At 72.4% G+C, this 53,092-nt stretch carries 45 protein-coding genes and 1 pseudogene; 14 read left to right on the top strand and 32 right to left on the bottom strand.

Annotated features, from left to right (window positions below):
• Positions 1–136: 136 nt before the first annotated feature.
• On the bottom strand, positions 137–1,519 hold the full coding sequence (locus ACZ7GJ_RS09000; protein ID WP_470750475.1) for a glycine--tRNA ligase: 1,383 nt from the start codon (positions 1,517–1,519) through the stop codon (positions 137–139).
• A 166-nt stretch (positions 1,520–1,685) separates the two neighbouring features.
• Here ACZ7GJ_RS09000 and ACZ7GJ_RS08995 point away from each other — a divergent pair, with 166 nt between their 5' ends.
• From ACZ7GJ_RS08995 to ACZ7GJ_RS08980, 4 genes are read left to right on the top strand one after another with little or no spacing between them, the layout of a single operon-like run.
• Positions 1,686–2,663 carry a metal ABC transporter substrate-binding protein gene (locus ACZ7GJ_RS08995; protein ID WP_470750474.1) on the top strand — a complete coding sequence of 326 codons (978 nt, stop codon included), beginning with the start codon at positions 1,686–1,688 and terminating at the stop codon, positions 2,661–2,663.
• Positions 2,663–3,484, top strand: a complete 822-nt coding sequence (locus ACZ7GJ_RS08990) for a metal ABC transporter ATP-binding protein (RefSeq protein ID WP_470750473.1) — start codon at positions 2,663–2,665, stop codon at positions 3,482–3,484. Before ACZ7GJ_RS08995 ends, ACZ7GJ_RS08990 begins: the two co-directional genes overlap by 1 nt.
• Positions 3,484–4,350 carry a metal ABC transporter permease gene (locus tag ACZ7GJ_RS08985; protein ID WP_470750472.1) on the top strand — a complete coding sequence of 289 codons (867 nt, stop codon included), beginning with the start codon at positions 3,484–3,486 and terminating at the stop codon, positions 4,348–4,350. The genes ACZ7GJ_RS08990 and ACZ7GJ_RS08985 overlap by 1 nt, the downstream gene beginning before the upstream one ends.
• 42 nt (positions 4,351–4,392) lie before the next feature.
• Entirely contained in the window at positions 4,393–4,821 is a 429-nt protein-coding gene (locus tag ACZ7GJ_RS08980; RefSeq protein WP_381755038.1) for a Fur family transcriptional regulator, read from the top strand.
• A gap of 41 nt (positions 4,822–4,862) precedes the next feature.
• Here the strand turns inward: ACZ7GJ_RS08980 and ACZ7GJ_RS08975 are convergent, their stop codons facing one another.
• The 6 genes from ACZ7GJ_RS08975 to leuA form a co-directional block, all read right to left on the bottom strand.
• On the bottom strand, positions 4,863–5,387 hold the full coding sequence (locus ACZ7GJ_RS08975; protein WP_470750471.1) for a YcxB family protein: 525 nt from the start codon (positions 5,385–5,387) through the stop codon (positions 4,863–4,865).
• 23 nt (positions 5,388–5,410) lie between these two features.
• Positions 5,411–6,232 carry an isoprenyl transferase gene (locus ACZ7GJ_RS08970; protein ID WP_365924606.1) on the bottom strand — a complete coding sequence of 274 codons (822 nt, stop codon included), beginning with the start codon at positions 6,230–6,232 and terminating at the stop codon, positions 5,411–5,413.
• An 11-nt stretch (positions 6,233–6,243) separates the two neighbouring features.
• On the bottom strand, positions 6,244–6,990 hold the full coding sequence (gene recO, locus ACZ7GJ_RS08965; protein WP_365924604.1) for a DNA repair protein RecO: 747 nt from the start codon (positions 6,988–6,990) through the stop codon (positions 6,244–6,246).
• A gap of 85 nt (positions 6,991–7,075) precedes the next feature.
• Positions 7,076–8,638, bottom strand: a complete 1,563-nt coding sequence (locus tag ACZ7GJ_RS08960; RefSeq protein ID WP_470750470.1) for a nucleobase:cation symporter-2 family protein — start codon at positions 8,636–8,638, stop codon at positions 7,076–7,078.
• Between the two features lie 544 nt (positions 8,639–9,182).
• Positions 9,183–9,878 carry a TerB family tellurite resistance protein gene (locus ACZ7GJ_RS08955; protein WP_365924600.1) on the bottom strand — a complete coding sequence of 232 codons (696 nt, stop codon included), beginning with the start codon at positions 9,876–9,878 and terminating at the stop codon, positions 9,183–9,185.
• 235 nt (positions 9,879–10,113) lie between these two features.
• Entirely contained in the window at positions 10,114–11,877 is a 1,764-nt protein-coding gene (gene leuA, locus ACZ7GJ_RS08950; protein WP_470750469.1) for a 2-isopropylmalate synthase, read from the bottom strand.
• A gap of 376 nt (positions 11,878–12,253) precedes the next feature.
• On the opposite strand from leuA, the gene ACZ7GJ_RS08945 reads away from it, so the two are divergent.
• The 4 genes from ACZ7GJ_RS08945 (at position 12,254) to ACZ7GJ_RS08930 (ending at position 15,260) form a co-directional block, all read left to right on the top strand.
• Positions 12,254–13,315 carry a M4 family metallopeptidase gene (locus tag ACZ7GJ_RS08945; RefSeq protein WP_470750468.1) on the top strand — a complete coding sequence of 354 codons (1,062 nt, stop codon included), beginning with the start codon at positions 12,254–12,256 and terminating at the stop codon, positions 13,313–13,315.
• A 10-nt stretch (positions 13,316–13,325) separates the two neighbouring features.
• Positions 13,326–13,595, top strand: coding sequence for a protealysin inhibitor emfourin (locus tag ACZ7GJ_RS08940; protein ID WP_470750467.1), 270 nt, complete (start codon positions 13,326–13,328; stop codon positions 13,593–13,595).
• Positions 13,596–13,682: 87 nt separating this feature from the next.
• Positions 13,683–14,510 carry a GNAT family N-acetyltransferase gene (locus tag ACZ7GJ_RS08935; RefSeq protein ID WP_470750466.1) on the top strand — a complete coding sequence of 276 codons (828 nt, stop codon included), beginning with the start codon at positions 13,683–13,685 and terminating at the stop codon, positions 14,508–14,510.
• A gap of 90 nt (positions 14,511–14,600) precedes the next feature.
• Entirely contained in the window at positions 14,601–15,260 is a 660-nt protein-coding gene (locus ACZ7GJ_RS08930; protein ID WP_470750465.1) for an SAM-dependent methyltransferase, read from the top strand.
• Between the two features lie 19 nt (positions 15,261–15,279).
• Here ACZ7GJ_RS08930 and era read toward each other — a convergent pair whose 3' ends face one another.
• The 3 genes from era to ACZ7GJ_RS08915 form a co-directional block, all read right to left on the bottom strand.
• Positions 15,280–16,230 (bottom strand): GTPase Era, encoded by a 951-nt coding sequence (gene era, locus ACZ7GJ_RS08925; protein WP_365924707.1) that lies wholly within the window; start codon positions 16,228–16,230, stop codon positions 15,280–15,282.
• Between the two features lie 938 nt (positions 16,231–17,168).
• Positions 17,169–18,479 carry a WxL domain-containing protein gene (locus tag ACZ7GJ_RS08920; RefSeq protein WP_470750464.1) on the bottom strand — a complete coding sequence of 437 codons (1,311 nt, stop codon included), beginning with the start codon at positions 18,477–18,479 and terminating at the stop codon, positions 17,169–17,171.
• Between the two features lie 140 nt (positions 18,480–18,619).
• A complete protein-coding gene (locus ACZ7GJ_RS08915; RefSeq protein ID WP_470750463.1) occupies positions 18,620–19,627 on the bottom strand; it encodes a GlxA family transcriptional regulator in 1,008 nt (335 codons plus the stop codon).
• Between the two features lie 71 nt (positions 19,628–19,698).
• Between ACZ7GJ_RS08915 and ACZ7GJ_RS08910 the strand changes: the two genes are divergently transcribed.
• Entirely contained in the window at positions 19,699–21,036 is a 1,338-nt protein-coding gene (locus tag ACZ7GJ_RS08910) for an MFS transporter (RefSeq protein ID WP_470750462.1), read from the top strand.
• 23 nt (positions 21,037–21,059) lie between these two features.
• Here the strand turns inward: ACZ7GJ_RS08910 and ACZ7GJ_RS08905 are convergent, their stop codons facing one another.
• The 6 genes from ACZ7GJ_RS08905 to ACZ7GJ_RS08880 form a co-directional block, all read right to left on the bottom strand.
• The gene (locus ACZ7GJ_RS08905; RefSeq protein WP_365924586.1) at positions 21,060–21,413 is read right to left on the bottom strand and encodes a cytidine deaminase; all 354 of its coding nucleotides are present in this window, start codon (positions 21,411–21,413) and stop codon (positions 21,060–21,062) included.
• A gap of 202 nt (positions 21,414–21,615) precedes the next feature.
• The gene (locus tag ACZ7GJ_RS08900) at positions 21,616–21,978 is read right to left on the bottom strand and encodes an MmcQ/YjbR family DNA-binding protein (RefSeq protein ID WP_470750461.1); all 363 of its coding nucleotides are present in this window, start codon (positions 21,976–21,978) and stop codon (positions 21,616–21,618) included.
• On the bottom strand, positions 21,975–23,279 hold the full coding sequence (locus ACZ7GJ_RS08895) for a hemolysin family protein (protein WP_470750460.1): 1,305 nt from the start codon (positions 23,277–23,279) through the stop codon (positions 21,975–21,977). The genes ACZ7GJ_RS08900 and ACZ7GJ_RS08895 overlap by 4 nt, the downstream gene beginning before the upstream one ends.
• On the bottom strand, positions 23,276–23,773 hold the full coding sequence (gene ybeY / locus ACZ7GJ_RS08890) for an rRNA maturation RNase YbeY (RefSeq protein ID WP_470750459.1): 498 nt from the start codon (positions 23,771–23,773) through the stop codon (positions 23,276–23,278). The genes ACZ7GJ_RS08895 and ybeY overlap by 4 nt, the downstream gene beginning before the upstream one ends.
• 13 nt (positions 23,774–23,786) lie before the next feature.
• Positions 23,787–24,833 carry a PhoH family protein gene (locus ACZ7GJ_RS08885; RefSeq protein WP_470750458.1) on the bottom strand — a complete coding sequence of 349 codons (1,047 nt, stop codon included), beginning with the start codon at positions 24,831–24,833 and terminating at the stop codon, positions 23,787–23,789.
• A gap of 129 nt (positions 24,834–24,962) precedes the next feature.
• Complete coding sequence (locus ACZ7GJ_RS08880) at positions 24,963–26,033, bottom strand: carbohydrate kinase family protein (protein ID WP_470750556.1); 1,071 nt, start codon at positions 26,031–26,033, stop codon at positions 24,963–24,965.
• 293 nt (positions 26,034–26,326) lie between these two features.
• Between ACZ7GJ_RS08880 and ACZ7GJ_RS08875 the strand changes: the two genes are divergently transcribed.
• Positions 26,327–27,700 carry an MFS transporter gene (locus ACZ7GJ_RS08875; RefSeq protein WP_470750457.1) on the top strand — a complete coding sequence of 458 codons (1,374 nt, stop codon included), beginning with the start codon at positions 26,327–26,329 and terminating at the stop codon, positions 27,698–27,700.
• A gap of 93 nt (positions 27,701–27,793) precedes the next feature.
• Here the strand turns inward: ACZ7GJ_RS08875 and ACZ7GJ_RS08870 are convergent, their stop codons facing one another.
• The 6 genes from ACZ7GJ_RS08870 to hrcA all read right to left on the bottom strand — a co-directional run bounded on the left by ACZ7GJ_RS08870 (position 27,794) and on the right by hrcA (position 33,319).
• Positions 27,794–28,699, bottom strand: coding sequence for a ribonuclease Z (locus ACZ7GJ_RS08870; RefSeq protein ID WP_470750456.1), 906 nt, complete (start codon positions 28,697–28,699; stop codon positions 27,794–27,796).
• Between the two features lie 3 nt (positions 28,700–28,702).
• Positions 28,703–29,062, bottom strand: coding sequence for a histidine triad nucleotide-binding protein (locus ACZ7GJ_RS08865; RefSeq protein ID WP_470750455.1), 360 nt, complete (start codon positions 29,060–29,062; stop codon positions 28,703–28,705).
• Positions 29,063–29,155: 93 nt separating this feature from the next.
• Positions 29,156–29,899, bottom strand: coding sequence for a 16S rRNA (uracil(1498)-N(3))-methyltransferase (locus ACZ7GJ_RS08860; RefSeq protein WP_470750454.1), 744 nt, complete (start codon positions 29,897–29,899; stop codon positions 29,156–29,158).
• Positions 29,896–30,987, bottom strand: a complete 1,092-nt coding sequence (locus ACZ7GJ_RS08855) for a nitronate monooxygenase (RefSeq protein WP_470750453.1) — start codon at positions 30,985–30,987, stop codon at positions 29,896–29,898. The genes ACZ7GJ_RS08860 and ACZ7GJ_RS08855 overlap by 4 nt, the downstream gene beginning before the upstream one ends.
• Before the next feature lie 178 nt (positions 30,988–31,165).
• A complete protein-coding gene (dnaJ, locus tag ACZ7GJ_RS08850) occupies positions 31,166–32,302 on the bottom strand; it encodes a molecular chaperone DnaJ (RefSeq protein ID WP_470750452.1) in 1,137 nt (378 codons plus the stop codon).
• Complete coding sequence (hrcA, locus tag ACZ7GJ_RS08845; RefSeq protein WP_393818952.1) at positions 32,303–33,319, bottom strand: heat-inducible transcriptional repressor HrcA; 1,017 nt, start codon at positions 33,317–33,319, stop codon at positions 32,303–32,305.
• A gap of 147 nt (positions 33,320–33,466) precedes the next feature.
• Here hrcA and ACZ7GJ_RS08840 point away from each other — a divergent pair, with 147 nt between their 5' ends.
• Positions 33,467–34,198 (top strand): MBL fold metallo-hydrolase, encoded by a 732-nt coding sequence (locus ACZ7GJ_RS08840; protein WP_470750451.1) that lies wholly within the window; start codon positions 33,467–33,469, stop codon positions 34,196–34,198.
• A gap of 28 nt (positions 34,199–34,226) precedes the next feature.
• On the top strand, positions 34,227–35,036 hold the full coding sequence (locus ACZ7GJ_RS08835; RefSeq protein WP_470750450.1) for a DUF3097 domain-containing protein: 810 nt from the start codon (positions 34,227–34,229) through the stop codon (positions 35,034–35,036).
• 28 nt (positions 35,037–35,064) lie between these two features.
• Here ACZ7GJ_RS08835 and hemW read toward each other — a convergent pair whose 3' ends face one another.
• The 3 genes from hemW to lepA form a co-directional block, all read right to left on the bottom strand.
• Positions 35,065–36,297 (bottom strand): radical SAM family heme chaperone HemW, encoded by a 1,233-nt coding sequence (hemW, locus tag ACZ7GJ_RS08830; RefSeq protein ID WP_470750449.1) that lies wholly within the window; start codon positions 36,295–36,297, stop codon positions 35,065–35,067.
• A gap of 67 nt (positions 36,298–36,364) precedes the next feature.
• On the bottom strand, positions 36,365–38,254 hold the full coding sequence (locus ACZ7GJ_RS08825) for an AMP-dependent synthetase/ligase (RefSeq protein ID WP_365924553.1): 1,890 nt from the start codon (positions 38,252–38,254) through the stop codon (positions 36,365–36,367).
• A 234-nt stretch (positions 38,255–38,488) separates the two neighbouring features.
• Positions 38,489–40,354, bottom strand: a complete 1,866-nt coding sequence (gene lepA / locus ACZ7GJ_RS08820; protein WP_470750448.1) for a translation elongation factor 4 — start codon at positions 40,352–40,354, stop codon at positions 38,489–38,491.
• 196 nt (positions 40,355–40,550) lie between these two features.
• Between lepA and rpsT the strand changes: the two genes are divergently transcribed.
• Positions 40,551–40,817: a 30S ribosomal protein S20 gene (rpsT, locus tag ACZ7GJ_RS08815; protein WP_266838956.1), complete on the top strand. Its 267-nt coding sequence runs from the start codon at positions 40,551–40,553 to the stop codon at positions 40,815–40,817.
• Between the two features lie 1,394 nt (positions 40,818–42,211).
• On the opposite strand, the gene holA is transcribed toward rpsT, so the two are convergent.
• Positions 42,212–43,207 (bottom strand): DNA polymerase III subunit delta, encoded by a 996-nt coding sequence (holA, locus tag ACZ7GJ_RS08810; protein ID WP_393817484.1) that lies wholly within the window; start codon positions 43,205–43,207, stop codon positions 42,212–42,214.
• A 76-nt stretch (positions 43,208–43,283) separates the two neighbouring features.
• Between holA and ACZ7GJ_RS08805 the strand changes: the two genes are divergently transcribed.
• Positions 43,284–43,526, top strand: coding sequence for a hypothetical protein (locus tag ACZ7GJ_RS08805; RefSeq protein WP_470750447.1), 243 nt, complete (start codon positions 43,284–43,286; stop codon positions 43,524–43,526).
• A gap of 17 nt (positions 43,527–43,543) precedes the next feature.
• Here the strand turns inward: ACZ7GJ_RS08805 and ACZ7GJ_RS08800 are convergent, their stop codons facing one another.
• From ACZ7GJ_RS08800 to leuS, 6 genes and pseudogenes are all read right to left on the bottom strand, one after another.
• Complete coding sequence (locus ACZ7GJ_RS08800) at positions 43,544–44,425, bottom strand: YceI family protein (RefSeq protein ID WP_470750446.1); 882 nt, start codon at positions 44,423–44,425, stop codon at positions 43,544–43,546.
• Positions 44,426–44,561: 136 nt separating this feature from the next.
• Positions 44,562–46,937: pseudogene (locus ACZ7GJ_RS08795) on the bottom strand (ComEC/Rec2 family competence protein); the annotation flags it as partial.
• The gene (locus ACZ7GJ_RS08790; protein ID WP_470750445.1) at positions 46,934–47,668 is read right to left on the bottom strand and encodes a ComEA family DNA-binding protein; all 735 of its coding nucleotides are present in this window, start codon (positions 47,666–47,668) and stop codon (positions 46,934–46,936) included. The pseudogene ACZ7GJ_RS08795 and the gene ACZ7GJ_RS08790, both read right to left, overlap by 4 nt.
• A 401-nt stretch (positions 47,669–48,069) precedes the next feature.
• Positions 48,070–48,915: a DegV family protein gene (locus ACZ7GJ_RS08785; RefSeq protein WP_470750444.1), complete on the bottom strand. Its 846-nt coding sequence runs from the start codon at positions 48,913–48,915 to the stop codon at positions 48,070–48,072.
• A 112-nt stretch (positions 48,916–49,027) separates the two neighbouring features.
• Positions 49,028–49,753, bottom strand: coding sequence for a hypothetical protein (locus ACZ7GJ_RS08780; protein ID WP_470750443.1), 726 nt, complete (start codon positions 49,751–49,753; stop codon positions 49,028–49,030).
• 143 nt (positions 49,754–49,896) lie between these two features.
• Positions 49,897–52,767 (bottom strand): leucine--tRNA ligase, encoded by a 2,871-nt coding sequence (gene leuS / locus ACZ7GJ_RS08775; RefSeq protein WP_470750442.1) that lies wholly within the window; start codon positions 52,765–52,767, stop codon positions 49,897–49,899.
• Between the last annotated feature and the right edge of the window lie 325 nt (positions 52,768–53,092).

Below are 53,092 nucleotides of genomic sequence, written 5' to 3'. Positions count from 1 at the left end.
ACAAAAAGACCCCCCCCCCCCCCCCCCCCCCCCCCCCCTCAACCCCCCCCCCCCCCCCCCCCCCCCCCCCCCCCACCCCCCCTCCCCCCCCCCCCCCCCCCCCCCCCCCCCCCACCGGTCTTTCGTGCGGGACCGCTCAGCAGCCGAGCAGGCGGCTGCCGAGGTAGCTCTGGATCTGGTCCAGGGAGACGCGCTCCTGCTTCATGGTGTCGCGCTCGCGCACGGTCACCGCGTTGTCTTCGAGGGTGTCGAAGTCGACGGTGACGCAGAACGGCGTACCGATCTCGTCCTGACGGCGGTAGCGGCGGCCGATGGCGCCCGCGTCGTCGAACTCGATGTTCCAGTTCTTGCGCAGGTCGGCGGCCAGGCCCTTGGCCTTCGGCGACAGCTGCGCGTTGCGGGACAGCGGCAGGACGGCGACCTTGATCGGGGCCAGGCGCGGGTCGAGGCGCATGACGGCGCGCTTCTCCATGACGCCCTTGGCGTTCGGAGCCTCGTCCTCGTTGTACGCGTCGAGCATGAAGGCGAGCATGGCACGGTTGACACCGGCCGCCGGCTCGATGACGAACGGGGTGTAGCGCTCGCCCGACTCCTGGTCGTGGTAGGTCAGGTTCGCGCCCGAGGCCGCGGAGTGGGCCTTCAGGTCGTAGTCGGTGCGGTTGGCGACGCCTTCGAGCTCCGAGAACTCGTTGCCACCGAAGTTGAAGCGGTACTCGATGTCGGCGGTGCGCTTCGAGTAGTGGGACAGCTTCTCCTTCGGGTGCTCGTACCAGCGGATGTTCTCCTCGCGGATGCCGAGGTCGCGGTACCAGTTCCAGCGCTCCGCCATCCAGTACTCCTGCCACTGCTCGTCCTCGCCCGGCTTGACGAAGAACTCCATCTCCATCTGCTCGAACTCGCGGGTGCGGAAGATGAAGTTGCCGGGCGTGATCTCGTTGCGGAAGGACTTGCCCATCTGCGCGATGCCGAACGGGGGCTTCTTGCGCGAGGTGGTCTGCACCACGGCGAAGTTGGTGAAGATGCCCTGGGCGGTCTCGGGGCGCAGGTACGCCTTCGAGCCGGTGTCCTGGGTCGGGCCGAGGTGGGTCTCCAGCATGCCGGAGAACTGCTTGGGCTCGGTGAACTGGCCCTTCACGCCGCAGTTGGGGCAGTTGATGTCGGCCAGACCGTTGGCGGGCACGCGGCCGTGCTTGGCCTCGTACGCCTCTTCCAGGTGGTCGGCGCGGTGGCGCTTGTGACAGGAGGTGCACTCCGTCAGCGGGTCGGAGAACGTGCCGACGTGACCGGACGCCACCCAGACCTCGGGGGACAGGATCACGGAGGAGTCGAGGCCGACGATGTCCTCGCGCCCGGTGACCATCGCCTTCCACCACTGGCGCTTGATGTTCTCCTTGAGCTCCACACCGAGCGGACCGTAATCCCAGGCGGCCTTGGAGCCGCCGTAGATCTCACTGCACGGGAAAACGAAGCCACGGCGCTTGCTCAGGCTGACGATGGTGTCGATCTTGTCGGCGGCCACGGTGCTCTCTTCATTACGAGGACGAACGGCGAATGCCTCAGGTTACCGGCGCCCGCACCCCCCCTTTCAAATCGGTTCCCCTTCCTCCGCCCTCCCCCGACCCTCACCGCGGACCGCCCACCAGGGTTTTTGACAATCGTTTCCATTTTTGATGAAAATGGATGTCATGAACGTACGACGCCTCATACCCACCGCCGCCCTCGCCGGAGCCGTCGCGCTCGGCGCCACCGCCCTCACCGCCTGCTCCGGCGGAGCCAGTGCCTCCGGCGACAAGAGCGGCAAGCTCGACGTGATGGCGTCGTTCTACCCGATGCAGTTCCTCGCCGAGCAGATCGGCAAGGACCACGTGAAGGTCGACACCCTGACCAAGCCGGGCGTCGAACCGCACGACCTGGAGATCACCCCCAAGCAGACCGCGCAGCTCGGCGAGGCCGATGTCGTCCTCTACCTCAAGAGCCTGCAGCCCGCCGTCGACAAGGCCGTCGCCCAGTCCGGCGTGAAGAACATCGTGGACGCCGCCACCCTCACCAAGCTCGAGGTGCACGGCGCCGCCGGCCACGAAGGCCACGACCACGCGGCCGAGGGCGAGGGCGAGGACCACGGTCACAGCCACGGCGAGTCCGGCGAGGACCCGCACGTCTGGCTCGACCCCACCAAGTACGCGGAGATCGCCAAGGGCGTCGGCGCGGCCCTGGAGAAGGCCGACCCCGACCACGCGGCGGACTACAAGAAGAACACCGACGACCTGGTCTCCAAGCTGGGCACGCTGGACACCGAGTTCAAGAGCGGACTGGCGAACACCGCTTCCAAGACCTTCATCACCACCCACTCCGCCTTCGGCTACCTCGCCGAGCGCTACGGCCTCGCCCAGGAGGGCATCTCCGGCGTCGACCCCGAGTCCGAGCCGAGCCCGGCCCGGATGAAGGAGCTCCAGGCCGTCGCGAAGAAGGACAATGTCTCCACCGTGTTCTTCGAGACGCTGGCCAGCGACAAGACGGCCAAGACCCTCGCCAAGGACACCGGCCTGAAGACCGACGTCCTCGACCCGCTCGAGGGAATCACCGACAAGTCCCAGGGCGCTGACTACTTCGAGGTCATGCGGTCCAACCTGAAGAACCTCCAGAAGGCACTCGGAGCCAAGTAATGACAGCAGCAGCAACGGAGGCGCGAGCCATGCAGTCCACGCCCCGACAGGCAGCGGACCAGCCCGTCATATCCCTGCGCGGGGCCACGGCCTCGCTCGGCTCGCGCCCCGTGCTGCGCGGGGTCGACCTCACCGTGCACCGCGGTGAGGTCGTCGCCCTGCTCGGCGCCAACGGCTCCGGCAAGTCCACGGCCGTCCGAGCCGTCGTCGGCCAGGTCCCGCTGACCGACGGCACCCTGTCCCTCTTCGGCACGGACTTCAAACGCTTCCGCGACTGGTCGCGCATCGGTTACGTCCCGCAGCGCACCACCGCCGCCAGCGGCGTCCCCGCCACCGTCCGGGAGGTCGTCTCCTCCGGCCGGCTGGGCCGCACCCGCTTCGGAATCCTGCGCAAGGCCGACAAGGCCGCCGTCGAGCGCGCCCTGGCCCTGGTCGACATGGACACGTACGCCGACGCCTCGGTCAACGCCCTCTCCGGCGGCCAGCACCAGCGCGTGCTCATAGCCCGGGCGCTCGCCGTCGAGCCGGACCTGCTGATCATGGACGAGCCGATGGCCGGCGTGGACCTCGCCAACCAGGAAGTCCTCGCGAACGCCCTGCGCGAGCAGGTCTCCGCCGGTTCCACCGTCCTGCTCGTCCTGCACGAGCTGGGACCGCTGGAGCCCCTCATCGACCGCGCCGTCGTCCTGCGCGACGGCTGCGTCGTCCACGACGGACCGCCCCCGGAGGCCGTGGGCCAACACGCCCTGCCCGGCCACGACCACGTACACCCCCACGCGGCGCACGACGCCGAGCCCCTGCGGACGGGACTGCTGAGCTGATGGACCTCCTGAACTACGCCTTCATGCAGCGGGCGCTGATCGCGGCCGCGCTGGTCGGCATCACGGCGCCCGCGATCGGCACGTACCTCGTCCAGCGCCGTCAGGCCGTCATGGGCGACGGCCTCGGACACGTGGCCATGACCGGTGTCGCGCTCGGCTTCCTGCTCAACACGAGCCCGGTGTGGATGGCCACCCTGGTCGCCGTCATCGGCGCGGTCGGCATGGAGCTGATCCGCTCCCGCGGCAAGACCAGCGGCGACGTCGCGCTCGCCATGCTCTTCTACGGCGGTCTGGCCGGCGGCGTCATGATCATCAACATGGCTCCGGGCGGATCCACGACCAACCTGGTCAGCGCCATGTTCGGCTCGATCACCACGGTCGCGCCCGAGGACGTCACCGCGATGGCGATCCTCGCCGCCTTCGTCCTCGCCGTCACCATCGGCCTTCGCCGCCAGCTCTTCTCCGTCTGCCAGGACGAGGAGTTCGCCCGGGTCACCGGGCTGCCGGTGCGCTTCCTCAACCTGCTGATCGCGGTCACCGCCGCCGTCACCGTCACCGTGGCGATGCGCATCGTGGGCCTGCTGCTGGTCAGCGCCATGATGGTGATCCCGGTCGCGGCCGCCCAGCGGGTCACCCGCGGGTTCACCGCGACGCTGTCGCTGGCCATGGCGATCGCCCTGCTGGTCTCCCTGGCCGGCACGGCCAGCACGTACTACATGGACGCACCCTCCGGCGCGACGATCGTGCTCCTCGCCATTGCCGTCTTCATGGTGATGACGGCCCTGTCGACCCCGCTGGCCCGGCGCCGCGCCAGAACCGCACGTGCGGCCGAAGAGGTCTGCACGCGGGACGATGTGAAGGTCTAGCGGGCTGGCACAATGGCCGCAGGCCGATACGAGGAGGAACCGGTGGCGACTGCGCCTGGCGAGATGAATACCGCGCCAGTACGAGGGCGATCCACCCGGCAGCGGGCAGCCGTGGCAGCGGCGCTGGACGAGGTGGACGAGTTCCGCAGCGCCCAGGAGCTGCACGACATGCTCAAGCACCGCGGTGACTCCGTGGGCCTGACGACCGTGTACCGCACCCTCCAGTCGCTCGCGGACGCCGGCGAGGTCGACGTGCTGCGCACCAGCGACGGCGAATCCGTCTACCGGCGCTGCTCCACGGGCGACCACCACCACCACCTGGTGTGCCGCAAGTGCGGCAAGGCGGTCGAGGTGGAGGGCCCGGCGGTGGAGAAGTGGGCGGAGTCCATCGCGGCCGAGCACGGCTACGTGAACGTCGCCCACACGGTGGAGATCTTCGGCACCTGCGCCGACTGCGCGTCCGCGGGCTGAGCCGTCCCCGTACGCCCCTTGCGGACGCCGCGCGTCACGACCTAGAGCCGCGGGACGTTCCGTTCCAGGAGCTCCCGTACCCGCTCGACATCGGCCGGGGCCGGGGCTCCCCGCTTCGGGAGCCATCCGAGGCTGCCGTTGCCGTAGCCGAGGACGAACAGGTTCCGGGTCTCGGTCCAGCCGGTGTACCGGGCCCAGGCGTACTCGGCCGCCGTCCCGTCGGGCCGAAGGACGCGCAATGCGTGCCCGCTGACCACGCACCGGTACTCGGGGTGCTCGGAGACCCAGCGGTACATCCGGCGCGCGCGCCGCCACAGCTCCAGGGACAGCGAGACGGCGCCCAGGAGCACTCCCAGCCCGGCCGCGAAGGCCAGCCCGGCCGGATCCGTCGCCCGGCCGTGCTGGGCCACGATCACCGCGACCGGCGCCAGGGGCATCAGTACCAGCCACAGCAGCAGCTGCCTGCGCCCGCCGGACGCCCTGAACGCGCGCCAGCGCAGCACTTCCCGTACGTCGCTGCGCTCCGCGGCGCAGTGCAGCTCCACCGCCTGGCCCGTCATGTCCATGGCGGCAGAGCGTACCCGCAGGATCAGCCCGTGGAGCCCTCGGCCTGGTTCGGGACGGCCCCGCCGAAGCGGCGGTCTCGCTGGGCGTACTCCAGGCACGCAGCCCAGAGGTTGCGGCGGTCGAAGTCCGGCCACAGCACGTCCTGGAAGACCATCTCCGCGTACGCGCTCTGCCAGAGCAGGTAGTTGGAGGTCCGCTGCTCGCCGCTCGGCCGCAGGAACAGGTCCACGTCCGGCATGTCCGGGTAGTACATGTACTTCGCGAAGGTCTTCTCGTTGACCTTCGACGGGTCGAGCCGGCCCGCCGCCACGTCCCGGGCGATCGCCTGCGCCGCGTCCGCGATCTCCGCACGGCCGCCGTAGTTGACGCAGAAGTACAGGGTCATCGCGTCGTTGTCGACGGTCTGCTCCTGCGCGACCTGGAGCTCCTGGACGACCGACTTCCACATCTTCGGCATGCGGCCGACCCAGCGGATGCGGATGCCCAGCTCGTTCATCTCGTCGCGGCGGCGGCGGATGACGTCGCGGTTGAAGTTCATGAGGAAGCGGACTTCGTCGGGCGAGCGCTTCCAGTTCTCCGTCGAGAAGGCGTACAGGGAGAGGTTCTTGACGCCCATCTCCAGGCAGCCCTTGAGCACGTCGAGCACGACGCCCTCGCCCACCTTGTGGCCCTCGGTGCGCGGCAGGCCGCGCTCCTTGGCCCAGCGGCCGTTGCCGTCCATGACGACCGCGACGTGGTTCGGGACCAGCTCACCGGGGATCTTCGGCGGGCGCTCACCGGACGGGTGCGGCTCGGGAACCTTGTACTCGCGGCGAGAGCGTCCCAGAATCCCGCGTCGTGCCATGTGCCCAGCTCCTATTTCTCGACGTAACGCAGGGAGCGTAGCCCGCGTTCCAGATGCCAGTGCAAATAGGCCGAGACCAGCCCGCTGCCCTCCCGCACGTGACGCGCCTCGCACGCATCGGCATGCGCCCAGTCGCCCGTCAGCAGGGCGCTCAGCAGGGCGATGGCCTCCGACGAGGGTACGACGGCTCCGGGGACGCGGCAGTCGCCGCATATCACCCCGCCCGCGGCGACCGAGAAGTGCCGGTTGGGGCCGTGGATCCCGCACTTCGCACAGTCCTCGAAGCTGGGCGCGTAGCCGTTGACGGCGAGGGATCGCAGCAGGAAGGCGTCGAGGATGAGGTGCGGTTCGTGCTCGCCGCGCGAGAGGGTGCGCAGGGCGCCGACGAGCAGCAGGTACTGCTGTACGGCGGGCTCGCCCTCGTTCTCGGCGAAGCGCTCGGCGGTCTCCAGCATCGCGGTGCCGGCGGTGTAGCGGGCGTAGTCGGTGACGATGCCGTTGCCGTACGGGGCGATGATCTCGGTCTGCGTGCAGAGCGGCAGGCTGCGCCCGACCAGTTCGCTGCCACGGGCGAAGAACTGCACGTCGGCGTGGGAGAAAGGTTCCAGCCGGGCGCCGAACTTGGACTTGGTGCGCCGGACCCCGCGGGCGACGGCCCGCACCCGGCCGTGGCCCCGGGTCAGCAGCGTGATGATGCGGTCCGCCTCACCCAGCTTCTGGGTGCGCAGCACGATGCCGTCGTCGCGGAACAGACTCATGCGCCCATTGTCGCCTGTGCGGGCACGGCGACGGCCCTCCGTCCGGACACGGGTCCGGGCGGAGGGCCATCGTCCCTTGGGAGGCTCAGGTGGCGGGCGTCGCGGGCGCGGCCGCGCCGTCCGCCTTCTCGCCGTCGCCGTCGGCGCCGGCTTCGGAGTCGGAGTCGGAGTCGGCAGTGGCCTTGGCGTCGGCAGCGCCACCGGCCACGACACTGGCCTCGGCACCTGCCTCGGCCTCCGCCGGGGCTGCCGCCTGGGCGGGCAGCGCGACCTGGACCGCGGCGCGCGGGTCGTCCTTGCCCAGGCCGTTGAAGATCAGGTTCAGGACGATCGCGGCCGTGGCGCCGAGCGTCACACCGCTGTTGAGGAGCGAGGAGAGGTCCGCGTTCATGTGCTCCTTGAAGAACACCGGAACGGTGGCCGGGAGCAGCGCGAAGGCCAGGGAGACGCCCACGACCAGCGCGTTCTTCTCCTCCTTGAGGTCGACCTTGGCCAGGGTCTGGATACCGGCCAGGGCCACCATCGCGAACATGACGGTCGCTGCGCCGCCGAGCACTCCGTGCGGGACCGCGGCGACGATCGCGGCGGCCTTCGGGAGGAGACCGAGGACGATCATGAAGACACCCGCGGCGACCACCACGAAGCGGCTCTTGACCTTGGTCATGCGGACCAGGCCGACGTTCTCGGCGAAGGCGACGTACGGGAAGGAGTTCAGGACGCCGCCGAGGGCGGTCGCGGCGCCGTCGGCGCGCAGGGCGCGGGCGACGGTCTCGCTGTCGATCTCCTTGCCGACGATGTCGCCGACCGCGTAGGTGTCGCCGGTCGTCTCGACCATGGTGATCAGCATGACGATGAGCATCAGCACGATCGGGAACCACTCGAACTGCGGGGCTCCGTAGTGGAACGGGGTGGAGATGCCGATCCAGTCCGAGTTGCCGACGTCGCCGAACTTCGCGTCGCCGAGCAGGAAGGCGACGGTGGTGCCGCCGACCAGGCCGAGCAGGATCGCGATGCTGGAGAGGAACGGCTTGCCGAGCTTCATCAGGACGAGGATGAAGAGCATCGTGCCGCCGGCGTAGGCGAAGTTCTTCGGGTCGCCGAAGTCGGGGCTGCCGAGGCCGCCCGCGGCGTCGTTCAGGCCGACGGGGATCAGCACGATGCCGAGCACGGTGATCACCGAGCCGGTGACGACCGGCGGGAACAGCCGCATGACCGTACGGAAGGCCTTGGGCGGCAGCCAGGCGAAGGCGAAGGTGGCGATACCGGCCGTGATGACCGCGCCGTAGATGACGAGCAGCCCCGCCGTCCCGCCGCCCGCTCCGAGCCCGATCGCGATCATCGGGGACACCGCGGTGAAGGTGACGCCCTGGATCAGGGGCAGGCGCGCACCGATCCGGCCGATGCCCCACGCCTGGAGGATCGAGGCGATGCCGCAGGTGAACAGGTCCGCGTTGATCAGGTACACCAGTTCCTCGGGCTTGAGCCCGAGGGCCCCGCCCACGATGATCGGAACGATCACCGCACCGGCGTAGAACGCGAGTACGTGCTGGAAGCCGTAGAGCGCGAGCTTGGGGAGGGGGAGCACCTCGTCGACCGGGTGCGTGCTCTGCTCTCCGTTGGCGGAAAGCCGGGCGGCGACACGTGCCATCTCTGCCTTGCCCTTCAATGAGGTAGGTAATCGAGAGGAATCTGGTTATCCCTGGCCGGAGTGGGTCGCTAACCCGTTGGTCCGCCAGGGTTGACAGTGCGTTCACGTGAACCGAAGCCCCGCGGTACTACCGCTGGCGTCTCGTCGTGTGACCGGAATTGAACGCCTGTGGGAGGCCTCACAGATATCGTCGACTTCTACAAATTGTTGACGTCTACCGATGTCAGATCTGTAGGTTTCTCCAGTGGCAGGGGCCTGCGCCATGGAGTACGCACCAGGCATGCGGAAACGCCCGTTCCCGCCACGCGAACGCGAAGCGGGAACGGGGTGACGTGCAGGTAAACGATTTTTCATGGTTCCGCTGCGCAAAGCAGAACGCGTCTCTCCGGGTGTCCAACAGGTGGATGCCCGCCGGCCGGAGCGATCAGCTCCGCCGTTCCCGCGGCGCACCACGGGGCTCGAATCCGGGGGTGCGAGGCCGGATCGTTACGTCCTACCGGCCGGTTTCCGGCCCAATTCCATCCCCTTCGGGCCCGCACGCACCTTACGGAGCACGGACCGCGGAGAGCAGCCGCGCGACCTCGTCCGCGTCGATCCGCAGCGCCGCGCCCACCGTGGCCAGCACCTCCCGCTCTGCAGGGATGTACGGTCCGTCCGCGAGTGCGATACGAGCGCCCTGCAGCAGGATCGACTCACGTCCCGCGGCGGCCAGGTGCGGGGCGAGCGGCTCCAGCGCCTCGTGGAGCTCGATCGACAGCGCGGCCCCGCAGCACTCGGGGCCGTCGTACAGCCCCAGCCGGCCCTCGTCGGTCGCCAGAGCCTCCACGAGGGACTCCAGCTGCGCCTCGGTGCAGTCCTGGAACCCGGCGGACCGTACGGCGCCCACGGCGGCCTCCAGAGCGCTGCGCGAGGCCGTACCGCCGGCCGCCAGCACGGCCAGGGCCACGGTGTGCACGGCGTCGCGCAGCAGCGCGGAGAAGCGGGTGGTGGTGAGGTGGTCCAGCGCGTCGGTACCGAAGCGCTGCCGGCAGCCCTGGCACTCGACCACGGGCCCGGCGTGCCCGCGCGGCAGCAGCGGGACCCCGAGGACGGTGAAGCGGCGGCGCCCGGTGCGCCGGCGGTAGTTCCGGTCGCCACCGCAGTCGGGGCAGAAGAACTCCCCGTCGCCCACGGTGCTCCAGGTGGTACGGATGCCCCAGGCCGTCAGCTTCCGGCCGTCCCCACCCCGAACTGGCAGCACGTCGCACCTCCGTAACCTTCCGGCAGCATCGCCGGGTTGGCGTGATGTTAGCCACATCGGTGAGCATGCGTCAGCCGTGTGACAAGACAACATCCGACGGCCCCCGTACTTGGCCGATCTGCGCCCCCGCCCCGAGAGCCCCCGACCCGCGGTCCGGGCCCGCCCGGAGACGGCGGAGCCCCGCCCCTCCGGAGGGAGGGGCGGGGCCGCCGATTTCCGCTCGCCGATCCGCGGATCAGCGGCCCGCGCGGTTGACGGCGGAGATGACCGCCTTCAGGGAGGCGCGGGTGGTGTTGGCGTCGATGCCGATGCCCCACAGGACCCGGCCGTCGATCGCGCACTCGATGTACGAGGCGGCCACGGCGGACGCGCCCTCGCTCATCGTGTGCTCGGTGTAGTCCAGCAGGCGGGCGTCGACCCCGATGCCGGCCAGCGCGTCGAAGAAGGCCGAGATCGGGCCGTTGCCGGTGCCGTCCAGCACGGTCTCCACGCCGTCCACGACCGCCTCGACGGTCAGCGTGTCCGTGCCGTCCTTGTCGGTGGTGGTCTGGCCGGAGCGCAGCTGGATGCGCCCCCACGGGTTCTCGGGGTTGGGCAGGTACTCGTCCGAGAAGACGTCCCAGATCGCCTTCGGCGTGACCTCGCCGCCCTCGGCGTCGGTCTTGGCCTGGATGATCCGCGAGAACTCGATCTGCATGCGGCGCGGCAGGTCCAGCTTGTGGTCGTTCTTCAGGACGTAGGCGATGCCGCCCTTGCCGGACTGCGAGTTGACCCGGATGACCGCCTCGTAGGAGCGGCCGACGTCCTTGGGGTCGATGGGCAGGTACGGGACCGCCCACTCGATGTCGTCGACGGTGACGCCCTTGGCGGCCGCGTCGGCCTCCATGGCGTCGAAGCCCTTCTTGATGGCGTCCTGGTGGGAGCCGGAGAAGGCGGTGTAGACCAGGTCGCCCGCGTAGGGGTGGCGCGGGTGGACCTCCATCTGGTTGCAGTACTCGCTGGTGCGACGGATCTCGTCGATCTGCGAGAAGTCGATCTGCGGGTCGATGCCCTGGGAGAACAGGTTCATGCCCAGCGTGATCAGGTCGACGTTGCCGGTGCGCTCGCCCTGCCCGAACAGGCAGCCCTCGATGCGGTCGGCGCCGGCCATCAGGGCCAGCTCGGCGGCGGCGACGGCGGTGCCGCGGTCGTTGTGCGGGTGCACGGAGATGCAGACGTGCTCGCGACGGGTCAGGTTGCGGGCCATCCATTCGAAGCGGTCCGCGTGGGTGGAGGGCGTCGAACGCTCCACGGTGGCGGGCAGGTTCAGGATGATCTCGCGGCCCTCGGCCGGCTGCCACACGTCGCAGACGGCCTCACAGACCTCCAGCGCGAAGTCCAGCTCGGTGTCGGTGAAGATCTCCGGGCTGTACTGGTAGCCGAAGGTCGTCTCGGGGCCCAGCAGCTTCTCGGCGTACTCCATGACCAGGCGGGTGCCGTCGACGGCGATCTGCTTGATCTGCTCCTTGGAGCCGCGGAAGACGACCCGGCGGAAGGTCGGGGCGGTCGCGTTGTACAGGTGCACGGTGGCGCGCCTGGCGCCGACCAGCGACTCCACGGTCCGCTCGATCAGGTCCTCGCGGGCCTGGGTCAGTACGGAGATGGTGACGTCGTCCGGGATCGCGCCCTCTTCGATGATCGAGCGCACGAAGGCGAAGTCGGTCTCGCCCGAGGACGGGAAGCCGACCTCGATCTCCTTGTAGCCCATGCGCACCAGCAGGTCGAACATCTCGCGCTTGCGGGCGGGGGTCATCGGGTCGATCAGCGACTGGTTGCCGTCGCGCAGGTCGGTCGACAGCCAGCGGGGAGCCTTGGTGACGCGGGCGTCCGGCCAGGTGCGGTCCGGGATGTCCACCTGCTCGTACTGGCCGTACTTGTGGATCGGCATCCCGGAGGACTTCTGGGAGTGGGTCGCGTTGGTGATGGGCGTGGGGCGACCGACAAAAGGCTGCTGGCTCATGGCGTTGGGCTCCTCGCGTGTCCGCGTGTAGTTCGCTGGGACGGCCGACGGCGGTCGTAAAAACCGCAACACCAAACTCCGCGGGGAGGGGGCCGGCCTACGACTACAGACCCTCGCCGCGGCAGCTAAGGAGAAGCAGCCCGAAACGCATGATGGGCCGAGCCTAACCGAGCCGCGCCGTATCGCGAGGACCTGTTTCAGTATGCAAGACCCCTGGGTCCGATTTGCACCCTTTGTGAGCTAAGCCTCTTTCTCGCCACCGGGTCCGGGGCGATGTCCGGGCGATCCGTCAACGAAGCGCAGCCGCTTTCAGACAAGCGAATGAATCATGGTCGCCCCTAGTGACACACGGATCACTCACTGCCACATTGCCGGGATGGATGCCTCCCGCGCTCACCACCGCCACCCCGTCGTCTGCGGAGTCGTGCCGCCGCACGTCCTCGACCGGATCGCCCGCTCCGAGGACCCCGACCGGGCCGCCGCCGCACGCCAGACCCTTGAGCTCGACGCCTCCCACCGCGACCGGCGACAGCTCAGCCCCCTCCTCGCCGCTCCGATGGCCACCCCGTCCGACACCCCGCAGCGGACGATCTACGACGCCCAGCACCGCACCCGGCTGCCCGGCAAGAAGGTGCGGGGCGAGGGCGCGGACGCGAGCCAGGACGCCAGCGTCAACCGCGCCTACGCCGGGCTCGGCGCGACCTTCGACCTGTACCTCAAGGCCTTCGGACGCCACTCGATCGACGACGCCGGCCTGCCGCTGGACGCCACCGTCCACTACGGCCGGCGGTACAACAACGCCTTCTGGGACGGCACCCAGATGGTCTTCGGCGACGGCGACGGGGACCTCTTCCTCGACTTCACCGTGTCGGTGGACGTCATCGGCCACGAGCTGACGCACGGGGTCACCCAGTACACGGCGAACCTGGAGTACCGCGGCCAGTCCGGCGCCCTCAACGAGTCCATGTCGGACGTCTTCGGCTCCCTCATCAAGCAGTACTCGCTCGACCAGAGCGCCGCCGACGCGGACTGGCTGATCGGCGCGGGGCTGCTCGGGCCGGGCGTCGACAGCGGCCAGGCCCTGCGGTCGATGAAGGCGCCCGGGACGGCGTACGAGGACGACGTGCTCGGCAAGGACCCGCAGCCTTCGACGATGGACGGCTACGTCCACACGTCCAGCGACAACGGCGGGGTCCACATCAACTCCGGCATCCCCAACCACGCCTTCTACCTCGTGGCCAGCGAGTTGGGCGGCAAGGCCTGGGAGCGCGCCGGGCAGATCTGGTACGACACCCTGACCGGCGGGGAGCTGGCCGCGGACGCGCAGTTCGCGGACTTCGCCCGGCTGACGGTCGCGGCGGCCGTGGCGCGCTACGGCGACGGCGGCGCCGAGCACCAGGCCCTGCAGAAGGCTTGGTCGGCGGTCGGCCTGGGGTAGAAGGCCGGGCATGCGGATTTCTGTGGTGCGGACGGGCGGTTTCGCGGGGATCGAGCGCCGGGCCGAGGTGGACACCTCGGGCCGGCCCGACGAGGACGAGTGGCGGGCCCTGGCCCAGCTCGCCCTGCGGCCCGCCGCGCCGGACCGTCCCACGGAGGGGGTGCGGGACGGGTTCTCGTACCGGATCACGGTGGACGGGCGGACGGTGCTCTGCCAGGACCCGAACCTCTCGGAGGCCCAGCGGACGCTGATATCGCGGCTGCTGAAGGAGGGCGCTTAGGCACACGGGCGCGCACGGCCGCGCACGGCCGGGACCCGCCGGTTTAAGGAGGTGCCCTCGGCGCTCGCACTTGCTTGGATGGCTCGAATGACTGACAAGACACTGCTGTCCGAGCTTGAGCGCTACTACGACACGGCCCCGCGGGTCGGCGGGGCGCGGGCCGAGGACATCGGCCCGCTGACCCTGTTCGTACAAGAGGGTGCGGGCTGGCCGTACTACGCGCGGCCCCTGCTGGGCGCCCCGGACGGCCCGGCCGCCCCCGAGGTCTCGGTGGCCGACGTGGAGCGGGTGCTGGCCCGGCAGCGGGAGCTGAAGGTCCCCGAGTCCTTCGAGTGGGTGGCCGAAACCACACCCTCCCTGCGGGCCGCAGCCGAAGCGGCCGGGCTGCACGTCCACGCGCACCCGCTGATGGTGCTGGACCCCGCCGCCGTACGCCCGCCCGCGCGGCCGGACGTACGGGTGCTCGGCGCGGACGACGCCCTCCTGGGCCCGGCGGTGACGGTCCCGATGCTGGCCTTCTCCGCGCCGGGCACGGCCGTGGGCGAGGCCGGCCCCGCGGAACTGGCGGTGGCGGCGCAGGACCCCGCGGTGGAGCCGCGCCGGGAGCGGGTCTCCGGAATGATCGCCTCGGGCCGGACCGTCATGGCGGCGGCCGAGCGGGACGGCGTCGTGCTGTGCGCGGGCCAGTACATCCCGGTCGGCGAGGTCGCCGAGGTCGTCGGCGTCGGCACCCTTCCCGCGGCGCGCCGCCAGGGCCTGGCCCTCGCGGTGACGGCGGCGCTGGTGGCGGACGCCCTCGCGCACGGAGCCCGGACGGTGTTCCTCTCGGCGGGCGACGAGGACGTGGCCCGGATCTACGGCCGCCTCGGCTTCCGGCACGCCGGTACTGCCCTGATCGCGGAACCGCCGCTGTAGCGATTTGCCGGAACGGCAACGAAGTTTGCCCGTGGGGCCGGGGCGGGCGGAGCATCGGGAGTACCGGACCCGTACAGGAAGAAGGCTCCCATGCACCAGCACGAACACGCCCAGGACCCCGCCTCCGAGCCCGTCGGCGGCGAGGCGTTCTGGGACGGCCGCTACAGCGAGAGCACCCGGATCTGGAGCGGCAAGCCCAACGCGCTCCTGGTCCGGGAGGCCGCGGACCAGGCCCCCGGCCGGGCCCTGGACCTCGGCTGCGGCGAGGGCGCCGACGCCGTCTGGCTGGCCCGCCGCGGCTGGCACGTCACCGGGACCGACATCTCGAAGGTCGCCCTCGGGCGGGCGGCCGAGCACGCCGCCGAGGCGGGTGTCGGCGACCGCGTCGACTTGCAGCGGCACGACTTCGCCGAGTCCTTCCCCGAGGGGGAGTTCGACCTCGTCTCGGCGTGCTTCCTGCACAACTACGGGGACTTCCCGCGCGACCGGATCCTGCGCACGGCCGCCGGCGCCGTGGCCCCGGGCGGGGTCCTGCTGGTGGTCGGCCACGCGGGCGGGCCGTCCTGGAACCCCGACGCGCACGCGGAGATCGGCTTCCCGACGCCGGAAGAGGTCCTCCGGCAGCTGGAGCTGCCGGAGGGCGCCTGGGAGGTGCTGGTCACGGGAGAGCACGTACAGGCCCTGACCGACCCCGAAGGCCGGCCCGGGACCCGTACGGACAACGTGCTGAAGGTGCGGCGACTCGCCTGATGCCGTGGAACCGGCGGGACTAGAAGCCGAGCTTGCGCAGCTGCTTGGGGTCGCGCTGCCAGTCCTTGGCGACCTTCACGTGCAGGTCGAGGAAGACCGGCGTCCCCAGCAGCGCCTCGATGTGCTTGCGCGACTTCATGCCGACCTCCTTCAGGCGGGAGCCCTTGGGGCCGATGATGATGCCCTTCTGGCTCGGCCGCTCGATGTAGACGTTGGCGTGGATGTCGAGCAGCGGCCGGTCCGCCGGGCGGTTCTCCCGGGGGATCATCTCCTCGACCACGACCGCGATGGAGTGCGGGAGCTCGTCCCGTACGCCTTCGAGGGCGGCCTCGCGGATCAGCTCCGCGACCATCACCATCTCGGGCTCGTCGGTGAGGTCGCCCTCCGGGTACAGCGGCGGGCTCTCCGGCAGCAGCGGCGCGATCAGGTCGGCCAGCAGCTGGACCTGGCTGTCGCCGACCGCCGACACCGGGACGATCTCGGCCCACTCGAAGCCCAGCTCCGCGCCGAGCTGGTGGACGGCGAGGAGCTGCTCGGCCAGGGCCTTGGACTCGACCAGGTCGGTCTTGGTGATGATGGCGATCTTGGGGGTCTTCTTGATCCCCGCGAGCTCCTTGGCGATGAACTTGTCGCCGGGGCCGAGCTTCTGGTCGGCCGGCAGGCAGAAGCCGATGACGTCGACCTCGGCCCAGGTGGTCCGCACGACGTCGTTCAGGCGCTCGCCGAGGAGCGTGCGCGGCTTGTGCAGACCGGGCGTGTCGACCAGGACGAGCTGGGCGTCGGGGCGGTGCACGATGCCGCGGACGGTGTGGCGGGTGGTCTGCGGCCGGTTGGAGGTGATCGCGACCTTGGTACCCACGAGTGCGTTGGTCAGGGTCGACTTCCCCGCGTTGGGGCGGCCGACGAAGCAGGCGAAGCCCGCACGGTGCGGGCCGGTGGTCTCGGGGGAACGATCGCTCATACGGGCCATTCTCCCCGATGCGGCTCCCAGCGCCGACCAGGCCGCCGCCACGAGGGCGAGGAGGGCCGCCAGCCGACTCGTCAGGGAGGGGTGGCGGGCGTAGTCGGCGCTCGCCCGGTCAGTCGTCCCGGCGGCCCCCGCGTCCACCGTGACCTGGGCCCATTCCACCGCGGGCGGGTCCTCCCAGCGGGTGCTGAGCCGCACTTCCTGGCCGGGCAGCAGTTCGGCCGGAAGTCCGGTGAGGGTCCGTGTGAGGAGCCGGCGGCCGAGGGTTCCGGAGGCGGTGAGGGTGGCGCGGGGGCGCAGGGTGACGTTGCCGAGGTTGTGCAGGGTGTACGAGACCTCCGCGCCGGGCCCGCGCGAGGCGACCCGGAGGTCCTCGACGGCCAGGGCGGGGGCGGTCGGCCCGGTGACGCGGAGGTAGAGCCGGGCGGCGACGGCCTGCTGTACGCCGATCCCCTGCGCGGTGGCGGCGGCCGGGCGGTCCTCCATGGCCACGATGGCGCCGGGGTGGTCCCCCGGCTCGGCCCGGTCGGGGACGGTGAGCGTGAAGCCGACGCTGACCGCCGCGCGGGCGGGCACGGTGACCCGCTCCAGGTCGAGCCTGGCCCACGCGGCGGTGGCGCGGCGGGGCTCGTCGGGGCCGCGCAGGGCGAAGCCGCCGTCGCGGGCGGTGTTGTAGGCGTCGGCGGCGTAGAGGCGGAAGGTGCGGGGCCGGTCGGTGCGGTTGGCGACGGTCACGGAGTCGGCGACGGCGGCGCCGGGGGCGGCGGAGAGGTAGAAGTACGGCCGCTGCCCGACGGCGTTGGCGGCGGGGAGCACCGACCACTGCCCGTTGTCGGCCGCGGCCGCCGGCCCGGCGGACCCGGGCAGTACGAGGGCCGCGGCCACCCCGAGCAGCAGGGCGGCGCCCGCGGTCGTGCGGCCGGGGCGGCGCCGGAGCGGGGTCACGACAGGGTCAGGGTCAGCACCGCGGTGTAGGCGCCCGGCGCGGTGTACGGGGGGACTTGGAGGGCGACCGCCGCGTCGACGGTGAAGGTGCCGCCGACCAGCGGGGCGTCGGGCGTGGAGGCGAGGACGGCGCCGTCCGGGCCGACCACGCCCGCGCTGCCCGGCGCACACGTGCTCGGGCTGCCGGCGGCGGCCGTGCAGGACGGGGTCCAGCTCAGGGAGGCGCCGGGGATGCGGACTCCGCCGGGGCCGGTGAAGTCGGTGACCTTGCCGATCAGGGACCACCCGGCCGGGCCGCCGCGCGCGTCCTTGACGGTCACGGTCCCGATCCGGCCGGGGGCCGCGCCGCCGTCGCCGTACGGGACCGCGCCCAGGGTCACCGCCTCGCCGGTCTGGGTCATGCCCAGCGCGCCCGGCTCCACCACCGCGGTCACCTTCTGCGTGCCCGGCGGCATCGGGGCGGGGCCGATGACCGTGTACGCGGCGGGCCCCGAGCCCTGCCCCGGCGACCAGGCCGGGCCCTCGTACGCCACGACACCGGTGGTCGCCCTGTCCGTGACCGGCAGCTCCGCCAGGACCACGCCCCGCTCGTCGGCGGTGGCCGTGACCCGGTCGGCGGTCTCGGCCGCGCCCGCCCGGCCCGCGACCGTCACGGCCGCGCCGGGGGCGAAGCCGGCGCCGGTGACCTTGACCATGGCGCCCGGTTTCCCGGAGGCCGCGCCGAGCGTGACGCCCCGCAGGTTGGCCATGGGCAGCGCGGTCGCCGCGAGCCGTGCCGCGACGGGGGGCGCTCCCGCGGCCCCGGGGGCCCCGGCGGCGCAGGTGGTGTCCAGGTCGAGCAGGTGGGCGGTGTGCAGGGTGTAGCCGCCGGGGGCGAGGGTGATCCCGCCCGGCGCGGTGACGGTGAAGGTGCCGGTCATGGTGACGGCGGGCAGGACCGCACCCGCCCCGACGGGTTCGTTCCGCTTTGCCCCGACGACGGTGACCGCGCTGTCCTGCGCTCCCCCGAGCACGACCAGCCCGGTCGGGGTCAGCACGTCGGCGGGGAGCTCGCCGCCCACCGGGTTCACGGCGGGGGTCCTGGTCACCTGGTACGTCACGGTGACGGTGTCCCCGACGCGCGGCGCCGGGTTGTCGACCGTGATCCGGGCCGTGGTGGGTCCGTCGGCGGGCGGCAGGCCGGCCTCCTGCGGCGGCAGGCAGTGCGTCGGGAAGTCCACCTGGCCGGGCACCTGCCCCGGCGGCTCCCCCTCGGCGGCGGCGGGCGGACCGAGCGCGCCCCCGGTCGCGGCCGCGAGCACGGCCATGCCGACGGCCGCCGACCATCTCCTGTTCCGCGCCCCTGCTCGCACTGCCCGCCCCCTGGTTCCGCGCCCCGCCAGGGGGACATTCACGAGCGGGCGGCGGGATAAGTCAATGCACGGACCCGGCATCAACTGATGTCCCATCAGGAGGTGGGAGGATCTCCCGGGCCCGCGCGGAAGGTGCGCCGGTAGGCCGTCGGGCTCACCCCCAGCGCCGACTGCACGTGCTTGCGCAGCGACTGCGCCGTCCCGAAGCCCGTCTCCCGCGCCACCTGCTCCATCGGCAGGTCCGTGCGCTCCAGCAGCCGCCTGGCCCGCTCCACGCGCTGCCCGACGATCCACTCGCCGGGGCTGACCCCCGACTCCTCTCGGAACCGGCGCGTGAAGGTCCGTACCGACACGGCCTCCTGCCGGGCCAGGTCGGTGAGCCGCAGCGGCTCGTGCAGCCGGTCCAGCACCCACGCCCGGGCCGCCGTGGTGCTGGCCAGCTGCGGCTTCGGCACCGGCCGGTCGACGAACTGCGCCTGGCCGCCCTCCCGGTGGGGCGGCACCACCGTGCGCCGGGCCACCTCGTTCGCGACGGCCGCGCCGTGGTCCCGGCGCACGATGTGGATGCACAGGTCGATGCCGGCGGCGACACCGGCGGAGGTCAGCACGTCCCCGTCGTCGGTGTAGAGCACGCCCGCGTCCACCCGTACGGCGGGGAACGTCCGCTGGAAGTGCTCGGCGGAGGCCCAGTGGGTCGTGGCCCGGCGGCCGTCCAGGTACCCCGCGGCGGCCAGTACGTACCCGCCCGTGCAGATGGAGACGAGCCGGGTGCCGGGGCGGACGTGCGCGAGGGCCGCCGCGAGTTCGCCGGTGAGCCTGCCGTGCTCGTACACCGGCCCGAGCTCGTAGGAGGCGGGCACCACCACGGTGTCGGCCGTGGCGAGCAGCTCCGGGCCGTGCTCGACGTGGACCGCGAAGTCGGCGTCGGTGCGCACCGGGCCCGGGGCGAGTGCGCAGGTGAGGATCTCGTACAGCGGCCGACCGGCCGGATCCTTGGCGCGCCCGAAGATCCGGTGCGGGATGCCCAGTTCGAAGGGCAGCAGCCCGGCGAGGGCGAGGACGACGACCCGGTGCGCCCGGGGCGGTGCCGTGGCGGGTTCCATGGCCCGATCGTACCGAAGCATGTCGTTCGGGCCACTGTCGTGCGGGCCACCCGGGGCCGGAAGCTGACTGCGTGAACCGGACAGCTCCCACCCCCGCCCAGGCGCCCGCCGCCACCGCCACCGCCCCGCGCCGGCCCGGGCGCGTCCACCGCGCCTGGTTCGCGGCGGCCGTGGCCTTCGTGACGATCATCGGCGCCGCCGCCTTCGCCTCCCTGCCCGGGCTGCTGATCGAGCCGCTGCACGAGGAGTTCGACTGGTCGCGCGGCACGATCGGCTTCGCCGTCTCCGTGAACCTGGCGCTGTACGGGCTCACCGCGCCGTTCGCGGCCGCGCTGATGGACCGCTTCGGCATCCGCCGGGTCGTCGCGGTCGCGCTGACCGTCATATCCGCGGGCTCGGTGGCCACGGTGTGGATGACCGAGCCCTGGCAACTGGTGCTGTACTGGGGCGTCCTGGTGGGCCTGGGCAGCGGCTCGATGGCACTGGCCTTCGCGGCGACGGTGACCAACCGCTGGTTCACCGCCCGGCGGGGCCTGGTGACCGGCATCCTCACCGCGGCCGGCGCCTCCGGCCAGCTGGTCTTCCTGCCACTGCTGTCCTGGCTGGTGGAACACCACGGCTGGCGCCCGGCGGCGATCACCGTCTCGCTGGCGGCCCTGGCCGTCGTCCCCTTCGTCTGGCTGCTGCTGCGCGACCACCCGGCCGACGTGGGCCTGGCCCCGTACGGGGGTGCGTACGCGCCCAAGCCGGCGCCGGTTCCGGGCGCGGCGCGGCGGGCGCTGACGGTGCTGGCCAAGGCGGCCAGGACCGGCCCGTTCTGGCTGCTGGCGGGCACCTTCGCGATCTGCGGGGCCTCGACGAACGGGCTGGTCAAGACCCATTTCGTGCCCGCGGCGCACGACCACGGCATGCCGGTGACGGCGGCGGCCGGCCTGCTGGCGGTGATCGGCGTCTTCGACGTGATCGGCACCATCGCCTCGGGCTGGTTCACGGACCGCTTCGAAGCGCGCCGCCTGCTCGCCGTCTACTACGCCCTGCGCGGGGTCTCGCTGCTGTTCCTGCCGATGCTGCTGGCCCCGTCGGTGCACCCGCCGATGGTGTTCTTCATCGTCTTCTACGGCCTGGACTGGGTCGCGACCGTCCCGCCGACCATCGCGCTGTGCCGCGAGCACTACGGGGAGGACAGCGCGATCGTCTTCGGCTGGGTGCTGGCCTCGCACCAGGTGGGCGCGGCGCTGGTGGCCTTCCTCGGCGGCCTGGCGCGCGACGTGACCGGCTCGTACGACCTGGTCTGGTACGCGTCGGGGGCGCTGTGCGCGCTGGCCGCCCTGATGGCGATGGTGATCCGGCGCCGGACGGTTCCGGTCTCGCCGTCGCCGTCGGCACCGCCCTCACCCTCGGCCGCCTGAGGAAGGTCCAAGGCCCCGGGGCGTCAGCCCGCCGGCGTGGTGGACTTCAGGGTGCCGTCCGGCGCCGCGAGCAGCACCGGGGTGGCCGGGCCGCCGAGGTCCCGGACCGCCGCGCGGTCGGCTTCCGAGGGGGCGTCGGCCGCGCTGACGACGGCGGCGGCCTCCAGGGACCGGGCGCCGCTGGCCACGGCCATCGCGACCGCCGTCTGCAGGGCGCTCAGCTTCAGGGAGTCCAGCTCGACGGTCCCGGCGACGTAGGTACGGCCCGTCTCGTCGCGGACCGCCGCCCCCTCGGGCACGCCGTTGCGGGCCCGGGCGCTGCGCGCCAGCGTGATGATCTTGCTGTCTTCGGGGTCGATCCCGGTGCTGTCGGTCATAGGCCGAAGCATATGGAGCGGGGGGGGGGGGGGGGGGGGGGGGGGGGCCCCCCCCCCCCCCCCCCCCCCCCCCCCTCTCCCCTCCGTCCGCCGATCCCCCCGAATCTTGGCGGTGCAGGCATAAACATAAGCGCTGAATAAGCGAAACCTGCGATCCGAAGGTCACATGGATCAGTGACCTTGGACCCACAGGCGTTTCACCTCACGGGCGGTCGAGCCTCAGTCGTTCCGCCCGCGGCAGGCCCGCGACCACCAGGTCGTACGAGTCCTCCACCAGCTCCCGCACCAGCTCGTCCGGCAGCCCGCCGGGCCCGCCCACGGTCACCGTGTTCCAGTGCCGCTTGTTCATGTGCCAGCCCGGCACGATCGCCTCGTGCTCCTCGCGCAGCCGCACCGCCTGTTCCGGATCGCACTTGAGGTTGACCTTCAGCGGCTCCGCGTCCAGCGCCGACAGCGCGAACATCTTCCCCAGCACCTTGAACACCGAGGTCTCGGGCGTGAAGGGGAACTCCTCCACCGCCGCGTTGAAGTCCAGGCACAGCGCCCGCAGCTGCTCGGGGGTCACTCGCCCTCCTCGCCTTCGCCCACCGCCGGGACCACCGGCTCCACCAGCACGGTCACGATCTTGTTCCGCCGCCCCGCCGGGGACTCGGCCGTCAGCCGCAGCGGACGCCCGTCCGGCAGGTCCACCACCGCCGAGGCGCCCGCGATCGGCACCCGGCCCAGCGCCTTCGCCAGCAGCCCGCCGACCGTCTCCACGTCCTCGTCGTCGAAGGCCTCGACCTTGAACAGCTCGCCGAGGTCGGTGATGTCCAGCCGCGCCGTGACCCGGTAGCGGTCGGCCCCGAGGTCCTCCACCGGCGGGAGCTCCCGGTCGTACTCGTCGGTGATTTCGCCGACGATCTCCTCCAGGATGTCCTCGATGGTGACGATGCCCGCCGTGCCGCCGTACTCGTCGATGACGACGGCCACGTGGTTGCGTACCGACTGCATCTCCCGCAGCAGGTCGCCCGCGTTCTTCGTGTCCGGCACGAACACCGCGGGCCGCATCACCGTGGACACCAGGTCGGCCTCCGTCTCCCGGCTGATGTGGGTCTTGCGGACCAGGTCCTTCAGGTACACGATGCCGACGATGTCGTCCTCGTTCTCCCCGGTCACCGGGATCCGCGAGAAGCCCGACCGCAGCGCGAGCGTGGTCGCCTGACGGACCGTCTTGTACCGCTCGATGCAGATCAGGTCCGTACGCGGCACCATCACCTCGCGCACCAGGGTGTCGCCCAGCTCGAAGACCTGGTGCACCATCCGGCGCTCGTCGTCCTCGATCAGCGATTCCTTCTCCGCCAGGTCCACCATCGCGCGCAGCTCGGCCTCGGAGGCGAACGGCCCCTTGCGGAAGCCCTTCCCGGGCGTGAGCGCGTTGCCGATGAGGATCAGCAGCTGCGGGATCGGCCCCATGACCCGGGCCAGCGGCACGAGTACGTACGCGGCCGCCGTCGCGGTGTTGAGTGGGTGCTGGCGGCCGATCGTGCGCGGGGACACGCCCACGGCGACGAAGGAGACCAGCACCATCACCGCGATGGCCACGAGCAGCGCGGTCCAGTTCTCGCCGAACGCGTCGAGGCACACGTAGGTGACGAGCACGCCCGCCGCCATCTCGCAGGTGACCCGGACCAGCAGCGCGACGTTGAGGTAGCGCGTCGGGTCACCGGCGACCTGGAGCAGCTTGGCGCTGCCGCGCCGCCCGTCGCGTACGGCCTGCTCGGCGCGGAAGCCGGAGATCCGGGCGATCCCGGACTCGGCGCACGCCGCGAACCAGGCCACCACCACCAGCAGGACCGCACCGGCGATCAGTTGGGGCGCGGTCACGAGACGGTCGGGGCGGGCGAGGCGCCGGTCATCCCCCGCTCGCCGCGCCAGCCGTCGACGATGGCCGCCTGCAGGCCGAACATCTCGGCCTTCTCGTCCGGCTCCTCGTGGTCGTAGCCGAGCAGGTGCAGCACCCCGTGGACGGTCAGGAGTTGGAGCTCCTCGTCCATGGAGTGCTGCGTCGGGGCCTCTTCGCCCTGCTTCTTGGCCACCTCGGGGCAGAGCACGATGTCACCGAGGAGCCCCTGCGGGGGCTCCGCGTCGTCCTTCGCCGGCGGACGGAGCTCGTCCATCGGGAACGACATGACGTCGGTGGGTCCGGGCAGGTCCATCCACTGGATGTGGAGCTGCTCCATCGCCGCCTCGTCGACGACGATGACGGAGAGCTCGGAGAGCGGGTGGATCCGCATCCGGGTGAGCGCGTAGCGGGCGATGTCGAGGATCGCCTGCTCGTCGACCTCGGTTCCGGACTCGTTGTTGACGTCGATCGACATGGTGCGCTGACTTCTACTTCCGCTGGTAACCGTTCCGGGACTGGTGGGCGTCCTGGCTGTCGTCGTACTTCTCGTACGCATCGACGATACGGCCGACCAGCTTGTGCCGGACGACATCCTCGGACGTGAGCCGCGAGAAGTGGATGTCCGGCACCCCTTCGAGGATCTCCTGGACCTGGCGCAGCCCGCTCTTGGCGCCACCCGGCAGGTCGACCTGCGTGACGTCACCGGTGACGACGATCTTCGAGTCGAAGCCGAGCCGCGTCAGGAACATCTTCATCTGCTCGGCGGTCGTGTTCTGCGCCTCGTCGAGCACGACGAAGGCCTCATTGAGCGTCCTGCCACGCATGTATGCCAGCGGGGCCACCTCGATGGTGCCCGCCGCCATCAGGCGGGGGATCGAGTCGGGGTCGATCATGTCGTGCAGGGCGTCGTAGAGCGGGCGCAGGTACGGGTCGATCTTGTCGAAGAGCGTGCCCGGCAGGAAGCCGAGGCGCTCGCCGGCCTCGACGGCGGGGCGGGTCAGGATGATCCGGCTGACCTGCTTGGACTGCAGGGCCTGGACCGCCTTGGCCATGGCGAGGTAGGTCTTGCCGGTACCGGCGGGGCCGATGCCGAACACGATCGTGTTCTTGTCGATCGCGTCGACGTACCGCTTCTGGTTGAGGGTCTTGGGGCGGATGGTGCGCCCGCGGCTGGAGAGGATGTTCTGGGTGAGCACCTCGGCGGGGGTCTCGTCCGGGCCCTGGCCGTTGCCGCTCGACTTGAGCATGGCGATCGAGCGTTCCACTGCGTCCTCCGTCATCGGCTGCCCGGTGCGGAGCACCAGCATCATCTCGTCGAACAGGCGCTGGATCAGAGCGACTTCCGCCGCTTCGCCGATCGCGCTGACCTGATTGCCCCGAACATGGATGTCGGCCTTCGGGAAGGCCTTCTCGATCACGCGCAACAGAGCGTCGCCCGAGCCGAGGACCGTGACCATCGGGTGCGTGGCCGGAACGGTGAAGTGGGCTCGCGCCTGCCCCGGCGCGGGGATGTGGGCTGTCGGTGTCTGAGTCATGGGCCGGCACTGTGGCCTGCGCATACCTCCCGCTGAGGGGCCGCGCCGATCGTCGACCTCCGGAATACCAAGCCTACGTCGCCACCGCGCCTTCCCCGAGGGGTTTTCCAGGTGCCCGCGGGGCGCTCGCTACGCCGGGTGCCGGAAGCCGATCGTCGGGACCGCCCGGCGGCGCGCCGCGGGTCCGGCGCCCGGGGGGACCAGCGCGTCCAGGAAGGCGTAGCGGCCTCGCAGGTCCTGCGGGGCGGCCCGCCACCAGTCGGACACCTCCGGCCAGCCGGGGGCCGACAGGGAGCCGCCGAACTCCTGCACCGACAGGGCCGCGGTGAGGCCCGCGAAGGCCAGCCGGTCCGCCAGCGGCCACCCCGCCAGGGTGCCGGTGACGAACCCCGCCACGTAGACGTCGCCGGCGCCGGTCGGGTCCAGGGCGTCCACCGTGATCGCCGGGACCTCCGCCGTCTCGCCGGTGCGGCCGTCCACCGCGTACGAGCCCTCCGCGCCCATGGTCACCACCGCGATCGGCACCTTGTCGGCCAGCGCCCGGGCCGCCGCCCGCGGGCAGTCGGTCCGCGTGTACCGCATCGCCTCCCCCGCGTTCGGCAGGAAGGCCTCGCAGTGCTCCAGGTCGGCCAGCGCCGCGAGGTCCCAGCGACCGCTCTCGTCCCACCCCACGTCGGCGAAGACCCGCGAGCCGCGCCGCGCGGCCTGCGCGACCCATTCCTCCCCGCCGCCCGGCCCCAGCGAGGCCACGGCGGCGCGGGCCGCCGGGGGGCACTGCGGGAAGGGGCCCGCGGGGGGCGGTGCCTCGTGGCCGTGCGAGACCATCGTGCGCTCGCCCTCGTACGCCATGGAGACCGTGACGGGGCTGTGCCAGCCGGGCACGGTCCGCGACATCGACAGGTCGATGCCCTCGCCCTGTTCGAGCGCGTCCCAGCAGTACTCGCCGTAGTGGTCGTCCCCGAAGGCCGCGGCCAGCGAGGTGCGCAGGCCGAGCCTGGCCAGTGCGGTGGCCATGTTGGCGACGCCGCCGGGGCTGGAGCCCATGCCGCGCGCCCAGGACTCCGTACCGCGCACGGGGGCCGAGTCGAGGCCCGTGAAGATGATGTCGAGGAAGACCGTGCCGGTCAGGAAGACGTCGCAGCCCGGCTCCCCGGGGTCGCGCAGCGGGCCGAGCGGGTCCACGTCGGCCGCACTGTCCACGGCATCCCCGGCGGTGGAGCGGCTGTTGCGGTCGTTCCGACTGGTCACGGTGTACTCCCCGTTTGGTGCGTGTGCGGATTGAAGTGGCGAAGGGTCGTTTCTGCAAGGGGGTGCGCGCCCCGGAGTTCGGGCGGAAAGCTCGGAGCTTTCCCCTCCTGAGCGCGAATCAAAACCCAGTGTGACGCAGATCACCACCGAAGTGCTCTTCTCCGCAACTCCGGCCGCTTGATAGACATGGGCCCCGCTCTCTTCGCGGCGTCCCCCGCACCACCCTCGCACCACCTGGAACGCCCGTGCCCTCGCACACCCCCGCGCCGCCCGCCGCCCGGCCGCTCGTCGCCCTCTTCACCGCCGGTTACGTCGCTCCGTACCTGCTCCCGACCGTCGTCGGCCGCCTCGACGCGCACCTCCCGCTGAGTCCCGCGCAGGCCGGCCTGATCGGCTCGGTCCTGCTGCTCGGCTCCGCCGCCGCCGGGTTCGCCCTCGCCTCGCGGATCCCCCGCCACGGGCCCCGCCCGCTGGCCCGGCTCGGGCTGCTGCTCGCCGTCGCGGGCTACGGCACGGCCGCCGCGACCAGCCTGCTCCCGCTCGTCGTCGCGGGCGCGGTCGTCGGGGGCTTCGGCTCCGGTACCGCCACCGCCGTGGCCGCGTCCGGGATCGCCGCGCAGCGGGACCCGCACCGCACCTCCGCGCTCGGCCTGCTCTCGGTGTCGGCCACCGCCGGGGCGCTGTACCTGACCCTGCCGCGGCTCGGCGGCGGACACTCGCTGCCGTTCACGGCCATCGCCCTGGTCGCCGCGCTGGTGTGGCCGGCGACGGGCCGGCTCGGCGGGCCCGCCGACCGGGGTCCCGCCGTACGGGCCCGCGGGCGGCTGCCGTACCCGCGCGCCGGGGCGGTGCTGGCCGGCGCGCTGATGCTGTGGTCGCTGGCCCAGAACGCCCTGTGGGGAGTCAGCGGCCGCATCGGCGCCCAGCAGGCGGGCCTGTCCGAGGTCACCCTGGGCATCGTCTTCGCCGCGGCCCTCGGCGCGGGCCTGCTCGGGGTCACGGCCGCCTCCGCGCTCGGCGCCCGGCTCGGCCGGGCGGTGCCGATCGGGGCGGGTACGGTGCTCATCGCGTGCTGCGTGGTGCTGTCCTCCAGCGCCCGCGACCTCGCCGGCTTCGCCGCCGGGGAGATCCTGTGGAACGCGCTCTACCCGATCGTCCTCTCGTACGCCATCGGCCTCGCGGCCGCCCTGGACCCGCGCGGGCGGTGGGCCGTGCTGGCCGGCTCCGCGTCCTCCCTCGGGGTGGCGTGCGGGCCCGTCACCGGGAGCCTGCTCGCCGAGGGCGCGGGGTTCCCGGGCATGGGCCTGGCGCTGGGCGGACTGCTGCTGGCGGTGGCCGGCCCGATGGCGGCGGTCGCGCTGCGCATCCCCTCCCCCGGCGCGCCGCTGCGCCGGACTCCGTCCGCCGGGTGCCGGTCGGGAGCGCCGGGTCCACTGCGCGGAGCCGTCCCCCTACCCGCCCTTCCACCATTCCCCGGGCCCTGCCCGGACCCCGGTCCACAAGCACCGGACGGGCCGGACGCGACACCGGGCGCCGCACCGGCCTGCGCCTCGAACACCGGCGGAGCTGAGGTCGCCGAGCGGCGGCATCAGCCGGAATCCAGCCTCGCCGGCGTTTGAGGCGCGCGGGTCCGGGGGCGGGCCCCCGGCAGCCGCGCCGCAGCGCGCACTCGGGGGCGGGCCGCGCCGGGGCGGCCGGGCGGGGCCGCGCCGTCAGAGCCGCTTCGGCAGCGCGACGCGGGTCAGATCCGCCGCGATCGTCAGCTCGCCCTCGAACCCGGCGGCCCGCGCCTCGCGTTCGAACTCCGACGGGTCGGTGTACCGCTGCGAGAAGTGCGTCAGCACCAGGTGCCGGACACCCGCCTCGCGCGCGACCCCGGCGGCCTGGCCCGCCGTGAGGTGCCCGTGGTCCGTCGCCAGCTGGACATCCGCGTCGAGGAACGTCGACTCGATCACCAGCATGTCGCAGCCCTCCGCGAGCTCGTCCACGCCCGCGCAGAGCCGGGTGTCCATGACGAAGGCGAACCGCTGCCCCGGCTTCGGCTCGCTGACGTCCTCCAGCGTGACCCCGTCCAGCCGCCCCTCGCGCTGGATCCGGCCCACGTCCGGCCCCTTGATGCCGTGCCGCGCGAGCAGCTCCGGCAGTATCCGGCGCCCGTCGGGCTCGGTGATCCGGTAGCCGAAGGACTCCACCGGGTGCGAGAGCCTGCGGGCCTCCAGGACGTACGAGTCCCCGCGCGCCAGTACCCCGCCCTCGGCCACCGGCGCCTCGGCCAGTTCCACGGTCTCGCGGTAGGCCGTGGCGTACCGCAGCCGGTCGAAGAACCGCTGCCCGGAAGCCGGGTAGTGCGCGGTGACGGGGTGCGGGACCCGGTCGAGGTTGATGCGCTGGATCACCCCGGCGAGGCCGAGGCTGTGGTCACCGTGGAAGTGGGTGACGCAGATCCGGTTGATGTCGTGCGCGGCCACCCCGGCCCTGAGCATCTGGCGCTGGGTGCCCTCGCCGGGGTCGAAGAGGATGCCCTCGCCGTCCCAGCGCAGCAGGTAGCCGTTGTGGTTGCGGTGGCGGGTGGGCACCTGGCTGGCGGTGCCCAGCACCACGAACTCGCGTACGGACACGTCTTATCCGGGGGGCCACTGGAGGCCGCGGCCCCCGAGGACGTGCGCGTGGGCGTGGAAGACGGTCTGGCCGGCGCCGGCGCCGGTGTTGAACACGACCCGGTAGCCGTGGTCGTCGACCTTCTCGTCGGCGGCGACCTGCCCGGCCTCGCGCAGCAGGTCCGCGGCGATGGCCGGCTCGGCGGCGGCGAGGGTGGCGGCGTCGGGGTAGTGCACCTTCGGGATGACGAGCACGTGGGACGGCGCCTGCGGGTTGATGTCCCGGAAGGCGACGGTCGTCTCGGTCTCCCGGACGACGGTCGCCGGGATGTCCCCTGTGACGATCTTGCAGAACAGGCAGTCGGCCTGCGGTTCCCCGGCCATGGCTGAGCCTTCCGATGACGTTGGCGTGGACGTTGGCGTGACGTTGATCAGCCCGGGCATCGTATCCGGCAACCCGTCAGGACCGGCCGCCCGTCAGGACCAGCGCCCCGTCCGCGCCAGCAGGACCGCCGCCGCCGCCGTCCCGGCCGTGGAGGTGCGCAGGACCGAGCGGCCCAGGCGGTACGGATGCGCCCCGGCCGCCGCGAAGGCCGCGAGCTCGTCCGGGGAGACCCCGCCCTCGGGGCCCACGACCAGCACGATGGAGCCCGTGGCGGGCAGTTCCGCCGTGGCCAGGGCGCCCGAGGGGGCGTCGCGGTCCTCGTGCAGCACCACCGCCAGGTCGGCCTCCGCGAGCAGCGCCGCCACCTGCTTCGTGGACAGCGCCTCGGCCACCTCCGGGAAGCGCACCCGGCGGGACTGCTTGCCCGCCTCCCGGGCCGTGGCCCGCCACTTGGCCAGGGACTTGGCGCCCCGGTCGCCGCGCCACTGGGTGATGCAGCGCGAGGCCTGCCAGGGGACGATCGCGTCCACGCCGGTCTCGGTCATCGTCTCGACGGCGACCTCCCCGCGGTCCCCCTTGGGGAGGGCCTGGACGACGGTGATCCGGACGGCCGGCTCCGCCTCCTCGAAGACCCCGGACACCGACACGACCAGCCGGTCCTTGCCCTCCGCCGCCTTCACCACGGCCTCGGCCCACCGGCCGCGGCCGTCCGCGAGGACCACTTCCTCACCGGGGTTCAGCCGCTTCACGGACACCGCGTGCCGGCCTTCGGGACCGTCCAGGACGAACTCCGGTCCCCCGGGGACCTCTTCGACCACGAACACGGGGGCGGTCATGACGCACTCCTCATCTGCCTTGCCTTCAACGCACTCTCGGCCTGCGCGACTTCCGCCGCCAGGACCTCCACCAGCTCCCCCGCGGGCAGCGCCCGCGCCAGCCGGTGGCCCTGACCCGCCCACAGGGCCATGCCCTGCGGGTCCCCGGCCGCCGCGGCGGCCTTGCGCAGCGGCGAGGTCAGGTGGTGGATCTGCGGGTACGCGGCCGGGGCGTAGGGCCCGTGCTCGCGCATGAACCGGTTCACGAGCCCGCGGGCCGGCCGTCCGGAGAAGGCCCGGGTCAGCTCGGTGCGGACGAACAGCGGGTCGGTCAGCGCCTTCTTGTGCAGCGGGTCCGCACCGGACTCCGGGCACGCCAGGAACGCCGTGCCGAGCTGCGCCGCCTCGGCGCCCGCCGCGAGCAGCGCGGCGATCTGCGAGCCGCGCATCAGTCCGCCGGCGGCGATGAGCGGGAGGCCCACGGCTTCCCGTACCTGGGCCACCAGCGCGAGCAGGCCGACGCTCGCCGTGCCGTCGGCCTGGGGGTCGTCGCGGTGGGTCCCCTGGTGGCCGCCGGCCTCGGTGCCCTGGACGCAGAGCGCGTCGGCGCCCGCCGCCTGTGCGGCGCGGGCCTCCTCGACCGAGGTCACGGTGACGACCGTGTACGTACCGACCTTGCGCAGGCAGTCGAAGGCTGCGGGCGGGGGGCAGCCGAAGGTGAAGGAGACCACCGGGACGGGGTCCTCGATGAGGATGGCGAGTTTGGCGTCGTATCCATCGTCGCTGGTGCCGAGGATCTCCTCCTCGGCGAGGGAGATCGAGTACCAGCTGGCCTCTCCGGCGAGCTGCCCGCGGTACGCCTCCACGGCGGCCGGGTCGACGTAACCGGTCTGCGGCATGAAGAGGTTGACGCCGAACGGGCGCCGGGTGAGCGCGCGCAGCTGTTTGATCTCCTGGTACATGCCGTCGGCGGTCTTGTAGCCGCCGGCGAGGAAGCCCAGCCCGCCCGCCTCGCACACGGCGGCGGCGAGCGGAGGGCAGGAGGCGCCGCCTGCCATGGGAGCCTGCACGATCGGATACGGGGAGAGACCGTTCGGTGCGGAGGACATGGTCTGCATCGTGCCATGTCCCGCTCACGGGACCGAATCACGGCATTCGCCTGGCATAGTCCGCTTACCTCCGGTCTTGAGGGAAGCCCGAGGGGAGCCCCGTGGAGGCACGGAGGAAGCACGAAGCCCGGTCCGGGGGGATCCCCGGACCGGGCTCGTACGTGTTCTCGCGGGCCGGTCAGCGGCCGTTGAACGCGTCCTTCAGACGGCTGAACAGACCCTGCTGGCCGGGCGCGAACTGGCCCGTCGGCCGCTCCTCGCCGCGCAGCTTCGCGAGCTGGCGCAGCAGGTCCTCCTGCTGGGGGTCCAGCTTTCCGGGGGTGGTGACCTCGACGTGGACGATGAGGTCGCCCCGGCCGCCGCCGCGCAGGTGCGTGACACCGCGCCCGTGCAGCGGGATCGCCTGCCCGGACTGGGTCCCGGGCCGGATGTCGATCTCCTCCAGGCCGTCCAGCGTCTCCAGCGGACACTTGGTGCCCAGGGCCGCGGCCGTCATGGGGATGGTGACGGTGCAGTGCAGGTCGTCCCCGCGCCGCTGGAAGGTCGGGTGCGGCAGCTCGTGGATCTCGACGTACAGGTCGCCGGCGGGGCCGCCGCCGGGGCCGACCTCGCCCTCGCCCGCGAGCTGGATGCGGGTGCCGTTCTCGACGCCCGCGGGGATCTTGACCGTCAGGCTGCGGCGGGAGCGGACCCGGCCGTCGCCCGCGCACTCGGGGCACGGGGTGGGGACGACGGTGCCGAAGCCCTGGCACTGGGGGCAGGGGCGCGAGGTCATGACCTGGCCCAGGAAGGACCGGGTGACCTGCGAGACCTCACCGCGGCCGCGGCACATGTCACACGTCTGCGCCGAGGTGCCGGGGGCGGCACCCTCGCCGGAGCAGGTGGTGCAGACGACGGCCGTGTCGACCTGGATGTCCTTGGTGGTGCCGAAGGCGGCCTCGTCCAGTTCCAGGTCGAGGCGGATCATGGCGTCCTGGCCGCGGCGGGTGCGCGAGCGCGGTCCGCGCTGCGAGGCCTGGCCGAAGAAGGCGTCCATGATGTCGGAGAAGTTGCCGAAGCCACCCGCTCCGAAGCCGCCCGCGCCGCCGCCGCCCGAGGAGGACAGCGGGTCGCCGCCGAGGTCGTAGACCTGCTTCTTCTGCGGGTCCGAGAGCACCTCGTAGGCCGCGTTGATCTCCTTGAAGCGCTCCTGCGTCTTCGGGTCCGGATTCACATCCGGGTGGAGTTCACGCGCGAGGCGGCGGAAGGCCTTCTTGATCTCGTCCTGCGATGCGTCGCGGCGCACGCCGAGTACGGCGTAGTAGTCCGTGGCCACTTACGACTCCGCCAGGATCTGTCCGACGTAACGTGCCACTGCGCGTACCGCTCCCATCGTTCCGGGGTAGTCCATGCGGGTCGGTCCGACCACGCCGAGTTTGGCGACTGCTTCGCCGCCCGAACCGTAGCCGACCGAGACGACCGACGTGGAGTTCAGTCCCTCGTAGGCATTCTCATGCCCGATCCGTACGGCCATTCCCGACTCATTGGCCTCGCCCAGCAGCTTGAGGAGCACGACCTGCTCCTCCAGCGCTTCGAGCACCGGCCTGATCGTCAGGGGAAAATCGTGTCCGAAGCGGGTGAGATTGGCGGTTCCACCGATCATCAGCCGTTCTTCGGCTTCCTCCACGAGCGTTTCGAGGAGGGTGGCGAGGACGGCCTTGACCGTCGCCCTGTCCTCCGCCTCGAACGACTCCGGGAGGTCCTGCACCAGCGGCGGCACGTCCGTGAACCGGCGGCCGACGACCCGGCTGTTGAGCCGCGCCCGCAGATCGGCGAGCGACTGCTCGCCGAAGGGGGTCTGGCAGTCGACCAGCCGCTGCTCGACCCGGCCGGTGTCCGTGATCAGCACGAGCATCAGGCGCGCGGGTGCGAGCGAGAGCAGCTCGACGTGCCGGACCGTGGAGCGGGTCAGGCTCGGGTACTGGACGACGGCGACCTGCCGGGTCAGCTGCGCGAGCAGCCGTACGGTGCGGCCGACCACGTCGTCGAGGTCGACCGCGCCGTCGAGGAAGTTCTGGATGGCGCGGCGCTCGGGCGACGACAGGGGCTTGACGCCCGCCAGCTTGTCGACGAAGAGCCGGTAGCCCTTGTCGGTGGGGATCCGGCCGGCGCTGGTGTGGGGCTGGGCGATGTAGCCCTCCTCCTCCAGCACGGCCATGTCGTTGCGCACGGTCGCGGGCGACACGCCGAGCCGGTGGCGCTCGGTGAGCGCTTTGGAGCCGACCGGCTCCTCCGTCCCGACGTAGTCCTGGACGATGGCGCGCAGCACTTCGAGTCTGCGTTCGCTGAGCATCGCGCGCACACCTCCAGCTGTGGTCCGTTGCCGTGTGAAGCTCGGTCGTTGGCACTCTGGGCGTTCGAGTGCCAGAGATCCCCCGCTCAGTGTACGGCCGGGTAGTCAGACCCTGGCAAGGGTGGCCCGTCACGGTAGCGTCGCGGCATGGACGTGCATTGGGAAGAGGCGGGCTGGGAACGGCTGACCGGACGGGCCGGACGGCGCCGTCTCCCGGTGTGGGACTGCACGGTGGGGCTGGTGGTGGGGGACGAGTCGGTACTCCTGATCGACCCCGGATCGTCCGTGCGGGAGGGCTCGCAGGTGCGGGCCGAGGCGGAGCTGCTGACCGGTCGGCGCGTGACCCATATCGCATTCACCCACGGACATTTCGACCACGTGATGGGCGGGGCCGCCTTCGCGGGGGCCGAGTTCTACGGGCCGGTCGGCCTGGACGCCCTGCTGTCGAGCGGCCACGGCCGCGACGAGCTGCGGGCGGACGCGGTACGCCACGGGCTGGCGCCGGACCTGGCCGCCGAGGCCGCGGACCTGCTGGTGGCCCCGGGGCACCTGGTCTCGGGCGAGTGGACGCTGGAGCTCGGCGGGGTGCAGGTGCTGCTCGCGAACGTGGGCCCCGGCCACACCCGCCACGATCTCGCGGTGTTCGTCCCGGGCTCCCGGGAGGTGGTGTTCTGCGGGGACCTGGCGGAGGAGTCGGGCGAGCCCTCGGCGGGCCCCGACGCGGTGCCCGGGCAGTGGCCCGCGGCCCTGGACCGGCTGCTGTCGCTGGGCGGGGACGACGCGCTGTACGTGCCGGGTCACGGAGCGGTGGTCACCGCGGCTTTTGTCCGTGCGCAACGCGACACACTGGCACAGCGGTTCGGCGTGTCGGAGGCGTGAGCGCGGCGCCTCTCCTACCCTCGGCCGGATGCGCGAGTACTCCCCCGACCTGACCCCGCAGTGGAAGCGCCCCAAGGCCGTGCCCGAGGTGGCCGCCGAGCCCGACCTGGTGGTCGAGGTGGCGGGTACGGACTTCTGCGGCGCGGTGGTGGCGTGCGAGGCCGGCACGGTGACCCTGGAGGACCGCTTCGGCAAGCGGCGGGTGTTCCCGCTGGAGCCGCGGGGCTTCCTGCTGGACGGCGCGGTGGTGACGCTGACGCGCCCGCCGCGGGGCCCGGCCGCCCCGGCCCGCACGGCCTCGGGGTCGATCGCCGTCCCGGGGGCGCGGGCCCGGGTGGCGAGGGCGGGCCGGATCTACGTCGAGGGCCGCCACGACGCCGAGCTGGTGGAGCGGGTCTGGGGCGACGACCTGCGGATCGAGGGCGTGGTGGTGGAGTACCTGGAGGGCATCGACGACCTCCCGGCCATCGTGGCCGACTTCGCCCCGGCCGCGGACGCCCGGCTGGGCATCCTGGTGGACCACCTGGTGCCGGGCTCGAAGGAATCGCGCATCGCGGCCTCGGTGACCTCGCCGCACGTGCTGGTGGCGGGCCACCCGTACGTGGACGTCTGGCAGGCGGTGAAGCCGTCCGCGCTGGGCATCGGGGCCTGGCCGGTGGTCCCCCGCGGCCAGGACTGGAAGACGGGCATCTGCCGCGCCCTGGGCTGGCCGGAGAACACGGGCGCCGCGTGGCAGCACATCCTGTCCCGCGTGACGTCCTACAAGGACCTGGAACCGACCCTCCTGGGCCGCGTGGAGGAGCTGATCGACTTCGTCACGGTCGACGGCCCCGCCTGACCGCGGCCCCGCACCCCGGGGCGGGGGATCAGTCCACCAGGTCCCGGACCACCGCGTCGGCCAGCAGGCGCCCGCGCAGGGTCAGCACGGCGCGTCCCGCCTCGTACGGGCCCGCCTCCAGCAGGCCGTCCGCCAGGGCCCGGCGGGACGCCGCCAGGCCGGCCGGGGCCAGCAGGGACAGCGGTACGCCGTCCACCAGCCGCAGCTCCAGCAGGATCCGCTCCACGCGCCGGTCCTCCTGCGACAGGAGCTCCCGCCCGGCGCCGGGGGACCGCCCCTCCGCGAGCGCGGCGGCGTACGCGCCGGGGTGCTTCACGTTCCACCAGCGCACCCCGCCGACGTGCGAGTGCGCCCCCGGGCCGGCGCCCCACCAGTCGGCGCCGCGCCAGTACAGCTCGTTGTGCAGGCAGCGCCCGGCCTCGTTCACGGCCCAGTTCGACACCTCGTACCAGGAGTACCCGGCCTCGGCCATCACCGAGTCCGCGATCAGGTACCGGTCCGCGTGCACGTCGTCGTCCGTCATCGGGACCTCGCCGCGGCGGATCCGCCGGGCCAGCTGGGTGCCCTCCTCGACGATCAGGGCGTAGGCGCTGATGTGGTCGGGCCCCGCGCCCAGCGCGGCGGACAGCGACGCGCGCCAGTCCTCGTCCGACTCCCCCGGCGTCCCGTAGATCAGGTCCAGGTTCACGTGCTCGAAGCCCGCCGCCCGGGCCTCCGCGACGCACGCCTCGGGCCGCCCGGGCGTGTGCGTGCGGTCCAGCACCTTCAGGACGTGCTGCTTCGCGCTCTGCATGCCGAAGGAGATCCGGTTGAAGCCGCCGGCCCGCAGCTCGGCGAGGTACTGCGGGTTCACGGACTCCGGGTTGGCCTCGGTGGTGACCTCGGCGTCCTCCGCGAGACCGAACTCGTCCCGGATGGCCGCGAGCATGCGTACGAGGTCCGCGGCCGGCAGCAGCGTCGGCGTACCGCCGCCCACGAAGACCGTCCGTACGGCCCTCGGGTCGTCGCCGAGCACCTTGCGGGCCAGGCGGACCTCGTCGATCAGGGTGTCGGCGTAGTTCTCCCGCGAGGCGAGCACGCCGCCCGTGCCGCGCAGCTCGGTCGCCGTGTAGGTGTTGAAGTCGCAGTACCCGCAGCGCGTGGCGCAGTACGGGACGTGCAGGTAGAAGCCGAGCGGCCGCTCCCCGGCTCCCGCCAGGGCATGCGACGGCAGCGAGCCGTCTTCGGGCATGGGTTCACCGTCGGGCAGTGCGGAAGGCATGCGCCCATTGTCCCGCACTGCCCCATGGTCGTTTACGCCCCTGGCCTGGCCCCGGGCCAGACAGCCCCTAGGCCTCCCGCGAGCCCTCGTACATCTCCTCGATGAGGTGCTTGAACTCACGCTCGACGACCGGGCGCTTCAGCTTCAGGCTCGGGGTGAGGTCCCCGTGCTCGACGTCGAGGTCGCGCGGGAGCAGCCGGAACTTCTTGACCGTCTGCCACTTCTGCAGGCCCTCGTTCAGGGTCTGGACGTACGTCTCGATCATGCGGTTGGTCTCCGGCGCGGCCAGCACCTGGGCGTACGTCTTGCCCTCCAGCCCGACCTCGGCGGCCCAGGTGAGGATGGACGGCTCGTCGAGGGCGATCAGGGCCGAGCAGAAGTTCCGGTCGGCGCCGTGCACGACGATGGTCGACACGTACGGGCAGATCGCCTTGAACTGGCCCTCGATCTCCGCCGGGGCGACGTACTTGCCGTTCGAGGTCTTGATCAGGTCCTTCTTGCGGTCGGTGATCCGCAGGTAGCCGTCGGGCGACAGCTCGCCGATGTCACCGGTGTGCAGCCAGCCGTCGGACTCCAGGACCTCGGCGGTCTTCTCCGGCTGCTGGTGGTAGCCCTGCATGATGCCGGGGCCGCGCAGCAGGACCTCGCCGTCGTCGGCGATGCGGACCTCGGTGCCGGGGAGCGGCTTGCCGACGGTGCCGGTGCGGTAGGCCTCGCCCGGGTTGACGAAGGAGGCCGCGCTGGACTCCGTCAGGCCGTAGCCCTCCAGGATGTGGATGCCGGCTCCGGAGAAGAAGTAGCCGATCTCGGGCGCCAGGGCGGAGGCGCCGGATACGGCGGCGCGCAGGTTGCCGCCGAAGGCCTCGCGGAGCTTGGAGTAGACCAGCGTGTCGGCGATCTTGTGCTTGGTGGCGAGGCCGAAGGGCGCGGTCGCCCGGCCGGTGCGGCGGAAGTTGTCCTGGGTGACCTTGGCGTACTCGCGGGCGACGCCGACCGACCACTGGAAGATCTTGTACTTGGCGCCGCCGCCGGCCCGGGCCTTGGCCGCGACTCCGTTGTAGACCTTCTCGAAGATGCGCGGAACGGCCGCCATGTACGTCGGCTGGACGACCGGCAGGTTCTCGATGATCTTGTCGATCCGGCCGTCGACGGCCGTGACGTGCCCGACCTCGATCTGCCCGGAGGTCAGCACCTTGCCGAAGACGTGGGCCAGCGGCAGCCACAGGTACTGGACGTCGTCCTTGGTGATCAGGCCGGTGGCCACGGTGGCCTTGGCCATGTACGACCAGTTGTCGTGCGGGAGGCGGACGCCCTTGGGACGGCCCGTGGTGCCGGAGGTGTAGATGAGGGTGGCGAGCTGGTCGGCGGTGATGGCCGCGATCCGCTCCTTGACCGCCTCGGGGTGCTTGGCGAGGTACTCCTTGCCGCGCGCCTCCAGGTCGGCGAGCGAGAGCACCCAGCCCTCCGGGTCGCCCTCGGCGGCGACCGCGTCGGCGGCCTCCACCACGACCACGTGGGCGAGGTTCGGCAGCTCGGCCCGGCGCTCGCGGGCCTTCGCCAGCTGGGCGCCGTCCTCGGCGATGAGCACCCGGCTCTCGGAGTCCGCGAGGATGAACGCCGACTCCTCGGCGTTGGTGCTCGGGTAGATCGTGGTGACGGCGCCGCCCGCGCACATCACGCCGAGGTCGGCGAGGATCCACTCGACCCGGGTGTTGGAGGCGAGTGCGACCCGCTCCTCGGGGCGCAGGCCGAGGTCGATCAGTCCGGCCGCGGCGGCGAAGACGCGCTCGGCGGCCTGTCCCCAGCTGAGCGACTTCCAGTCGTCGGGGCCCTGGCCGCCGGCGGCGGGTACCGGGAAGCGGTAGGCCTCGCCGTTGGGCGTGGCGGCGACACGCTCCAGGAAGAGGGTCGCCACAGTGGGCGGGCGGTTCTCGATCAAGGTCTGTGTGTCGCTCACGGACGTCCTCCGGACCACGCGGCAGGGCCTGTCAATGCAGGGGGCTGACTGGCTGGGGTGGCTGAGTCAGGGTGGCTGAGTCAGGGCTTGTAACTGGCGAGTAACCAACGAGCAGTGATCAGACTAGGGGCCCTCCGCCTGGTGCGTAAGGGCCCACGTGCGGCCGATTCATAACGAAACAAGCCCCCGCGCCGGAGCGCGGGGGCTTGTTCGTACGCAGCGGGCCGGGTGGGCCTACTTCTTCTTGCCGCCGGAGTCGTCGCTGGACAGGACGGCGATGAAGGCCTCCTGCGGGACCTCCACGGAGCCGACCATCTTCATCCGCTTCTTGCCTTCCTTCTGCTTCTCCAGCAGCTTCCGCTTACGGGAGATGTCACCGCCGTAGCACTTGGCGAGGACGTCCTTGCGGATGGCGCGGATGGTCTCGCGGGCGATGACGCGCGAGCCGATCGCGGCCTGGATCGGCACCTCGAAGGCCTGCCGCGGGATGAGCTCGCGGAGCTTGGCGACCAGGCGCACGCCGTAGGCGTAGGCGGCGTCCTTGTGCGTGACGGCGGAGAAGGCGTCGACCTTGTCGCCGTGCAGCAGGATGTCGACCTTGACCAGGCTCGCGGACTGCTCGCCGGTGGGCTCGTAGTCGAGCGAGGCGTAGCCGCGCGTCTTGGACTTCAGCTGGTCGAAGAAGTCGAAGACGATCTCCGCGAGGGGCAGGGTGTAGCGGATCTCGACCCGGTCCTCGGAGAGGTAGTCCATGCCCAGCAGGGTGCCGCGGCGCTGCTGGCAGAGCTCCATGATCGCGCCGATGAACTCGGTCGGGGCGAGCACGGTGGCCCGTACGACCGGCTCGAACACGTCCGAGATCTTGCCCTCGGGGAACTCGCTCGGGTTGGTGACCGTGACTTCCTTGCCGTCCTCCAGGACGACGCGGTAGACCACGTTCGGCGCGGTGGCGATCAGGTCGAGCCCGAACTCGCGCTCCAGGCGCTCGCGGACCACGTCCAGGTGGAGCAGGCCGAGGAAGCCGACGCGGAAGCCGAAGCCGAGCGCCGCGGAGGTCTCCGGCTCGTAGACGAGCGCGGCGTCGTTGAGCTGGAGCTTGTCCAGGGCCTCGCGCAGGTCGGGGTAGTCCGAGCCGTCGAGCGGGTACAGGCCCGAGAAGACCATCGGCCTCGGGTCCTTGTAGCCGCCGAGGGCCTCGGTCGCGCCGTTGTGCAGGCTGGTGATGGTGTCACCGACCTTGGACTGCCGGACGTCCTTCACGCCGGTGATGATGTAGCCCACCTCGCCGACGCCGATGCCGTCGGAGGGGGTCATCTCCGGGGAGGAGACACCGATCTCCAGCAGCTCGTGGGTGGCGCCGGTGGACATCATCCGGATGCGCTCGCGCTTGTTGAGCTGGCCGTCGACCACACGGACGTACGTCACGACGCCGCGGTACGAGTCGTAGACCGAGTCGAAGATCATCGCGCGGGCGGGGGCGTCCTTGACGCCGACCGGGGCCGGAACGGTGGCGACGACCTTGTCGAGCAGCGCGTCCACGCCGAGACCGGTCTTCGCCGAGACGCGCAGGACGTCCTCGGGCTGGCAGCCGACCAGGTTCGCCAGCTCCTCGGCGAACTTCTCCGGCTGGGCGGCCGGCAGGTCGATCTTGTTCAGGACCGGGACGATCGCGAGGTCGTTCTCCATCGCCAGGTACAGGTTGGCGAGGGTCTGCGCCTCGATGCCCTGGGCGGCGTCCACCAGGAGGACGGTGCCCTCGCACGCGGCGAGGGAGCGCGAGACCTCGTAGGTGAAGTCGACGTGCCCAGGGGTGTCGATCATGTTGAGGATGTGGGTCTTGCCCTGGCCCTCGCCCGCGGTCGGCGACCATGGCAGTCGGACGGCCTGGGACTTGATCGTGATGCCGCGCTCACGCTCGATGTCCATGCGGTCGAGGTACTGGGCACGCATCTGCCGCTGGTCGACCACACCGGTGAGCTGGAGCATCCGGTCGGCAAGGGTCGACTTGCCGTGGTCGATGTGCGCGATGATGCAGAAATTGCGGATCAGCGCCGGGTCGGTACGGCTCGGCTCGGGCACGTGGCTGGGGATCGCGGGCACGCAGTGTCCTGATTCTCGGTCGCAGTCGGAGCTCGGAACGGAGTCTGAGCACTCCCATCGTCCCATGGACGGGGCAGTGAGGTCGGTTTGGGCCGGTCGGAGCGCGCCTGGTAGCCTGAGCAGCTGTGCCTCGTATGCCCTCTAGCTTCCGGGGCACAATCCGAAGATCAACCTCTGAACCTGAAAAGGCTCTTTCGTGGCGAACATCAAGTCCCAGATCAAGCGGAACAAGACGAACGAGAAGGCGCGCCTGCGCAACAAGGCCGTCAAGTCTTCGCTCAAGACCGCGATCCGCAAGGCCCGTGAGGCTGTCCTCGCCGGTGACGTCGAGAAGGCCACCGTGGCTTCCCGCGCCGCCGCGCGTGCGCTCGACAAGGCTGTCTCGAAGGGTGTCATCCACAAGAACGCCGCCGCCAACAAGAAGTCGGCGCTGGCCACCAAGGTTGCCACCCTCCAGGGCTGAGCTCCCTGATGTGATCGCCGGAAGGGACCCAGTGGGCCCTCTCTCCCGCTCCTGACCGGCACCCCGCTCCGCACACGAAGCGTTCGCCACGCGGGTGCGGCGCAACCAGAAGTAACCGAAGGCCCCGGCCCCCACCCTTCCCCAGGGCGGCGACCGGGGCCTTCGCGCATTCCCACCAGGCGCCACCAGGAGCGCCCGCGGCGCACAGCCGCCCCGCCCGCGGGACCCCGCCGGGTACCCCGGCCGCGGGACCCCGCCGCAGGCCCGGGCCACGGGACCTGCCGACGAGGCCCCGCCGAGAGCCCGGGCCGCCGAGGGGACCCGCTGGCGGGGCCCTGCCCAGAGCCCCGCCAGCGGCCCCTCGCCGGCCCGCGACGCCGGCACCGCGGGCCCGGCAGGGTCCGTGGGAGCCGGCCGTGACCACGAGTCGGCCGGGCCCGCGGCATCTGGTTCCGTGCAAAGCGAGGCGGCAGGCCGCGCCGGGCACACTCGGGCGCCCCGGCAGCGCAGCCGACGCGGCGCCCGGCGCCACAGGCACGGCAGAATCCGCAAGAGCCGGCCTCGCTCCGTGACCGCGAACCGGGCCACGAGGCCCTTCGCCCGGGCGCACGGCCTCTGGAGCCGTGCAAGACGAGACGGCGGGCAGCCCCGCGCACCGGGCGCACTCGGGCGTCCCAACAACGCAGCCAGCGCAGCGGCCGGCGCCGCAGGCACGTCAGGAGCCGGCCTCGTGCCGTGACCGCGAACCGGGCCACGAGCCCCGTCGGGCGGGCCCGCCGCGTCTGGTGCCGTGCACGGCGAGGCGGAGGGCCGCTCCGCGCACTGAGCTCACTCGGGCATCCCGACAACGCGGCGCCCGGCGCCGCAGGCGTCGCAAAAGCCGGCCTCGTACCGTGACCGCGGCATCCGGAGCCATGCAGGGCAAGGCGGCAGGCCGCACCGGGCACAGTCGGGCGCCCCGGCAGCGCGGCCGACGCGGCGCCCGCCACCGCAGGCCTCGTGCCGTGACCGCGAACCGGGCCACGAGCACCGTCGGCCGGGCCCGCCGCGTCTGGTGCCGTGCACGGCGAGGCGGAGGGCCGCTCCGCGCAGCGGGCGCGCTCGGGCATCCCGAGAAACGCGGCCGGCGCGGTGCCCGGCGCCGCAGGGGACGGCTAGTGCCGCGTCAGGCAACGGCCGGGAGCGGCGGCCGGCGCGGTGCAGCGCACGGCGGAGGGCCGCGGCTCCTACCGGACGTGCTTGCGCGGTCCCACAACGCGGCGAGGCGCCGTGCCGGGCCTGGCAGCCCGGTGGACCTCGCCGGTAACGGCGCTAGGGAGTGTCGTCAAAGTGGCGTCGGCCGCCCGAAGGGCGGGGCCGGCCCCGCCGGCCAGACGGGACTTTGACGACACGACCTAGCGGCGCTGCTGGGGGCGGGCCGCGCGGGCTACCGCCACTACGGCCTTCTCCAGGGCGTACTCGGGGTCGTCGCCGCCGCCCTTGACGCCCGCGTCGGCCGCGGCGACGGCGCGCAGCGCGTCCGCGACGCCGTCCGCCGACCAGCCGCGCATCTGCTGGCGGACCCGGTCGATCTTCCACGGCGGCATGCCCAGGTCCCGGGCGAGGTCGCCGGGGCGGGCCCCGCGGGGGGCGGAGGCCAGCTTGCCGATCGCCCGCACCGCCTGGGCCAGGGCGCTGGTGATCAGGACCGGCGCCACCCCGGTGGACAGCGACCAGCGCAGGGCCTCCAGGGCCTCGGCCGCGCGGCCCTCCACCGCCCGGTCGGCGACCGTGAAGCTGGAGGCCTCGGCCCGGCCGGTGTAGTAGCGGCCCACCACGGCCTCGTCGATGGTGCCCTCGACGTCCGCGCACAGCTGCGCGGCCGCGCTCGCCAGCTCGCGCAGGTCGCTGCCGATCGCGTCCACCAGCGTCTGGCAGGCCTCCGGCGTCGCCGACCGGCCCAGCGTGCGGAACTCGCCCCGGACGAACGCCAGCCGGTCCGCCGGCTTCGTCATCTTCGGGCAGGCGACCTCGCGGGCACCCGCCTTCCGCGCCGCGTCCAGCAGGCCCTTGCCCTTCACGCCGCCGGCGTGGAGGAGGACGAGGCTGATCTCCTCGAACGGCGCCGCGATGTACGCCTTGACCTCCTTGACCGTGTCCGCGGACAGGTCCTGCGCATTGCGCACGACCAGGACCTTGCGCTCGGAGAAGAGCGAGGGACTCGTCAGCTCGGCCAACGTGCCGGGCTGGAGCTGCTCGGAGGCGAGGTCGCGCAGGTCCGTATCGGGATCGGCGGCGCGGGCTGCCGCCACCACCTCCCGTACGGCACGGTCGAGCAGCAGGTCCTCCTGCCCCACCGCGAGGGTGAGCGGAGCGAGCGGATCGTCGGTGGAATTCTTCCTGGTGGCCATCGGCTCCAGCATCCCACGCCGTACTGACAGTCCCCCGCGCCCCGGCCCCCTCCGAGCGATACCCGAGAATGGTCGGGTGAACGTGCGACATGTACTGGTGCTGCCCGACCGCGACGCCGCCGAGGAGGTGGCACAGGAGGCCGTGGACCGCTTCGGCCTCCCCGAGGAGCCGCAGTTGGTCCGCGACGCCCTGGCCGGCGAGGACGACGCCGAGGACGCCCAGTGGCTGGTCGTCGTCGAGGATCCCAAGGACCGGCTCGACGCGGCCGCGCTGGACGACCTCGCCGCCGAGTACGACGGCTGGCTCGAAGCGCCGTAGGCCCGACCCGGCGCGCCTCAGGCCTTGTGGACGATCTGGACGTCCAGCGACACTTCCACGCTCGAACCGATGGCCGCGACGCCGTGCGCCAGCATCGACTGCCAGTTCAGGGCGAAGTCCTCGCGGTGCAGCTCGGCCGTCGCCCGACAGGCCGCCCGCGGTTCGCCCTCCAGGCCCGTGCCGAGGCCCAGGTACTGGGTGTCCAGGGTGACCGAGCGGCTGACTCCGCGCAGGGTGAGGGCTCCCGCGACGGCCCACAGGCTGCCGCTGCGGTGGATGAAGCGCTCGCTGTAGAACTCCACCGTCGGGTAGCGGGCCGCGTCCAGGAAGTCCCCGGAGCGCAGGTGGTCGTCCCGCATCGACAGACCGGTGTCGATGCTCGCCGCGTCGATGATCACGTGCATGGAGGAGTCCTCCATGCGCTCGGCTATCCGCACCGCGCCCGCGAAGGTGTTGAACCGGCCGTTGATCCGCGCGAAGCCGATGTGCCGGGCCGCGAACCCGATCGACGAATGCGCCGGGTCGAGCTCCCAGTGGCCGGGCTGCGGGAGCAGCGGCGGCTCGACCGCGTCGAGGATGATCTCCGCGGTTCCGGCCTGCGCCGGGTCCCCTACGAGCGTCGCCCCGAGGAACGGCGCGTACCCCTCGGCGGTGACGGTCAGCCGGTACTCCCCCTCCGGCACGGCCGCCGTGAATCCGCCGAACGGGTCGGTCTCCCCGCTGACGATCCGTCGGCCGATCGGGTCGGTCACCTCGAACTTGGCCTGCCGCACCGGCTGGTGGACCGTGTCGAGAACCCGGCAGCTGAGCAGGCGTGCCGCATGAGGAAGCGTCAGCGTCGCGGATGTGTGTGGACTGGAGCTCCCCGCCGTCTCCATCCCCCGTCTGCGACCGAACATGGTTGATGCACCCCCGTGCTGTGTGGACTTGGACCGCTCTGGCGAAAACGCATTCGATCATGCTGTCGGGTTGTGGGCAAACAGAGCCGTCACGTCCGGAATGCCCGCGCCGCGTCCGCCGCCGGACGGCCGGGAACGCCCGCATCCCCGAGCCGCTTCCCGCGACGGCGATCGAGCCGTCGGTGTCGGTGCGCAACACGGTCGCCCCAAGGGCCCGCAGCCGTGAGAGCGTACCCGGTGCCGGGTGCCCGTAGCGGTTTCCCGATCCGACGGGGACGATCGCGAGGCGCGGCCGGATCCGCTCCAGCAGACCGGGGTCCTGGTGCGCCGAACCGTGGTGGGCGACCTTGAGGAGGTCCACCGGGCCCAGTTCCGGATGGTCCCTCAGCAGGGCCTGCTGGGCCGGTGGTTCGAGGTCGCCCAGCAGGAGCAGGGTCAGGCCCGCGGAGCGCACCAGCAGGGCCACGCTCGCGTTGTTGGCCCCCTCGGGCGGCGGGCCCGCGGGTGGCGGCCACAGCACCTGCCACTCCAGCGGCCCGGCCCGGCGCCGCTCCCCCGCCACCGCGGGTACGACGGCCACCCCGGCGGCCGCGGCGGTCCGCCGGACGAACTCGGCCTGCCCCGGCGGCTCTTCCAGCCCGGTGGTCTGCATCACACCCACCGACCGGCCCCGCAGTACGCCCGACAGGCCGCCCACGTGATCGGCATGAAAATGTGTCAGCAGTAACAGTGGGATTCGAGTCACACCCAGGGTGCGCAGACACGCGTCGACCGGTCCTGGCTCCGGGCCGGCGTCCACGACCACGGCCGCGCCCGGCCCGGCCGCGAGTACGGCGGCGTCCCCCTGGCCCACCGCGCACTGCACGTAGCTCCAGTCGGGCGGCGGCCAGCCCCTGACCGTACGTGTGAGCAGTGGCGGCCTCAGTACCGCGAGGAGCAGCAGCGCGGCGAGGGCGGAGCACAGCCACCGCTTGCGGCCGCAGTGGCGGCCGAGGCCCACCGCGGCCAGGGTGGCGGCGCCCAGCAGCAACCCGCCGCCCACCCCGCCGGGCCACGCCAGCTCGGCCCCCGGCAGCCGCGCCCCGGCCCGGGCCACGGCGGCGATCCACCCGGCGGGCACCCCCGCGCACCAGGCCAGCAGCTCCGCCGCCGGCATCCACAGCGGGGCCGCCGCCAGCGCGGCGAAGCCGAGCACCGTCGCCGGACCCGCCGCAAGCTCCGCCAGTAGGTTGCACGGCACCGCCACCAGGCTCACCCGGGCCGACAACACCGCGACCACCGGCGCACACACCGCCTGGGCGGCCGCGGCGGCCCCCAGCGCCTCGGCGAGCCGGGGCCGCATCCCGCGCCGCCGCAGGGCCTCGCTCCACACCGGGCCGATGGTGAGCAGGGCTCCGGTGGCCAGGACGGAGAGCAGGAACCCGTAGCTGCGGGCCAGCCAGGGGTCGTAGAGCACCAGCAGCAGAACGGCGGCCGCCAGCGCCGGTACCAGGGATCTGCGCCGCCCGGTGGCGATGGCGAGCAGGGTGACCGCCCCGCAGGCCGCTGCCCGCAGCACGCTCGGCTCGGGCCGGCACACCACCACGAAGGCCAGTGTCAGGGCCGCCCCGCACACGGCCGTCGTCCGCAGCGAGAGCCCGAGGCGGGGTGCCAGCCCGCGCCGCTCGGCGAGCTGTGCGCTGGCCGGGGGCCCGATGAGCAGGAACAGCACCACGGTCAGGTTGGATCCGGAGACGGCCAGCAGGTGCAGCAGATCGGTGGCCCGGAAGGCATCGTGCAGATCGGGCTGCACCCGGGAGGTGTCCCCGACGACCAGCCCGGGCAGCAGGGCCCTGGCATCCGGCGCCAGCCCGTCGGTGGCCTCGCGCAGCCCGGCCCGCAGCCGCCCGGCCAGGCGCTGCGCGGCGTCGGGGCCGCCGGTCACCCGCGGCGGGGTGTCGCCGGCCGGGCGGAGCAGCGCCACGGCCCGCTCACCGCCCCGCGCCGGGGCGAGCCGGCCGACCACCGACACCCGGGTCGAGGGCAGCAGCCGGGCCCACCCCGGGTGCCCCGCGAGCACCCGCACCGGAGTCTCGACCCGGCTCCGCGCACCATCGGGGGCGGTCACCCGGGTCACCACCGCGTCGAGCACCACGGCAGGCGGCCCGCTCCCGCCCGGCACGACCCGCGGGTCGGAGCCGACGGTGAGCTCCACGAGCACCCGGGCGTGCCCCCGGGCCAGCTCCGGCACCGGCCCGGCCCGAGCCTCGGCCCGCTGGAGTCCCGCCACCCCGGCCCCGGCGGCCGCACACAGCAGGGCGGTGGCCACCGCCGTGCCGACGCCGAGCAGCGGCTCCGGACGCCTGCGCCCGGCCAGCACCAGCAGCCCGGCGCTGACCACGCCCAGCCCCGCCCCGACCGCGGTGGGGCCGCCGGGCGCATCGAGGGCGAGGGCGGCCGCCGCCCAGGCGGCCAGGGCCGGCGCCACCAGGCGCAGGTCCGCGGGGCGCGGCGTACCCTCGGCCCGGCTCACGGCCGCACCAGCTTGCGCAGATCGGCGAACCGTCGCTCACCGATGCCGTTGACCTGCCGGAGCTCGTCCACGGAGCGGAACCCGCCACGGGCGGTGCGGAAGTCCACGATGTGCTGCGCGAGCACCGGGCCGACCCCGGGCAGGCGGTCCAACTGCTCGGCCGTGGCCGTGCCCAGGCTCAGCGGCCCGGCACCCTGCCCGCCCGCGCCACCCACCACACCACCCGCCGAACCCCCCGCCGGCGGTGCCGGAGCGCCGACCAGCACCTGCTCTCCGTCCACCAGCACCCGGGCCAGGTTGAGCCCGGTCGTGTCCGTACCGGGGCGCACTCCCCCGGCCGCGCTCAGCGCGTCCTCCACCCGCGAACCGGCGGGCAGCCGCCGCACCCCCGGCTCACGCACCTTGCCGCCGACGTCCACCACGATCCGTACGCCACCGGCGGCCGACGCGGCTACTGGTGCCGCCGCCGGCACCGAGGCCGCGACCGGCGCCGGGACGACCACCGCCGGCGCGGGCACCGACTGGGGACGGGCCGACCAGTACTGTTGCGCGGCGCAGCCCACCGCCACGACCAGCACCGCGGAGACGGCGGCCACCGTGCGCGGCTCCACCCCGCAGCGCGCCTGCAACCACACCGGCAGCCGCTCCCGCACCGCCAGCCGCCGCGCGGCTCCACCGGTCAAGGTCTGCCCGTCGGCCGCCGCCTCCTCCCCCGAACCCGAAGGCAGCACCGGAGCAGGAGGGGGCAGGAGCCCGGAAGACCACGGCGGCGCGGAAGAAGGTGGTGGAACCGAAGACGGTGGCGGTGGCGGTGGCGGAACCGAAGACGACGGAGGAGCCGAAGAAGACGGCAACGGCGGACCGCTGCCGCCGAGCAGCGCTTCCGCCCGTCGGCGCACCGCCGCCTGCTCGGAAGGATGCCGCCGGTGACCGCGCTCGCCACGGCGGCGGCGCAGACGGCTGTCGGAGAGTCGGGGACGGCCGGGGCCACTGGTGGCGCCGGAGGGCTGTGAAGCGCGCGTTCGAAGAGTCATGCCACGACGGTAGGACCGAACCGGAAACCCCGTTCGGAACCCTCAATTCCGGTGGACATCCGCCCCGTTGTGGATAACCCCGCCACTCGTTCCGGTGATCAGCGGGGCGAGACGACCGCCGCCAGCAGCCCCGGCCCGGTGTGCGCACCGATCACCGCGCCGACCTCGCTGACATGCATCTCGACCAGTCCGGGGATCCGCTCCCGGAGCCGCTGCGCGAGCTTCTCGGCCCGCTCCGGAGCCGCCAGGTGGTGCACGGCCACATCGACGGCGCCGGACCCGGCACGCTCGACGGCCAGCTCCTCCAGACGCGCGATGGCCTTGGAGGCGGTCCGCACCTTCTCCAGCATCTCGATCCGTCCTCCCTCCAGGGTCAGCAGCGGCTTGACCGCCAGCGCCGAGCCGAGGAGGGCCTGCGCGGCCCCGATGCGACCGCCGCGGCGCAGGTACTCAAGCGTGTCGACGTAGAAGTACGCGGACATGCCCGCCGCCCGCTTCTCCGCGGCGGCCACCGCCTCGTCCATGGAACCGTCGGCCTCGGACACCTCGGCCGCGGCCAGGGCGCAGAAGCCGAGGGCCATCGCGACCATGCCGGTGTCGACGACGCGGACGGGAATCGGGGCGGTCTTCGCGGCAAGCACGGCGGCGTCGTAGGTACCGGAGAACTCGGAGGACAGGTGCAGGCTGACGACACCGGTCGCGCCCGCGTCGGCGGCCGCCTGGTAGGCCCGGACGAACTCCTCCGGGCTCGGGCGGGAGGTGGTGACCGAACGGCGCTTCTGCAGGGCCAGGGCGAGGCTGCGGGCCGAGATCTCGGTGCCCTCTTCGAGGGCCTCGTCACCGAGCACCACGGTCAGCGGGACGGAGGTGATTCCGTGCCGCGTCATGGCCGGTTGGGGCAGGTAGGCCGTGGAATCGGTGACGATCGCGACATGGCGGGACATGAGCCGGAGGGTACCGCCAGTGGGGGTGGTCCGGCAGCTCGGGACCCTTGTCAGCCCCCGGCCGGACCCTCACCGGGCCCGTCGGAACCTCATCGGCCCCGCCCACGGGCCCTCAGGTCGTCGTCTCCGGACGGGCCGTCTTCTGCCACGGGTACGGCGAGGCCGCGGGCGCCTGGTGCAGCGCCGCCGGCTCCGCGGGCTGCTGCTGCGGTGTTCCGCGGCCGGGCCCGGCGGGAGGCGTCGCGCCCCAGTCGCCGCCCGAGGCGGCCGCCGAGAGGTCGTCGACCGATGCGCGGGACCAGTCCCGCAGCGCGCCCGACTCGACCTCGATCTGATCCGACAGCGCCGACAGGTCGTCCTGCGCGAAGCGCCGGGCCCGGTCGCGCGCGGCCCAGCGCAGCGAGTCCGCAGCCTGCGTGATCTTCTCGGTGCGCTCCCGCAGGTCCGCCAGGCTCTCGGCGATCCGCTTGCGGTCCGGCTCCTGCTCCAGCCGCTTGAGCTCGTCGTCCAGCTCGCGTCCGTGCACGCTCAACCGCTCGAAAAGCCCGATCGACTCCTTGAGCGAGGCGTCCGTCCGGACCCCGTCCTGCAGCGCCTGCTGCGTGGCCCGCATCGAGGTCCGCAGGTCCAGCCGCAGCTGCGCCAGCGCCGCCGTGACCCCGACCTGGCCGAAGCTCTTGGCCTTGAGGGTGGTGTCCTCCACGGTGCGGCGGGCCTGGGTGATCGTCCGGTCCACACCGCGCTTCGCCGCTCCCACCACCTTGACGGTCGCATACACGCCCAGGCCCAGGAAGGTGAAAAGCACCATCAGCGCGAAGATGATCAACGCGGCCTCCATGAGTGTCCCTTCCCCAGTCCCCAGCGAGCCATTGTCCGTCCCCTCCACCGTAAACGCCACGGGCAGGCCAAGGGTTCCAAACGAACCCCCAACCTGCCCGTACGGGATGTCCCCTACACGTCAACGGCTACACATCGACGACGTCAGACGACGATGTTCACCAGCTTCGGCGCGCGCACGATCACCTTGCGGATCTCCGCACCACCCAGCGCCGCCACGACCGCCTCGTCGCCCAGCGCCAGCTTCTCCAGGTCCCCCTCGGAGATCGTCGGCGCCACCTCCAGCCGCGCCTTGACCTTGCCCTTGATCTGCACCACGCAGGTCACGGTCTCGTCCACGACGTACGCCGGGTCCGCGACCGGGAAGTCCTGGTGGACGACCGACTCGCGGTGCCCCAGCCGGCTCCACAGCTCCTCCGCGATGTGCGGGGCCAGCGGCGCGATCAGCAGCACCAGCCGCTCCGCGACGGACCGCTCCAGCGGCCGGCCCGCCTTCGTCAGGGCGTTGTTCAGCTCGGTGATCTTCGCGATGGCGGTGTTGAACCGCAGCCCCGCCAGGTCCGCACCGGCCCCGTCGATCGCCTTGTGCAGCGCGCGCAGGGTCGCCTCGTCCGGCTCGCCGTCCACGACGGTGACGGCGCCCGTCTCCTCGTCCACGATGTTGCGCCACAGGCGCTGCAGCAGCCGGTACTGGCCCACCACGGCCCGGGTGTCCCACGGACGCGAGACGTCCAGCGGGCCCATCGCCATCTCGTACAGGCGCAGCGTGTCCGCGCCGTACTCCTCGCAGATCTCGTCCGGCGTGACGGCGTTCTTCAGGGACTTGCCCATCTTGCCGTGCTCACGCTTGACCGGCTGGTCCTGGTAGAAGTACCCGCCGTCGCGCTCCTCGACCTCGGCCGCGGGCACGTAGACACCGCGCGCGTCGGTGTAGGCGTACGCCTGGATCATGCCCTGGTTGAACAGCTTGTGGAACGGCTCCGCCGAGGAGACGTGGCCCAGGTCGAACAGCACCTTCGACCAGAAGCGGGCGTACAGCAGGTGCAGCACCGCGTGCTCGGCGCCGCCCACGTACAGGTCGACGCCGCCGTGCGGAGCGCCCTCGCGCGGGCCCATCCAGTACTGCTCGATCTCCGGGTCCACCAGGGCCGAGGAGTTGTTCGGGTCCAGGTAGCGCAGCTCGTACCAGCAGGAGCCGGCCCAGTTGGGCATGGTGTTGGTCTCGCGGCGGAAGGAGCGCACACCCCGGCCGTCGCCCAGGTCCAGCTCCACGTTCACCCACTCGCCGTTGCGCGACAGCGGGGTCTCGGGCTGCGACGCGGCGTCGTCCGGCTCGAAGGTGCGCGGCGAGTAGTCCTCGACCTCCGGCAGCTCCAGCGGCAGCATCGACTCGGGCAGCGAGTGCGCGACGCCGTCCTCGTCGTAGACGATCGGGAAGGGCTCGCCCCAGTACCGCTGGCGGCTGAACAGCCAGTCGCGCAGGCGGAAGTTGACGGTGCCCTCGCCGATGCCGCGCTCGGACAGCCAGTCGGTGATCGCGGCCTTGGCCTCGACGACGCCCAGGCCGTCCAGGGAGATGCCCTCGCCGGCCGAGTTGACCAGCGCGGCGTCGTGGGAGACGAACGCTTCGTCCCACTCGGCGGGGTCGGTCCCGCGGCCGTCGGTCGGCTGCACGACGCAGCGCATCGGCAGCTCGAAGGCGCGCGCGAACTCGAAGTCGCGGCTGTCGTGCGCCGGGACGGCCATGATCGCGCCGGTGCCGTAGCCCATCAGCACGTAGTCGGCGATGAAGACGGGGACCTTGTCGCCGCTGACCGGGTTGATCGCGTACTCGCCGGTGAAGACACCGGTCTTGTCCTTGGCCTCGGCCTGCCGCTCGACGTCGGACTTCGAGGCGGCCTGCTTGCGGTAGGCCGCGACGGCCTCCGCCGGGGTGGCGTGCCCGCCGGTCCACACGTCGTGGGTGCCCTCGGGCCAGGCGGCCGGGATGAACTTCTCGACCAGCGGGTGCTCGGGCGCCAGCACCATGTAGGTGGCGCCGAACAGGGTGTCGGGGCGGGTGGTGAAGACGGTGATCGCCTCGTCGCCCAGCGCGAAGTCGACGCGCGCGCCCTCGCTGCGGCCGATCCAGTTGCGCTGCTGCAGCTTGATGGCCTCGGGCCAGTCCAGCGCGTCCAGGTCGTCGATCAGCCGGTCGGCGTATGCGGTGATCCGCATGTTCCACTGGCTCAGCCGGGACTTGAAGACGGGGAAGTTGCCGCGCTCGGAGCGACCGTCGGCGGTGACCTCCTCGTTGGCCAGGACGGTGCCCAGGCCCGGGCACCAGTTCACGGGCGCGTCGGAGGCGTACGCCAGCCGGTACTCGTTCAGTACGTCGGCCCGCTCGCCCGCGGTCAGACCCGCCCAGGCAGCGCCCCCGGGCACCTCACGGGAGCCGTCCTCGAAGGCGGCGATCAGCTCGGCGATCGGCCGGGCCTTCTTGGCGTCCGCGTCGTACCAGGAGTTGTAGATCTGCAGGAAGATCCACTGGGTCCACTTGTAGTAGTCCGGGTCGATCGTCGCGAAGGACCGGCGCTTGTCGTGGCCCAGGCCCAGCCGGCGCAGCTGGACCTTCATGTTCTCGATGTTCGCCTCGGTCGACACGCGCGGGTGCGTGCCGGTCTGCACGGCGTACTGCTCGGCCGGCAGGCCGAAGGCGTCGAAGCCCAGGGTGTGCAGGACGTTGTGGCCGGTCATCCGCTGGTGGCGGGCGAAGACGTCGGTGGCGATGTACCCGAGCGGGTGGCCGACGTGCAGGCCCGCACCGGAGGGGTACGGGAACATGTCCATGATGAACTTCTTGGGCCGTGCGACCACCGCGGGGTCGCCGGCCAGGTCACCGGACGGGTTCGGGGCCTCGTACGTGCCCTGCTCGTCCCATACGTCCTGCCAGCGTGCCTCGATGTCGGCGGCCATGGCAGCCGTGTAACGGTGCGCCTCGGCCGCCTCGGGGGCCGGGGTGTTCGTCTCGCTCATGATTTCTGAAGCTCCATCGATCGTCTCTGCCGTCTCTGCCTGCCCAAACGAAAAAACCCCTCGCACAGGAGGGGGCGCCGCGCCGATGCCGACCGTCTCGTGGGTCGGTGCTGATCAGCGCGGCTCGGTAAGCAGAAGGCGTACGGCACGCATGGCGTCAGGGTACCGCAGCACCCGTGACGCCCGCTCGGACGACCGCACAACGAGAAGCGGGGGGGGCGGGGCGGGGGGGGGGGGGTTTTCGTTTTTGGGTGAAGGGAGCTGCGAGCCTTGCCGCCCTTCTCTTCCTCCGAGATCTCGTCCACTGCAATGTAAACATCTTTTT

The sequence above is a fragment of the Streptomyces sp. NPDC037242 genome (assembly GCF_055604165.1).
Note: the sequence above shows the minus strand (reverse complement) of the source record. Positions and strands in the feature narration are given on the sequence as shown.

Coding starts and splice junctions, on each gene's coding strand:
- ACZ7GJ_RS08995 (WP_470750474.1), top strand. CDS start 1,686: ATGAACGTACGACGCCTCATACCCACCGCCGCCCTCGCCGGAGCCGTC.
- ACZ7GJ_RS08990 (WP_470750473.1), top strand. CDS start 2,663: ATGACAGCAGCAGCAACGGAGGCGCGAGCCATGCAGTCCACGCCCCGA.
- ACZ7GJ_RS08985 (WP_470750472.1), top strand. CDS start 3,484: ATGGACCTCCTGAACTACGCCTTCATGCAGCGGGCGCTGATCGCGGCC.
- ACZ7GJ_RS08975 (WP_470750471.1), bottom strand. CDS start 5,387: ATGGACATGACGGGCCAGGCGGTGGAGCTGCACTGCGCCGCGGAGCGC.
- ACZ7GJ_RS08970 (WP_365924606.1), bottom strand. CDS start 6,232: ATGGCACGACGCGGGATTCTGGGACGCTCTCGCCGCGAGTACAAGGTT.
- recO (WP_365924604.1), bottom strand. CDS start 6,990: ATGAGTCTGTTCCGCGACGACGGCATCGTGCTGCGCACCCAGAAGCTG.
- ACZ7GJ_RS08960 (WP_470750470.1), bottom strand. CDS start 8,638: ATGGCACGTGTCGCCGCCCGGCTTTCCGCCAACGGAGAGCAGAGCACG.
- leuA (WP_470750469.1), bottom strand. CDS start 11,877: ATGAGCCAGCAGCCTTTTGTCGGTCGCCCCACGCCCATCACCAACGCG.
- ACZ7GJ_RS08945 (WP_470750468.1), top strand. CDS start 12,254: ATGGATGCCTCCCGCGCTCACCACCGCCACCCCGTCGTCTGCGGAGTC.
- ACZ7GJ_RS08940 (WP_470750467.1), top strand. CDS start 13,326: ATGCGGATTTCTGTGGTGCGGACGGGCGGTTTCGCGGGGATCGAGCGC.
- ACZ7GJ_RS08935 (WP_470750466.1), top strand. CDS start 13,683: ATGACTGACAAGACACTGCTGTCCGAGCTTGAGCGCTACTACGACACG.
- ACZ7GJ_RS08930 (WP_470750465.1), top strand. CDS start 14,601: ATGCACCAGCACGAACACGCCCAGGACCCCGCCTCCGAGCCCGTCGGC.
- era (WP_365924707.1), bottom strand. CDS start 16,230: ATGGCCCGTATGAGCGATCGTTCCCCCGAGACCACCGGCCCGCACCGT.
- ACZ7GJ_RS08920 (WP_470750464.1), bottom strand. CDS start 18,479: ATGGCCGTGCTCGCGGCCGCGACCGGGGGCGCGCTCGGTCCGCCCGCC.
- ACZ7GJ_RS08915 (WP_470750463.1), bottom strand. CDS start 19,627: ATGGAACCCGCCACGGCACCGCCCCGGGCGCACCGGGTCGTCGTCCTC.
- ACZ7GJ_RS08905 (WP_365924586.1), bottom strand. CDS start 21,413: ATGACCGACAGCACCGGGATCGACCCCGAAGACAGCAAGATCATCACG.
- ybeY (WP_470750459.1), bottom strand. CDS start 23,773: ATGTCGATCGACGTCAACAACGAGTCCGGAACCGAGGTCGACGAGCAG.
- ACZ7GJ_RS08885 (WP_470750458.1), bottom strand. CDS start 24,833: ATGACTCAGACACCGACAGCCCACATCCCCGCGCCGGGGCAGGCGCGA.
- ACZ7GJ_RS08865 (WP_470750455.1), bottom strand. CDS start 29,062: ATGGCCGGGGAACCGCAGGCCGACTGCCTGTTCTGCAAGATCGTCACA.
- ACZ7GJ_RS08860 (WP_470750454.1), bottom strand. CDS start 29,899: ATGACCGCCCCCGTGTTCGTGGTCGAAGAGGTCCCCGGGGGACCGGAG.
- ACZ7GJ_RS08855 (WP_470750453.1), bottom strand. CDS start 30,987: ATGTCCTCCGCACCGAACGGTCTCTCCCCGTATCCGATCGTGCAGGCT.
- hrcA (WP_393818952.1), bottom strand. CDS start 33,319: ATGCTCAGCGAACGCAGACTCGAAGTGCTGCGCGCCATCGTCCAGGAC.
- ACZ7GJ_RS08840 (WP_470750451.1), top strand. CDS start 33,467: ATGGACGTGCATTGGGAAGAGGCGGGCTGGGAACGGCTGACCGGACGG.
- ACZ7GJ_RS08835 (WP_470750450.1), top strand. CDS start 34,227: ATGCGCGAGTACTCCCCCGACCTGACCCCGCAGTGGAAGCGCCCCAAG.
- hemW (WP_470750449.1), bottom strand. CDS start 36,297: ATGCCTTCCGCACTGCCCGACGGTGAACCCATGCCCGAAGACGGCTCG.
- holA (WP_393817484.1), bottom strand. CDS start 43,207: ATGGCCACCAGGAAGAATTCCACCGACGATCCGCTCGCTCCGCTCACC.
- ACZ7GJ_RS08800 (WP_470750446.1), bottom strand. CDS start 44,425: ATGTTCGGTCGCAGACGGGGGATGGAGACGGCGGGGAGCTCCAGTCCA.
- ACZ7GJ_RS08785 (WP_470750444.1), bottom strand. CDS start 48,915: ATGTCCCGCCATGTCGCGATCGTCACCGATTCCACGGCCTACCTGCCC.
- ACZ7GJ_RS08780 (WP_470750443.1), bottom strand. CDS start 49,753: ATGGAGGCCGCGTTGATCATCTTCGCGCTGATGGTGCTTTTCACCTTC.
- leuS (WP_470750442.1), bottom strand. CDS start 52,767: ATGAGCGAGACGAACACCCCGGCCCCCGAGGCGGCCGAGGCGCACCGT.